This window comes from Streptomyces sp. NRRL WC-3605, assembly GCF_001509795.1.
Taxonomy (GTDB): domain Bacteria; phylum Actinomycetota; class Actinomycetes; order Streptomycetales; family Streptomycetaceae; genus Streptomyces; species Streptomyces viridochromogenes.
On the sequence record NZ_LLZN01000041.1, the window covers coordinates 1 to 56,020 of the forward strand.

Below are 56,020 nucleotides of genomic sequence, written 5' to 3' on the forward strand. Positions count from 1 at the left end.
CACCGGCGGTGTACTGCTCCCGTTCTTCTCCTTCATGACGTTCCTCATCGCCGTTCCGACAGGCGTGAAGTTCTTCAACTGGATCGGAACGATGTGGAACGGGTCGCTGAGTTTCGAGACGCCCATGCTGTGGTCCTTCGGGTTCCTCCTGACGTTCGTGTTCGGCGGCCTCACGGGCGTCATGCTGGCCTCTCCCCCGCTGGACTTCCCGACCTCGGACACCTACTTCGTGGTGGCCCACTTCCACTACGTCATCTTCGGGACCGTGGTCTTCGCCATGTTCGCCGGATTCCACTTCTGGTGGCCGAAGTTCACCGGCAGGATGCTCGACGAGCGCCTCGGCAAGATCACCTTCTGGACGCTGTTCATCGGATTCCACGGCACCTTCCTGGTCCAGCACTGGCTGGGCGTGAACGGTATGCAGCGGCGTATCCCGGACTACCTGGCGGTGGAGGGACTGACGGCGCTCAACACGCTCTCGACCATCTTCTCCTTCGTCCTGGGCCTGTCGTTCCTGCCGTTCTTCTACAACGTCTGGAAGACGGCGAAGTACGGCGAGCGGGTCCGTGTCGACGACCCGTGGGGCTACGGCCGTTCCCTGGAGTGGGCGACCTCCTGCCCGCCGCCGCGGCACAACTTCGTCACCCTGCCGCGCATCCGTTCCGAGTCCCCGGCGTTCGACCTGCACCACGCCACCGTGCCGGAACGGGAGGTGGCGGCGCTGTGAGCGTGACGGACGAGTTCCTCAACGACATCGAGGGTCATCTGCTGCTCGCCGCGACCCGCGCGGAGGGCCGCACGGCCGCCGAGCGCGTCTGCGAACCCCTGCACTGGCTGCCCCGGGACCGGCGCGAGGAGGTGGAGCGCCGGTTCGAGGAGGAGTACCTGACGCTCGCCCGCGCCTCCTGGCGGCGCACGGCGGACCGGGCCGGCGAGCTGCGCGAGGAGTACGAGGCGGCCTACCGCGCCCTGCGCCGCCGCCTGGTCGCGGCGTGGCTGCTGGCCTGCGCCGCGGGCATCGGCACCCTGGCGCTGTGTCTCGCTCCGGGCACGGTCGCCGGCTAGGACTTCCGTCGGGGGTCGGTCCTGGCCATGATCCGGTGCATGGCTGACGACGAAGCGCCTGTGTACGAGGCGCGCTACGGGTGGGACCGGCGGACCGTGGGGATCCTGGCGCTGTGCGCCGTGTTCACCGCCGCCCTCCTCCTGCCGGAGATGCCGCTGTTCGCGCGGATCCTGGGGCTGCCGCTGTTCGGCGGGGGCGGGCTGTTCATGGCCTTCGTGGCCATGAGCCGCAAGGTCGCGTTCCGGGTGGACGGCACCGGGGTGCTGCTCGGCGGGAGTCCGGCAAGGTACGGGGCGACGACGGCGCATGTGCCGTGGAGCGACATCACCGGATTCGTGTTCTGGCGGCAGCGGACAGGCAGTGCCTCCCTGCCGTACGTCGGCGTCACACGGCGCGAGGGCGCCCCGCCGCTGGCCGGCGAGGGCCGGACGGCTCACGCCGTGCTGCGGCATCTGGTGCCGGTGCCGCCCGAGGTCGCGATGTCGTCCCGCGCGGTGAACGGGTGGCGCCTGGACCGTGACCGGTTCGCCGCCGCCGTCGCCCACTTCGCGCCCGGCCTTCCGGTGTACGAGCAGTCCTGAGGGCGGGGCGCCCCCTGCTCAGGGTCCGACGGGGCGGGGGCCGGCCGGCTGGAGGATGCCGAGCAGGAGGCGGACCAGTTCGTCGACGACCTCGTCGAGGGTCGCCTCCACCCAGCCCGCGCTCCAGTCGTGCAGCAGCCCGTTGACGCTGCCGATGAACGCCGTGACGGCGAGGCGGTAGTCGCGCGGCGCGGCCTCGCCCCGGGCCACGGCGGAGGCCACCTCCGCGCACACCAGGTCCACCCAGCGGGCGCGGCGCGCCAGGCGCTGTTCCTCCAGCCGGGGGCTGACGCCGATGATCTCCACGAAGGTGATGCGGATACGGCGGGGGTCGGCGGTGACGTTGGCCGCGTAGGCGCGGAAGATCGCGGTGGCGCGCTCGGCGAGCGGCAGCGGCCCGGCCTCGGCGGCGGCGGTGAGGACCGCTTCCTCCGCCCAGCCGTTGACCTGGAGGTGCAGCGCCGCCAGCACGTCCTCCGACGTGCGGAACTCCTCGTAGAACTGACGGGTCGACAGTCCGGCCGCCATGCTGAGCGCGGCGACGGTCGTGCCCCGGTAGCCGGGGCTGTCGCCGAAGAGCTGGAGCGCCGCGTCCAGGAAGCGGCGCCGGCGCTCGGCCTGTCGTTCCGCGGCCGACCTGCCGCCGTAGCGGCCGGTGGGCGCCTTGAGCCTGCCCGCCACGCTGTCCTCCCGCCGCCGCGCCGGTCCGGGGACCAATTTTGTCGTGTACGCAGTCTTGTGGAGAAGGGCACCCCCTCCTTACTTTTCAGTAAGTTGACTCTGAAAGCAAAGGTGTTCAGATTCACGCCCGCTCTTGGCATGCCCCACTCATGACGCCCCACCTCAAGAGGAAGAGAGCAGTCATGCCTGCCATCAGATCCAGGCACCTGTGCTCCGTGGCCGCCGCCCTCGCCCTGACGGTCGCCGCTCCCGCGACCGCCGCCACCGCCGCCGAGCCCTCCCCCGCCGCGCTGCGGGAGGTGCTGTTCGTCGGCAACAACTGGGACGGCACCGCCGACGTCATCAGGTCCACCCGCGACTTCGCGAAGATCGGCCGGATCGACGTCATCCCCGACAAGGACGCGCGGATGGCGGAGATCAACGCCAACCCCATCAAGTGGATCTACTTCATGGCGATCCGCAACAGCGTCGGCGAGGGCCACGACCAGTTCGTGGACGACATGTACTCCACGCCGGACGGCAGGTCCGTCGTCGTCTCGCGTCCGAGCTTCGCCGACGTGGTCTCCCTCGACCTCGCCACCGGGGCCGTCAACTGGCGCTTCCCCGTGTCCGGTTACCGGGCCGACCACATGGCCGTCTCCCCCGACGGCAAGCGGGTCGCCGTCTCCGCGTCCACCTCCAACACCGTGCACGTGCTGGACATCGAGACGGGCCGGGAGCTGGGGAACTTCGCCACCGGCGACAAGCCGCACGAGAACATCTTCACCAAGGACGGCAAGTACATCTACAACATGGCGATCGGCGAGGTGAACACCCAGACCGACGCCCCCTGGCTGGACTGGACGAAGGGCGACCGGCGCGTCACCGTCGTCGACGCCACCACGTTCAAGCAGGTCAAGGTCATCGACATGCGAGACAGGCTGGACGCTCTCGGCCTGCGGGACTTCTCCGACGCGGTGCGGCCCGCCGTCTTCTCGCCGGACGAGTCGAAGCTGTACTTCCAGGTGTCGTTCTTCAACGGCTTCTTCGAGTACGACGTCGCCACGGACCGGATCACCCGCACGAAGACCCTGCCGAAGAACCCGGCGACCAGCGACGACCGCACCACGTTCGTCAACGACGACTACGCCACCGTCGTCGACCGCGCCACCCTCACCGAGGGCCCCCTCGTCACCGCGTCCAAGCCGTACTGGGCCACGGTCAGCGGCGACGGAAAGTCCTGCGTGGTCTCCGAGAGCGGCACCGACCAGGTCACCGCCATCGACTTCGCCACCGGGCGCAAGCAGGTGTCCGTCCCCGTCGGCGACCATCCCCAGCGGGTCCGGCTGGGCCATGTGGAGTCCGGCTGGACGAGTCCGGCGGCCCGCTGATCAGCCCAGGGCCTTCAGCACCGCGCCCACCCCGTCCTCGGTCGCCATGTGCCGCGCGGCGACCGAGGCGGCTCGGGCGTACGACCGCTGCCGCACCACGCGCTCCAGCGCGCCCGCCAGCCGCTCCTCCGTGAGGCCGGCGAACGCGACCGGCTCGGTGGCCGCCCCGGTCGCGGCGAGCCGCGCCGCCCAGAACGGCTGGTCGGCCGTCACCGGCACCGGCACCGAGGGCGCCCCCGCCCGCAGCGCGGCCGCGGTGGTGCCCGCCCCGGCGTGGTGGACGACGGCGGCCACGCGCGGGAACAGCAGCGCGTGCGGCAGGTCGCCCACGTTCAGCACGTCGTCACCGCCGACGGCGAGATCCGCGCTGCCCGCCTGTACGACGGCCCGCAGCCCCACCCGCCGCAGTGGTGCAGCGTGCGCACGGTCACTCCGGCGAAAGCGGCGACCTGCCCCACGGAATAGCTCATCCACCTGCCCTTTCCCTCGGGTACAGCCTGCGGCCCGACGCAAGGGGAGGGTCAACCGGGCCCGTCGCGGGTCAGGTTCCCGTCCGGCGGGTCAGGTTCAGCAGGTACTCCTTGCGGTTCAGCGGGTTGAGGTCCGTGCGCGGGCGGCGGGGCACCGTGCCGGGCGGGGCGGGCGCGTAGTGGTCGAAGGCGGTCTCCAGTTCGCCCTCGCCGCGGGTCAGGCCGGGCAGCCGCTGCTCCAGCCCGTGCACCTGGGCGGCCGGCACCGTGCCCTCCAGCACGCACACCGCGCCGTGGGCCCTCGTGGTGTGCGGGACCGCGCGCTGCCCGGCGAGGGCGGGCAGCAGCGCGGCCAGGGTGTCGGCCGGGGTCTCCAGGCGGAACCGGTGCACCGGCTCGTGCACCCGGGTGCCCGCGCGGTGCAGCGCCTCCATGAGCACGAGCGGGGTCAGGCCCCGGAAGTCGTACCCGGTGCTGGACATGCTCTCGTCGAAGCCCTGGTGGGCGTGGCTCTGGCGGGGCGAGTAGCCGGAGTGCGTCATCGTGATCACGCAGTCGGGGACCTGCCAGCCGTACAGGCCCTGCGCGAGGGTCTCGCGCACGGTGTCCTCGACGGCCTTGAAGAAGGCGTACGGCATGGAGCCCAGCTCGACCTCCAGGCGGAAGTCCACGCCGGAGCCGGGCGGCGCGGGGTCGACGCGCAGACCGACCGTGGCCAGGAAGGGGTTGCCGTCCTTCTTGTCGAACTCCACCGCCGCTCCCCGGCCCACGGGCCGCTCGACGCACAGCGGTGTCGTCTCGCGGAAGACGACCTTCAGACCGGACTCCTCGGCGAGCGTGGCCTCGATGACCTCCTTCTGCACCTCGCCGTACAGGGACACATGGGTCTCCTGACGGACCTCGTCGTGGCGCAGGCCGATGAGCGGGTCCTGTTCGGCCAGGCGGGTGAGCGCGCGGTGCAGGGCCCGGCGGTCGGTGCCGCCGGCCGGGTCGACGACCGTCTCCAGGGTGGGCGGCGCGAACAGGTGCCCGTGCGCGGTGCGGGGCGTGCCGAGGGCGTCGCCGATCCGGACGTCGGTCAGCCCCCACAGCCGGGCGATCCGGCCCGCCGGCACCTCCCCGGCCCGGGTGTCGGTGCCGCCGTCGAAGACGCTGACGGCGGTGACGCGGCCCTCGGCGCGGGTACCGTTCTCGCGGGCCGGCGGGCCGAAGGGGATCCGGTCGCGGACGCGGAGGGTCCCGGAGAACAGCCGCGCGTAGGCGATCTTCTCCCCCGCCGGGCCCCGTTCGACCTTGAAGACCGTGCCCGACAACGGCCCCGCGGGGTCGCCGCCGGCGGGCGGCAGGACCTCCCTGATGCCGGTGATCAGGGCGTCCACGCCGGCGCCGGTGTGGGCGGAGCCGTAGTACACCGGGTGGGCGAGGGCCCGGCGGGTGCCGTCCACGAGGGCGGCACGGACGTCGGCCGGTGCCACGCGGCCCTCGACGTACGCGGTGAGCAGCGCGTCGTCCAGGTCGGCGAGGACGTCCAGCGCGTCCGGTCCGGGGCCTGCGGCGACGAAGCGGGCGTCGCGGGTGCCGAGGCCGTGGGCCGTGCCCATCGGGACGACGGCCGGGGTCAGCCGCTCGCGCACGGCGCGCAGCACGGCGTCGCAGCGGGCGCCCCGCCGGTCGATCTTGTTGACGAACACGAGGGTGGGGATGCGCAACCGTCGCAGGGTCCGCATCAGCACACGGGTCTGCGGCTGGACGCCCTCGACGGCGGAGACGACGAGGACGGCGCCGTCGAGCACGCCGAGGACGCGCTCCACCTCGGCGATGAAGTCCGGGTGGCCGGGGGTGTCGATGAGGTTGACGGTCGTGTCGCCGAGGGCGAAGGAGACGACGGCCGACTTGATGGTGATGCCGCGCCGGCGCTCCAGCGCGAGGGTGTCGGTCCGGGTGTTCCCGGCGTCGACGCTGCCGAGCTCGTCGGTCACGCCGGCCGAGTGCAGCAGGCGCTCGGTCAGGCTGGTCTTACCGGCGTCGACATGGGCGAGGATCCCGAGGTTCAGTACGTGCACGAAGCGTCATGTCCTTCTGCGAGGGGAGGGTGCCTTCCTGGGGGGACATGGACGCTCGGCGCATGATGGCTCCTGGTTCCTCTCCGTCGGTCGTTCGTGCCGGGCCAGTGCAGCAGAACCGCGATCGGGGCGGCAACGGGTTTTGCGCCCGGCGCGACGGGGCGCGCGGTGCGATCGTGGTGGTGCCACGGGTTCCGTTCACGGTGGCGGCGGTGAGAGGAGCGGGCGATGCGGGACATCCTCCCGGTGGCCGCGGGCTGGTACGCGGCGGGGCTGCCGTTCGGGCTGGCCACGGTGGTCGCCACCAGCCGCAGCGCGCCGCGCGACCCGGGCGCGGCGATGGCGGTGGGCCCCGGCGACGAGGTCGTGGGCAGCGTGTCCGGCGGCTGTGTCGAGGGAGCCGTCTTCGAGCTCGCCCAGGAGGTCGTGTCGAGCGGCGAGGCCCGCCTCGAGACGTTCGGGTACAGCGACGCGGACGCCTTCGCGGTCGGGCTGACCTGCGGTGGCGAGATCACGCTGCTGGTGCGGCCGGTGACGGCCGGGAGCGATCCGGTGTTCGGCGAGGTGGCGGAGTCGGTGGCGGCGGGCCGCCCGGTGACCGTGGCGACGGTGGCCGACGGGCCCGCCCCGCGCGGCGCCGCGCTCGCGGTGTGGCCGGACCGGGTGGCGGGCACGCTGGGGGCGCCGGGCCTGGACGCGGCGGTCACCGCCGACGCGCGCGGCGAACTCGCCCTGGGCGCCACGGGGATGCGGCACTACGGTCCGCACGGCGAGCGGCGCGAGGACGCGGTCGCCGTCTTCCTGCACTCGTTCGCGCCGCCGCCGCGCATGCTGGTCTTCGGCGCGATCGACTACGCGGCCGCGGTGGCGCGGATCGGCGTCTTCCTCGGCTACCGGGTCACGGTGTGCGACGCGCGTCCGGTCTTCGCGACGCCGGAGCGGTTCCCGCGGGAGGCGGAGGTCGTCGTCGACTGGCCGCACCGCTACCTGGGCCGTACGGACACCGACGCGCGCACGGTGATCTGCGTCCTCACCCACGACCCGAAGTTCGACGTGCCCCTGCTGGAGGTGGCGCTGCGCCGGCCCGCCGCGTACGTCGGGGCGATGGGCAGCCGTCGCACGCACGACGACCGGATGCGGCGGCTGGCCGAGGCGGCTCTCGGCGAGGCCGAGTTGGGGCGGCTGCGTTCCCCGGTCGGACTCGACCTGGGCGCCCGGACGCCCGAGGAGGTCGCCGTGTCCGTGGCCGCCGAGATCGTCGCGCTGCGCTGGGGTGGCACCGGGGTGCCGCTGACGGCGACGGACGGGGCGGTGCATCCGCGCCGGGACGGCTCCCCCGGCGGGTGACGCGGGAGGTCAGCGGCGCGGCAGCCGGTGCAGCTCCACGTCCGTGAGCGCGCCCGCGTCGACGGCCGCCGTCATGTACGTGCAGTACGGCTGACGGCGCCGGTCCGTCGGGGAACCGGGGTTGAGCAGCCGCAGGCCCGTGGCGGCCGTCGTGTCCCAGGGGATGTGGCTGTGCCCGAAGACGAGGACGTCGAGGTCGGGGAAACGGGCCGCGCACCGGGCCTCGCGTCCCTGGGCGGCGCCGGTCTCGTGCACGACGCCGAAGCGCAGCCCGCCGAGTTCGGCCCGCGCCACCTCGGGGAGGCGGGCGCGCAGCTCGGGTCCGTCGTTGTTGCCGAACACGGCGACGAGCCGTGCGCTGCGGCTCTCCAGCAGGTCCAGCGTGGCCGTGTCGACCCAGTCCCCGGCGTGGAACACCACATCGGCGCCCGGGAGTTCGGCGAGCAGCGGCTCGGGCAGTGCCTTGGCGCGCTTGGGCAGATGGGTGTCGGACATCAGGAGCAGACGCACCCCGCCAGGCTACCGGCGCACCCCCGGCGGCCCCGGGCTGCCGCGTGCCCCTCGGGTGTCGTGGTGTCCCGCACGGGACGACGCGCACAGGGCTGGCATCCGGCCACGAAGGCCGTAATCTGACGCAGACACCCGGCGACCCGGAGGGGGTTCGGAGTCAGATGCCGGTCAAGGTGAGTGTGGTCGTCCCGGTGTACAACCCCGGCGCGCACATCGAGGAGTGCGTCGCGTCGCTGCTGCGGCAGTCCCTGCCCCCGGACGCGTACGAGGTGATCTTCGTCGACGACGGCTCCACCGACGGCACCGGGGAGCGGCTGGACGAACTGGCCGCCGCCGATCCCCGGGTGCGGGTGTTCCACCAGGAGAACTCCGGCTGGTCGGGGAAGCCGCGCAACGTCGGCATCGACGCCGCCCGCGGCACCTACGTGATGTTCGTCGACAACGACGACCACCTGGGCGACGAGGCCCTGGAGCGGATGTACGCCTACGGCACGGCCCACGACGCCGACGTGGTCGTCGGCAAGATGGCCGGCCTGGGCCGGGGCGTGCCGGTGGAGCTGTTCCGCCGCGACCGGCCCCGCGCCACGGTGGCGAACGCCCCGCTGATCGACAGCCTCACCCCGCACAAGATGTTCCGCCGCGCGTTCCTCGACGCGACCGGCCTGCGTTTCCCGGAGGGCAGACGGCGCCTGGAGGACCACGTCTTCGTCACCGAGGCGTTCCTGCGCGCGGGCAATGTCGCGGTGCTCAGTGACTACGTCTGCTACTACCACGTCCGGCGCGACGACTCCTCCAACGCCGGTTTCCAGCGCTTCGATCCGGTCGGCTACTTCAAGAACCTCCGCGAGGCCCTGGACGTCGTCGAGCGGTACACCGGAGCGGGACCGCTGCGGGACCGGCTGTTCCGGCGGTGGCTGCGGGTGGAGATGGTCGAGCGGATGCGCGGGCGCCGGCTGCTCGATCTGCCGCCCGACCACCGGCGGGAGCTGTTCGCGCAGATGCACGAGGTCGTCGTGGAGCGCTTCGGGCCGGGCGTCGCGGCCGGGTTGCAGCCCACGCAGCAGGTCGTCGCCGCGCTGATCGCCGCGGGCCGCTACGAGGCCGTCGAGGAGTTCGCCGGGTGGGAGGCCGGTGTCACCCTCACGGCCCGGCCGGGGCAGGTCGTGTGGGAGGACGGCGTGCTGCGGGTCGGGTTCACCGCCGAGTACACCGTCGCCGGGGCGCCGATGACCTTCGCCGCCGATGCGGCCCGTACCCCGCTGGACGGTCCGCCGGCGGACCTGGCGACGGCCGTGGCCTGGGTCGGCGCCGACACCGTGGCCCGGTTCGGCGAGGCCGGCGCCGATCTGCTGCTGCGCGAACGGACGGGCGGCGCCCGGTACTTCCAGCCGGTGGAGGTCACCAGGGAGCGGGTTCCGGAGGGGGACGGCGGCCGGATCCGGCTGGTGCTGCGCGCGCGTGCCGCGGTCGACCCGGCCGCGCTCGCCGGCGCGGGGCTGTGGGACGCCGTGGTGCGGGTCAAGCTGGGCGGCTGGACCAAGGAGTGCCGGCTGGGCCCGGCACCCGGCCCCGGCCGTCCCGCCCCGTACGCGGCACTGGCCGGCGGGCACGTGGTCCTGCCGTACTGGACGTCGCCGCACGCGTGCCTGGCGCTGGACGTCGACCGGGCCACCCGGCGCGCCGGGCTCGGCGCCCTCACCCCGGACGACGTCCTCGTCACGGACGGCCGCCTGCGCGCCCGGCTCCCGCTGCACGTGCCCGGCCGGGGTGCCGAGGCGTCCCTGCGTCTGGAGGCGGCCGGGACCGGCCACGACGTGCCGGCCGCCTTGACCCCGCACGGGGAGGGCGCGCTGCTCGTGGCGGAGTTGCCGCCCGGCCGGCCGCGCGGCGGGACCTGGCGCCCGGCACTGGGCGTGCCGGGGCCGCGTCTCCTGCCGCTGCCGGTCGCGCTGCGGGTGCGGGCGGGCCGTGTCCGTGTGGTGCGGACGCCGGGACAGGGCGCGCTGCGGCGGCTGGCGCGCGGGGCGCGGCGGAGACTGCGAGGGACGCCGCCCGGACGGACGGCGGCCCGCGTGCGGGCCCTGATACGGGGACGGTGACCATGCGGGCGCTGGGGATCGACGGTGCGTGGGTGCTCGAACCCCAGGTGTTCCCGGACGACCGGGGCACCTTCCACGAGTGGTTCCGGGGGCGGGAGTTCAGGGCGGCCACCGGACGTGACCTGGAGCCGGCGCAGGCGAACTGCTCCGTCTCCCGGCGGGGCGTGCTGCGCGGCCTGCACTTCTCGGACGTGCCGCCGGGACAGGCCAAGTACGTGACGTGTGTGCGCGGCGCCGTCCTCGACGTGGTGGTGGACGTGCGGGTCGGCTCCCCCACGTTCGGGCACTGGGAGGCGGTCCGGCTGGACGACTCCGGACGGCGGGCGGTCTTCCTCGCGGAGGGGCTCGGGCACGCCTTCATGGCGCTCACCGACGACGCCACCGTGGTCTACCTGTGCTCGACCGGGTACGCCCCGGAGCGCGAGCACGGCGTCGACCCGCTCGACCCCGCGCTCGGCGTCGCCTGGCCGGACGGGCTCACCCCGGTCCTCTCCCCCAAGGACGCGGCGGCGCCGTCACTGGCCCGGGCCCGGGAGGCGGGGCTCCTGCCGTCGTACGAGGCGTGCCGGGCGCACTACGAGCGGCTGCGCGGCGAGGGCACGGCCTGAGCGACGGGCAGTGCGACGGCCCGTTCCACCGCCGCGCGCAGCGGCTCCCAGCCCCGGGCGCGCCGCAGCCCGAGGCGCCGGGCGCGCGCCAGCGGCTGCCAGAAGCCCGCCCTCAGCAGGTCGCTCGGGGCCGCGGCCCCGGTCCGCTCCAGGACGGTCTCGGGGACCTTCTGCGGGTCGGGCACGTCGTACTCGGCGACGATCTCGTCGTAGCGGTCCCGCAGCACCGTGCTGCGGGGGTCGGCGCCGAAGACGACGAGCTGGCCGGTGGGCCGGGTGTCGACGGGCACGGCGAGCAGGTCGGGGCGGTACCGGGCCAGGATGTCGGCGAGCTTGTAGACGTCCCCGGTCCAGGCGTCGGTGTGCCGGTCGCGGGCCGCCTCGTCGGCGTTGCGCGGCAGCATGTCGTCGAGGACGACGACGCTCGTCCAGTCGGCGTACCGCTCGATGTTCATGAAGTCCCGCAGCGCGTACTCGAACAGGTGCATGCCGTCGATGAAGGCGAGGTCGATCACGGGGCGGCGCCAGTAGCCGAGCGGGGGGCGGCCGCGGCGCAGGTTGCGCACGGGGTGCCGGCCGCCCTTGAGGTGGATCAGCGGGTCGGCGCGGGCGAAGAAGTCGTCGCTGGTGGCCCTGACGAGATGGACGTCGCAGCGGATCTCCGTGACGACCTTGAAGGCGGGGTCGACGGCGACGCTCGGCACCCGGGACAGGCGCAGGCTGCGGCCGTCGTTGACGCCGATCTCCAGGTAGGTGCGGTTGCCGCTGACCTTGTGCAGCTCCTTCAGGAACTCATGGCGTTTCACGCGGGGTCTCCTCGCGGACGGCGGGCAGGGCTTCGTGCAGGGCGGCGCGCCAGTCGCGCGGCGCCGGCAGGCCGAGGTTCCGCAGCCGGCCGTGCGCGAGGACGCTGTACGCGGGGCGGGGCGCGGGCCGGGGGAAGGCGGCGCCGCCGACCGGGCGCACCCGCCCGGGGTCGGCGCCGAGTTGCCGGAACACCGCGCGCGCCAGGTCGTACCAGGTGGCCTCGCCGGCGTTGGTGGCGTGCAGGACGCCGGTGACGTCGTCGCCGACCCGCGGGCCCAGCCGGACGAGCGTGCGGGCGAGGTCGGCGCTCCAGGTCGGCTGGCCGCGCTGGTCGTCGACGACGTCGACCGTGTCGCGGCTCGCCTCCAGCCGGATCATGGTGCGTACGAAGCTGGGGCCGTGGACGCCGTAGAGCCAGGCGGTGCGCACGACGGCGCTCGCGTGCGGCAGTTCGCTCAGCACGGCCCGCTCGCCGGCGAGCTTGGTGCGTCCGTAGGCGGTGCGGGGGCCGGGCCGGTGGTCCTCCGGGTAGGGGGCGCGGGCGTCCCCGGCGAAGACGTAGTCGGTGGAGACGTGGAGCAGGCGGGCGCCGTGCGCGGCGCAGGCGCGGGCGAGCAGGCGGGGGCCGTCGCCGTTGACGCGCAGGGCGCGTTCCTCGTCGTGCTCGGCGGCGTCGACGGCCGTGTAGGCGGCGCAGTTGACGACCAGGTGGGGGCGGTGCGCGGCGAGGGCGGCGTGCACGGCCTCGGGGTCGGTGATGTCGAGGGCGGCGCGGTCGAGGGCGGTCACGGGTTCGCGGCGCGCGCGGAGCAGGCCGGCCGTGTCCCGGCCCAGGAGGCCGCCCGCCCCGGTGACCAGCCACCTCATCCGCGGCCCTCCTCCCGTATGCGCCGGGTCAGCGGCTCCCACCAAGGCCGGTTCTCGCGGTACCAGGCGACGGTGTCGGCGAGTCCGGTGGCGAAGTCGCGGCGGGCCCGGTAGCCGAGTTCGGTGCGGGCCTTGGTCCAGTCGACGCTGTAGCGCAGGTCGTGGCCCTTGCGGTCCTCGACGTGCTCCACCCGGTCCCCGCCGGCCCCGCAGGCATCCAGCAGCAGGGCGGTCAGTTCCTTGTTGCTGAGTTCGGTGCCGCCGCCGATGTTGTAGACCTCGCCGGGGCGGCCCCGGGTGCGGACGCGTTCCACGCCGTCGCAGTGGTCGTCGACGTGCAGCCAGTCGCGGACGTTGCGGCCGTCCCCGTACAGGGGCACGCTGCGCCCGTCGAGCAGGCGGGTGACGAAGAGCGGGATCACCTTCTCGGGGAACTGGCGCGGGCCGTAGTTGTTGGAGCAGCGGGTGACGCGCACGTCGAGGCCGTGGGTGCGGTGGTAGGACAGGGCGAGCAGGTCGGCGGACGCCTTGGACGCGGAGTACGGCGAGCTGGGCCGCAGCGGGTCGTCCTCGCGGGCCGATCCGGTGGTGAGGGAGCCGTAGACCTCGTCGGTGGAGACGTGCACGAAGGGGCCGGCGCCGTGGCGCAGGGCGGCGTCGAGCAGGACCTGGGTGCCGACGACGTTGGTGAGGACGAAGTCGCCGGCGCCGGTGATCGACCGGTCGACGTGGGACTCGGCGGCGAAGTGCACCACCTGGTCGGCCCCCGCCATCAGCTCGTCGACGAGCGCGGCGTCGCGGATGTCGCCGCGCACGAAGGTCAGCCGGGGGTGGTCGGCGGGCAGGTTGTCCCGGCTGCCGGCGTAGGTGAGCTTGTCCAGCACGGTGACGTGGGGCGCGTCGGCGGAGCGCCGGGCGAGCAGGGCGCGCACGTACGCGGAGCCGATGAAGCCGGCGGCGCCGGTGACGAGGAGGTTCATGTGTGGATCTGCACCTTGCTGTGGTCGCCGAGGACGAGGCGGTGGGCGCTGGGCACACTGGGCGCGGGCGTGACCTCGACGTGCCGGCCGATGAGGGAGGATTCGATCCGGCCCACGCCGTGGATGGAGGAGTCCCGCAGCACGATGGAGAACTCCAGTTCGCTGTCGGCGACATGGCAGTTCTCCGCTATGGAGGTGAACGGGCCGACGTAGGAGTCCTCCACGAGGGTGCCGGAGCCGACGACGGCGGGGCCGACGATGCGGGAGTTGACGATGCGCGCCCCCTCCTCGACGACGACCCGGCCGACGGTCTGCGACCGTTCGTCGACCTCGCCGTCGATCCGGCGGGCGAGCCCTTCCAGGACCGTCCGGTTGACCTCCAGCATGTCGGCGACGTTCCCGGTGTCCTTCCAGTAGCCCTCGATGACGGTGCTCCGCACGTCGGCGTGCGCGTCGATGAGGTGCTGCAGGGCGTGGGTGATCTCCAACTCGCCGCGCCAGGACGGGGTGACGGCGCGGACGGCGTCGTGGATGACGGGCGTGAACAGGTAGACGCCGACCAGGGCGAGGTCGCTCTTGGGGTGCTCCGGCTTCTCCTCCAGGCCGACCACCCGGCCGCCGGCGCCGAGTTCGGCGACGCCGAAGGGGCGGGGGTCCTTGACGCGGGTGAGCAGGATCTGGGCGTCGGGGCGGGCGCGCCGGAACTCGTCGACGACCCCCGTGATGCCGCCGACGATGAAGTTGTCGCCGAGGTACATCACGAAGTCGTCGTCGCCCAGCCAGTCACGGGCGACCAGCACGGCGTGCGCGAGGCCCAGTGGGCGTTCCTGGGGGATGTAGGTGACCTTCAGGCCGAAAGCGGAGCCGTCCCCGACGGCGTCCTGGATCTCCCGGGCGGTGTCCCCGACGATCACTCCGACGTCGGTGATGCCGGCCGCGGCGATCGATTCCAGCCCGTAGAACAGCACGGCCTTGTTGGCGACCGGGACGAGTTGTTTGGCCGAGGTGTGCGTGATCGGCCTCAGGCGCGTACCGGCGCCACCGGACAGCACGAGAGCCTTCATCTGCTTCACCATAGCCCCGATTCCGCCGATTTGAGGCTGTCGGGACTGGCTTGTTCTGTCTGTTCCCGGCGCCCCTGGCCGGTGTCACCCGGAGAGCGCGATCTCGCACCACACCTGTTTCCCGCCGCTGACGGGCACGGTCCCCCACGTCGTCGTCATCGCCTCGACCAGCAGGATGCCGCGCCCGCCGGTGGCCTCCCAGCTGATGCTGGTGGGGCGGACCGGCGTGCGCGGCGAGGAGTCGGCGACGGCGATCCGCAGCCGCCCGCCGACCAGGGTGAGGTCGAGGCGGACCTGTCCGTCGGTGTGCACGAGGGCGTTGGTGACGAGTTCGGACACCACCAGCAGGGCGGCGTCCCGGTCCTGCGGCGGCACCTGCCAGGCGCGCAGGGTGCGCCGGGTGAACCGGCGGGCGTGGCCGACGGCTTCGGGCACCCGCCACACGGCCCAGGTCTCGCGCAGCGGCCGTACCTCCATGCCGTCGTAGCGCAGCAGGAGGAGGGCGATGTCGTCGTCGCGGTGCGCCCCGACGAGCAGCCCGTCGGCGACGAGTCCGAGGTGGGCGGGGTCGGACACGGAGAGCGCGGCGGCGAGCCGTTCGATGCCGGTGTCGATGTCGGCGTCGGCGGACTCCACGAGGCCGTCGGTGGTCAGGGCGAGGACGGTGCCGGGGCGCAGCCGCAGCGGGCTCATCGGGAAGACGGCCTCGCGCACCACGCCGAGCGGCGGGCCGCCGTCGGCCTCGGCGACCTCCGTGCCGCCGTCCGGATGACGCAGCACGGGCGGCGGGTGCCCGGCCCGTACGCACCAGGCGGAGCCCTCCTCCAGGTCGACCTCGACGTAGCAGCAGGTGGCGAAGAGGTCGGTCTCCATGTCCATCAGCAGCCGGTTGGCGTGGTGGACGACGACGTCGGGAGGGTGTCCCTCGGCGGCGTAGGCGCGCAGCGCGGTGCGCATCTGGCCCATGAGGGTGGCGGCGGCCGCGCTGTGGCCCTGGACGTCGCCGATGACGAGGGCGACCCGGTCGTCGGGCAGCGGGATGACGTCGTACCAGTCGCCGCCGACCTCCAGTCCTGCGGTGGTCGGCAGATAGCGGGCGACGGCCTCGGCGCCGGGCAGCCGGGGCAGCCGGCGGGGCAGCAGCTGGCGCTGGAGCATGCCGACGAGCTCGTGCTCCGCGTCGAAGGCGCGGGCGCGCACGAGCGCCTGTCCGGCGAGGCCCGCGGAGGCGGTCAGCAGGGCGCGTTCGTCGGGGCCGAACTGATGCGGGGTGTCCCAGCCGATGAGGCAGGCGCCGGCCATGGCGCCGCCCGCGGGCAGCGGCAGGACGGCCAGGCCGCCCGGGCCGACCTCGGCGAGGGCGGGTTCCAGCGGGGCCCCGGCCGGCCAGATCTGGGCGCGTCCCTCGCTCAGGGCGGCGGCGAGGGTCGGCATGGCGCGCACGGGCGCGTCGGGCCATTCGGTGCGCCACTCCAGGCGCCACAGCGCCGGCCAGGACTCCGGGTCGGGCGGGTCGAGGACGGTGACGACGAGCCGGTCGTGTTCGAGTTCGGCGAGCGCGATGCGGTCGGCGCGCAGCGGCTCGCGCAGGGCGGTGACGACGGCGTGGCTGACGTCGCGGACCGTGCCGGCGGTGGCGAGCGCGGCGGCCAGGCGCTGGACGCGGGCGACGTCCGTGACCTCGGGCCGCAGGGTGGCGGCGTCGGCGACGGTGCCGACGAGCCGTGCGGGCCGGCCCTCGCCGCCGGGCAGGAGGCGGCCGCGCAGCCGCAGCCAGCCGGGCGGGCCGGCGGGCCGGACGACGCGGAACTCCAGTTCCCGCTCGCCGAGGGACATGTGGTCGGCCTCCACGACGGACATCAGCGCGGGCAGGTCCTCGGGGACCGTCAGGCCCAGCAGGGTCTCCACCTTGCCGTCGAAGGCGGCGGGGGTCAGCCCGAACAGCCGCAGGAGGTCGGCGCCGACCTCGACGTGGCCGCTGTCCACGGCGAGGCTGAACGCGTCGGCGGGCAGTTCGCCGCCGGTCTCGGCGGCGGGCGGGGCGGGCAGGGTGACGGCCCCGGCGATCAGTTCCAGACAGTCCCGCGCGTCGGCGTCGAAGCCGCCGGGCCGCTCGGTGACGGCCAGCAGGCACCCTCCGGAACCCTCGCCGCGCACCGGCAGCGCGGCCAGGGAGAAGTCGCCGTCCGGGGTGCGCCGGGCCTCCGCGAAACCGGCCAGGTCCCGGGGGCCGAGATGGACGGGACGGCCGGTGCGGTGGGCGTCGGCGGCCGGTGAGGGCCCGTTCAGGGCGTAGCCGTCCCGCAGGCCGTACAGGGACCGGGGCACGCCCGCCGACTCGTGGACACAGAGCAGTTCGCCGTCGTCGTCCGGGGTGTACAGGGCGGCCAGGGAGGCACCACAGAAGACGAGCGCCTGTTCGAGGACCCGGCGCAGCCGCCCGCTCGCGGCGGGTTCCGCGGCGAGTGTCTTCAGGACGTCCTCGGCACGCCTGTTCCTCGTCCTGCGTCCCGTAGCGTCCTCTCCGACCACGTTCGCCATTACAGCGCTGATGCGCCCCGTACGCAGCCCCTGTGACGGTTCCGTGAAACCAGGGGACGGGTGGACGGCGACACGACGGCGGTCCGGTCCTCCCGCCGGAGGGCCGGACCGCCGTCGTGCCCGGGTGCGTCACCCGTGTCCGTGGGCCGGTGGCGTCGTGTCAGTTCCCGACGCCGTTGCCGACGATCTCGCCGAGGCCCTGGCCGCGTCCGTGACCCCGGCCGTTCCCGGCGTTCTGACCGGCTCCGGCCTGGTCACCGGCACCCGCCTCCTGGCCCGCGCCCGCCTGGTCGCCGGCGCCCGCGCCCTGGCCCGCCCCGGCGTCGTCACCGGCGCCCGCTCCGCCGGCCGCTCCGCCGCCGAGGGTCGCGCCGACCGCCGCGAGCGCCGTCGTCACCGGCTGGAAGAACGTCTCGCCGCCGACGGTGCAGTCACCGCTACCGCCGGAGGTCAGGCCGATCGCCTGCCCGTCCTGGGTGAACAGGGAGCCGCCGCTGTCGCCGGGCTCGGCGCAGACGTTGGTCTGGATGAGCCCGGTGACCGTGCCCTCCGGGTAGTTCACGGTGGCGTCGAGACCGGTGACCTGACCGTCGTTCAGACCGGTCGTGCTGCCCATGCGGAAGACCTGCAGGCCTACCGTCGCGTCGGCGGCCTGGCTGATCGCGACGGTCTGCCCGCCGAGGTTCACCTCGCTGGGCGCCTGGGTGGCCGGGTCGTCGTACTTCACCAGTGCGAAGTCTCCGGCCCCGGGGAACGTGGCCTGGTCGACGGTGGCGATCGGCTGCCCGCCCTGGGCGTCGGACCACTGCGCGGCCGCGACCCCGCAGTGACCGGCCGTCAGGAAGGCCGGGGTGCCGTCGCCCGCGGTGACGTTGAAGCCCGCGGAGCAGCGCGCGCCGCCCGCGAAGATGGCGTCGCCGCCGGACAGGAAGGTCTTGAAGGTGCCGGCCGACTTCTTGACGCCCGCCATGCCGGGGCCGAGCCGCTCGACGGTGGACTCCAGCCGGTCCCAGTTCTTTCCGGTGACCGTGCTGTCGGCGGTGACGACGATCTTGTTGGTCCTGGGGTCGACGGCCCACGCCGTACCGGGGATGGTCGCCTCGGACTTCAGGGTCTGGGCGCCCGACCTGAGCTCGGACAGGCTGTTCGCGACCTCGCGGACCTTGGCGCCGGCCTTCCTCGCCTGCACGACCACGTCGTTGTCGTCGCCGTCGACGACGTTCACCACGAGCTGCTTGCTGCCGGCGTCGTAGTACGAGCCGGCGAAGGAGTCGCCGAGCAGTCCCGCGAGGCGCGAGGCGAGATCCGAGGCGTCCGCCGCCTTCAGGGTCTTGGGGGCGGCCGTGGCGTCCGGGGCCGCGTCCTGGGACGCGTTGGCGTTCGGCAACAGGATCGCCGCCGCTCCGAGCGCCGCCACGCCGCCCGCTGCTATCGCGGCCTTGCGCTTCGGCATTCGCTTGTGACTCAACTTCTCGACCTCCTGGGGGACGGGGTCTGCTGCCGCCGTTCGTCCGGCGGCTGTTTCTCGGGCGCCTGGTTGGCAGTTGGTACGCACGCGGCAGCCGGAGTGTTCAACTCCGTTCGCAGAAGCGTCGTTCGAGGGGCCGTCAGCCGTCGCGCGCCGGGCGCGGAAGAGGAGCGGAAGAGGTGCGGAAGGGGCGCGGGCCGCAGGGAGACGAGCACGGTCCGGCCAGGCACCGTGCGCATCCGGTCGATCGCGGTCAGTGGCGGATCAGGAGCGGAATCCCGGCTTCAGTGAATCTGCACATTCAATACTCAACCAAGTCACCGTGCGCCGGGGTTCCGCACCGGCCGCTCCCCCCCGGTCACCCCCTTGGGGCCGGAGTGTCGCATTCGCCGCACCGCCGGCCGCCGCGTCCCGGACCACCGCAACAGCCCGTGCGAGCCGATGCTGTGACGCATGTGAAGAAGTCGCCGACAAGACGTGCCCGCTTCTGCACCGATGCCCACTCGGGCTCCTCGAATGCCCTGACGAGGCATTCGTGTGATTGGAAGCCCGCACCCGCACCGTGCTTTGATCCATCGCACCGCGGGGGCCGCCAACGGCTTTCCCGGAAACGGGCGCCGGGCGCCTGCGGTCGCGGCCGTCATCTGTCCCCAGAGGGGGCCGCACCCCCTTGTGAAATACCCATTAGGAAGGGAAGTTCCACCATGAACTCCACCCCCCAGGTTGCGACCGTCGAGATCTCCGACGCCGAGCTCGACAACGTCTCCGGCGGCCTGCAGGTCAACGCCGTGAACGGTGCCCTCGACGCCGTCAACGGCATCGCCCCGGTCTCCGGCCTGCTCAACACGGTCGTCGGCACCGTGGAGGGTGTCACCGGCCTGAACACCGCCCCGGTCACGGGCCTGGTCGCCGGTCTCTGATCGCGCCTTTCGTACCACCGAGTCCCGGAGCCGTCACCCGGCTCCGGGACTCTTGGGTGCCGCAGAACAGGAAATCCCCTGAACGAAAAGCGGGAACGAAACACCGTGAAGGGATTTCGGCCCCGCCCCGCAGCACGACCGGCATTCGTGTGCCGGTCTCCACTCATCCGCAGGTGAGGGAAATTCCGTGCAGTTCCGCCAACAGGCCCTCGCCAAACTCCAGTCACCGGAGGAGCTCGACCTGCCGGTGCGTTTCGCCCGCCCGCAGGGCTGGCTCGTCCTCGGGGTGACGCTGGTCGTGATGGCCGCCGCGTCCGTGTGGGCGGTGACCGGCTCGGTCGCCTCCACCGTCTCCGCGCCCGCCATCCTCACCCACGGGCAGGGCAGTTACATCCTCCAGAGCCCGGTCGCCGGGCAGGTCACCGCCGTCGTCGCCGAACAGGGCGAGCGGCTCCCGGCCGACGCCCCCGTCCTGAAGGTCCGCACCGCGCGGGGCGAGACCGTCGTGCGCACGGTCGCCCCCGGCCGGGTCACCGCGCTCGCCGCGACCATCGGGCAGATCGTCCAGACCGGCGCGAACGTCGCCGCTGTCGAGAAGGTCGCCCGCGCCCGGGACGCGCTGTACGCCACGGTGTACGTCCCCGTCGAGAACGCCGCCGCCGTCCCCGAGCACGCCGCGGTGGACCTCACCGTGCAGTCGGTGCCGACCCAGGAGTACGGCGTGCTGCGCGGCCATGTGAAGTCCGTGGACCGCTCGGTGCAGTCGCCGCAGCAGATCGCCGCGTTCCTCGGCGACAACCAGCTCGGCGAGCAGTTCACCAAGGACGGCAGGCCCGTCGCCGTCCTCGTGCGCCTCGACCGCGACGAGGACACCGAGAGCGGCTACGCCTGGTCGTCCGCGGACGGACCGCCGTTCACCCTGACCTCCATGACCCTGGCCGAGGCGTCCATCCGGCTCGCCGACCAGCGTCCCGTCGACTGGCTGCTGCCATGAGCACCGCACAGCAGACGCGGAGCAGACGCCGCGCCGCTCCCCCGAAGCGTCCCGTGCCCAAGGGCCGGGCGAAGACCGTCCGCACCCCCACCGTGCTCCAGATGGAGGCCGTCGAGTGCGGCGCCGCCTCCCTGGCGATGGTGCTCGGCCACTACGGCCGGCACGTCCCGCTGGAGGAGCTGCGCATCGCGTGCGGTGTCTCCCGGGACGGCTCGCGCGCCAGCAACCTGCTGAAGGCGGCCCGCGGCTACGGCCTGACCGCCAAGGGCATGCAGATGGACACGGCAGCCCTCGCCGAGGTGAAGGCACCGGCCGTCCTGTTCTGGGAGTTCAACCACTACGTCGTCTTCGACGGCATGGGCCGCCGCTTCGGGCGCCGGGGCGTGTACGTCAACGACCCGGCCAAGGGCCGCCGTTTCGTGCCCATGGAGGACTTCGACGGCAGCTTCACCGGGGTCGTCCTGGTCATGGAGCCTGGGGAGGGCTTCAGCAGGGGCGGGCGCCGGCCGGGGGTGCTCGGCGCGATGCCGGCCCGGCTGCGCGGCACCGCGGGCACCATGCCCGCGGCCGTCCTCGCGAGCCTGCTGCTGGTGGCGGTCGGCGCGGCGGTGCCCGCGCTCAGCCGTACCTATATCGACATGTTCCTGATCGGCGGCCAGACGTCCCTGCTGGGCACGCTGTTCGCCTCGATGGGGACCTGTGTCGCGCTGACCGTGGTGCTGACCTGGCTCCAGCAGGCGAACCTGCTGCGCGGCCGGATCATCTCCTCGACCCTGTCCAGCGCCCGCTTCCTGCGCCATCTGCTGCGGCTGCCGGTGACGTTCTTCTCCCAGCGCAGCCCCGCCGACCTGGTGCAGCGGCTCCAGTCGAACGACGCGGTCGCCGAGACACTGGCCCGCGACCTCGCCGCGGCCGGCGTCGACGCGGTCGTCGTCGTCCTCTACGCGGTCCTGCTGTACACGTACGACCCGCAGCTGACGTTCGTCGGCATCGGCGTCGCCCTGCTGAACATCGTCGCCCTGCGGGTCGTGATCCGGCTGCGGGCGACCCGTACGGCGAAGCTGCGCGCGGACAGCGCCCGGCTGACCAACACCGCCTACACGGGTCTGCAGCTGATCGAGACGATGAAGGCGACCGGCGGCGAGGACGGCTACTTCCGCAAGTGGGCCGGGCAGCACGCCACCACGCTGGAGGAACAGCAGCGCCTCGGGGTGCCGAGCGCCTGGCTGGGCGTGGTCGCCCCCACCCTCGCCACGCTCAACAGCGCCCTGATCCTGTGGATCGGAGGCATGCGCGCGGTCGAGGGAGGCATCTCCGTCGGTCTGCTGGTCGCCTTCCAGGCCCTGGTGACCCGGTTCACCGGCCCCATCACCCGGCTCAACGGCGTCGCCGGCCGTATCCAGGACTTCGCGGCGGACGTGGCCCGGCTGAAGGACGTGGAGAACTTCGAGGCGGACCCGCTCTACGGCCGCCCCGGCGCGGGCGAGTCCACGCGCCGGCTGCACGGGCACGTGGAGCTGCAGAACATCACCTTCGGCTACAGCCCGCTGGACAAGCCGCTGCTGACCGGCTTCGACCTGACCGTGGGGCCCGGCCGGCAGGTGGCCCTCGTCGGCGGCTCCGGCAGCGGCAAGTCGACCGTCTCCCGGCTGATCTCGGGTCTGTACGCCCCCTGGGAGGGCGTCATCCGCATCGACGGCCGCCGGATCGAGGACATCCCGCGCGGGGCGCTCGCCTCCTCCGTCTCCTTCGTCGACCAGGACGTGTTCCTGTTCGAGGGGACCGTCCGCGACAACGTGGCGCTGTGGGACCCGTCCGTCCCGGACGAGGCGGTGGAGGAGGCGCTGCGCGACGCGGCCCTGTACGACGTGGTGATGCGGCGCCCGGGCGGCATCCGCAGCCGGGTCGAGCAGGACGGCCGGAACTTCTCCGGCGGGCAGCGCCAGCGGCTGGAGATCGCGCGGGCGCTGGTGCGCCGTCCCAGCATCCTCGTCCTGGACGAGGTGACCAGCGCGCTGGACGCCGAGACCGAGCTGGTCGTGATGGACAACCTGCGCCGGCGCGGCTGCGCCTGTGTGGTGATCGCGCACCGGCTCAGCACCGTGCGCGACAGCGACGAGATCGTCGTGCTCCAGCACGGCACGATCGTCGAACGCGGACGGCACGAGGAGCTGGTGGCGCTCGGCGGCGCCTACGCGGCCCTGGTCAGGGAGCGGTGAGATGACGACCGTGAACGAGGGGGACCTCGTCCTCGACGCGCTCGGGCAGCTGGGCTCGGCCCTCGACTGCTCCGGCCTGAACCGCCTGGACCTGGAGGGGCCGCAGGTGCTGTGGCTGGTGGCATCCGGCGCGGTGGACCTGTTCGCGGTGGACGCCGGGGAGCAGGGCCACTGGCACCACCTGGGCCGCCTGGAGGCGGGGTCGCTGCTGCTGGGCCCGGTCGCGGGACCGCAGCACACGCTGGTGGCCCGCCCGCTCCGGGACTGCGTCGTGCACCGGATCGGGCTGCGCGAGCTGTATCAGCCCGCCCACACCCAGACCTGGTCGTACGACGAGTACGGCAACCCGCAGTACGTCCCGCCGCAGACGAGCCCCCTGGAGTACGCCCTCGCGCTCGGCGTCGGCCGCAGCCTGTCCATCCTGTTCCAGGCGCCGATGGCCACCGAGCGGGCGGCCGAGGTGACGGACGACGACGTGTTCTGGATGCAGGTGCCGCCGGGCAGCGTCCAGTACGGCTCGCTGTACGGCGCGGAGGCCGCCGCCGACCTGCTGATCGACCCGGCGGTGTGGCAGTCGATGGTGGACCAGCAGTACCGCCTGCTGACCACGCTCGACCGGTGGATCGAGCAGCTGGAGCGCACCCACGAGACCCGTACGGCCGCCGGCATCAAGGCCGGGGAGGCGGTGCGCGCGCAGGCCGACCGCACGCTGCTGGCGTCCATCGGCAAGCGGAACGGCAAGCGCACGACGGCCGCCGACGCGGACGCCGGGTACGCGGCGTGCAGGGTCGTCGCCGAGGCGGCCGGGTTCACCCTGGCCGACGCGGCGCACGGCGGCACCGAGAGCGACCGGCTCGACCCGGTGGAACGCGTCGCCCTGGCCTCGCGGGTGCGGACCCGGTCCGTACGTCTGGAGGGGCGGTGGTGGCGGGACGACATCGGCCCGCTCGTCGGCCACCGGGCGCTGTCCGGGGCGCCGGTCGCACTGCTGTGGCGGCGCGGCGGCTATGTCGCGGTGCATCCGGCGACCGGCCGGGAGACGCCGGTCGAGAAGGCCAACGCGGAGGAGTTCGAGCCGCGCGCGGTGATGTTCTACCGGCCGCTGCCCGACCGTCCGCTGAGCCCGCTGCGGCTGCTGCGGTTCAGTCTGCGGGGCACCGGCGGCGACCTGGTCCGGCTGCTGCTCAGCGGGCTGGTGACGGTCGCGATCGGCGCGCTGGTGCCGGTGGCGACCGGCAGGGTGCTCGGCGAGTTCGTGCCGAAGGCGCAGACCGGCCTGATCGTGCAGGTGTGCCTGGCCGTGATGATCAGCGGGGTGGTCGCGGCGGCGTTCATGCTGCTGCAGAACCTGACGATCCTGCGGCTGGAGGGCCGGATCGAGGCCACGTTGCAGCCCGCCCTGTGGGACCGGCTGCTGCGGCTGCCCACCCGGTTCTTCACCGAGCGCTCGACGGGTGAGCTGGCCAGCCAGGCCATGGGGATCAGCGCGATCCGCCGGCTGCTGGCCGGGGTGGGCCCGGTCGTGGCACAGTCGGTGACGGTGGGCGCGATGAACCTGACGCTGCTGTTCTGGTTCAGTGTGCCGATGGCGCTGGCCGCGATGGGCATGCTCGTGGTGATCGCGGCCGTGTTCCTGGGCCTCGGACTGTGGCAGGTGCGCTGGCAGCGGCGGCTGGTGGTGCTGAGCAACAAGCTGAACAACCAGGCGTTCCAGACGCTGCGCGGACTGCCGAAGCTGCGGGTCGCGGCGGCGGAGAACTACGCGTACGCGGCGTGGGCGGAGGAGTTCGCGCGCAGCCGGGAACTCCAGCAGCGGGTGGGCCGGATCAAGAACCTGACGGCGGTGCTGGGCGCCGTGTACCTGCCGCTGTGCACGCTGCTGATGTTCATGCTGCTGGCCGGTCCGGCCCGCGGCTCGATGTCGGCGGCGGCGTTCCTGACCTTCAGCACGTCGGTGACGATGCTGCTGACCTCGGTGACGCAGCTGACCGGTGCGTTCGTCTCGGCGGTGTCGGCGCTGCCGCTGTTCCAGGAGATCGAGCCGGTGCTGCGGGCGACGCCGGAGGTGCGGGCGGGCAGCACCCGGCCGGGGCCGCTGACCGGGGCGATCGAGGCGCGCCGGCTGTCCTTCCGGTACTCCGACGACGGCCCGCTGGTCCTGGACGACGTGTCGTTCGAGATCCGGCCGGGCGAGTTCGTCGCGGTGGTCGGCCCCAGCGGCTGCGGCAAGTCGACGCTGCTGAGACTGCTGATCGGCTTCGACAAGCCGGTGTCGGGCAGCGTCCTGTACGACGGGCAGGACCTGTCGGCCCTCGACCAGTCGGCGGTGCGCCGCCAGTGCGGGGTGGTGCTCCAGCACGCCCAGCCGTTCACCGGGTCGATCCTGGACGTCATCTGCGGCACCGAGCCGTACACGCCGGAGGAGGCGATGGCGGCGGCGGAGATGGCGGGGCTCGCCGAGGACATCAAGCGGATGCCGATGGGTCTGCACACCATCGTGTCGGGCAGCGGCGCCGTCTCCGGCGGCCAGCGGCAGCGCCTGATGATCGCGCAGGCGCTGATCCGCCGTCCGCGCATCCTGTTCTTCGACGAGGCGACCAGCGCCCTCGACAACGAGACCCAGCGCACGGTCATCGAGTCCACGCGGGCCCTGAACGCCACGCGCGTGGTCATCGCGCACCGTCTGTCCACGGTGCTGGACGCCGACCGGGTCATCGTGATGGAGGACGGCAAGGTCGCCCAGCAGGGCCCGCCGGCCGAGCTGCTCGCGGACACGGGAGGGCGGCTGCACGAGCTGGTGCGGCGTCAGCTGGCCTGAGCGGCGGTCCGGGCGGACGGGAACCACGGGGAATCGCCGCCCGGACCGTTGACGACCGGCGTATGGGGGTACGTGACCTGCCATGCGTATCAGCGTCGTGGATGTGGGATCGAAGACGGTCCGCCTGGTGGTGTCCGACGCCCAGGACGGCGCGCCTCTGCCCGTGCACACCGAGAAGTGGCGGTTGCGGCTGTCCGAGCAGGTCAGGCCGGGCGATCCGATCCCCGGGGAAGCGGTGGAGCGGCTGGTCCACGCGGTCGCCGCCGCGAGCCGCACCGCGACGAGGTGGGGTGCGGCGGCGCCTCTGGCCTTCGCGACCGCGGTGGTGCGCTCCGCGCCCAATCGGGCGGAGGTGCTGCGCACCGTGCGCCTGCGGACCGGGGTGCGGCTGTGCACGCTGCCCGGTGAGCTGGAGGCCGAGCTGACGTTCCTCGCGGCGCGGCGCTGGATGGGCTGGCGCTCGGGTCCGCTCGCCCTGCTGGACATCGGGGGCGGGTCGCTGGAGGTGGCGTTCGGCCGGGGCCGGCTCCCCGACTTCGTGGCCTCGCTGCCGCTGGGCGCGGGCCGGCTGACCCACGAGTACCTCGCCGCCGGCGAGGACCTGCCCGATCCGGGGCGGCTGCGCGACCTGCGCCGCTCGGTGCGGCATCAGCTGCGTGACGTCGCCGCCCGGATCCGCTGGGAGGGGCCGCGGACGGCCGCCGCCACCTCGCGGACGTTCCAGCAGCTGGGCCGGCTCTGCGGGGCGCCGCCCGGCCGGCACGGGCCGTTCGTCGAGCGGCGGCTGGCGCGTGAGGACCTGCGGGAGGCGGTGCGCCGGATGTCGGCGCTGAGCGCCGCCGAGCGGGTCCAGCTGCCGGGGATCTCCGCGCCGAGGGCCGAGCAGAGCCTGGCGGGCGCGGTGATCGCGCACACCGCGATGAAGCTGACGGGGCTGGAGGCGGTGACGATCTGCCCGTGGGCGATCCGCGAGGGGATCATGCTCCGTCACATCGAGGACGGCCCCGGCTGGTGGACCGAGGTCACCGGCCACGCCGAGGAACCCGGGGCTGACCGGTCCGCGCCGCTGCGCATCGCCGCCGCACCTGTGACGAGCTGACCGGACGACAACAGGAGGAGCAGTCCGTGTCCCAGGACGACAAGCAGCACCAGAAGCACCCCGAGACCGCACTGGAGGAGGTGACGGAGGAGGTCGCCGAGGCCGGGCGCCGGGTCCGGGAGTCGCCCGGCGAGCGCCGCCGCAGCGGCGAGGCCGGTGAGGCGGTCACTCCGAACCAGGAGGCCCAGGAGGAGTCGCGGGGCGACTGACGGGCCGTTCGTCCGTACACGATCTGGGTGCCGGTCGGGCGGCCCCACTCCGCCCGGCCGGCACCCATGCGAGGTGACACCGGATCCCTCGGCCGTGCTCGCACTCCCCATCCGCGAGCCCGGCCGCACTGCACGGGGTCCGTGGTGCCGCCCCGGTCTCAGAACGCGAAGGTGGTCCCGAAGGAGCCCTTCACGCACTCGTTGGCGAACGTCCGCTCATAGGAGACGCGCTGGCCCTGCCAGACCCCGTCCACGGTGACGACGACGGGATCGTACTGCTTGGTGCACATCACCCCTTCGGTCGCTCTCAGAGCGTCGAAGTCGCCGTTGAGGCCCCGCAGTTCGGCACAGGCCGCCGCCGGGGCGGGATGGGTGCCGGAGGGCGTCGGTGCGCAGCTCAGGGTCACCGCGCGTGCCGGGGAGGCGAGGGCGGCGGTGTCGCCGTGAGCAAGGGTCAGCACCAGCGCCGAGGGAGCGTAGAGCGAGGCGGGGGCGGCGTCGGGGGCGGCCAGGGCGGACCCGGTGAGGGGTCCGCAGACGGCGGTGGCCGTCAGAGCGAGGGTCGCTGCCCAGCGCGCGGTGTTCCGCATTGTGTGCATCCTTCCGCTTGTTTCGAGGGTGTGCCGGCTCCGGCGCGATCGGTGCCGGAACGACGAGCGGGAGTCTGCCGAGTCCGCCGCCGAAACTCACATCGACACCACGGGTTTCAGTAACCTTGCGTATTGAATCAGTGGCGTGAAGTAACGGAATTCGAACGTTCCAATGCCGGAACGTGGCCATTCCTGATCGCTCGAAGTCGCCCGATGGCTGATTCCCAGGGGTTCATTAATAGGCCTGAAACATTCCGGTTGGGGGCCTCTGGTGGAGGCCTGAGCGGGGTCCGTCCACACGATCCACCCCCGCACGCCGGTGTGCGCCCCCCGGTCCCCACCTGGCCTACCGGTCGGTATGGTCTGCGTACAGCGCGGTCTCAGGGACGAGAGGCGGGTCGTAGGCATGGGCAGGCACTGGGCCGACTTCCAGTACGAGATCTATCTGAACGGCATGTCGGGCACCGTGCCCCGGCTGCCCACCGACCTGACCCGGCTGGAGGAGCTGACCGAGCAGCGCCTCGGCCCCGGCCCCGTGGGCTATGTGGCGGGCAGCGCCGGCGCCGGCAGCACCGCGCGCGCCAACCGGGCGGCCCTGGACCGCCGCAGGATCGTTCCGCGCATGCTCCGGGACGTGCACGAGCGGGACCTGTCCGTGGAGGTGCTGGGCCGCGCCCTGCCCGCCCCGGTCGCGCTGGCGCCGATCGGCGTGCTGTCGATCATGCACCCGGACGCCGAGAGCGCGGCCGCCCGGGCCGCCGCCGCGCAGGGGGTGCCGTTCATCCTGTCGTCCGCGTCCAGCACCCCGCTGGAGCAGGTGGCGGAGGCGATGGGCGACGCCGAGCGCTGGTTCCAGCTGTACTGGCCGAAGGACCCGGAGGTGGCGCGCAGTTTCCTGGCCCGCGCGAAGGCCGCCGGGTACACCGCGCTCGTCGTCACCCTCGACACCCCGATGCTCGCCTGGCGGCCCCGCGACCTCGACCAGGCCTACCTGCCCTTCCTGCACGGCGTCGGCACCGCCAACTACTTCTCCGACCCCGCGTTCCAGGCCGGTCTGGCCAAGCCCGTCCACGAGGATCCGAACGCCGCCGTCATGCATTTCGTCGGCATGTTCTCCGACCCGGCGAAGACCTGGCCCGACCTCGCCTTCCTGCGGGAGAACTGGGACGGCCCGATCGTCCTGAAGGGCGTCCTGCACCCGGACGACGCCCGGGCCGCCGCCGACGCCGGGATGGACGGCGTGATCGTCTCCAACCACGGCGGACGCCAGGTGGCCGGCTCGATCGGCGCCGCGGACGCCCTGCCCCGGGTCGTCGAGGCGGTCGGCGACCGGCTGACGGTGCTGTTCGACAGCGGGGTCCGCACCGGGGACGACATCTTCAAGGCCCTCGCCCTCGGGGCGCGGGCGGTCCTCGTCGGACGGCCGTACGCGTACGGGCTCGGACTCGACGGACAGGCGGGCGTCGAGCACGTCATCCGCTGCCTGCTCGCCGAACTCGACCTCACCCTTGCCCTGTCCGGGCACGCGGGCCCCGGCACCGTGGGCCCCGGCGACCTGGTGGAGGCGACCGCGTGAGCGCCGCCCGCCAGGTGCTCGCCGTCGTCCCGCCGCACATCGGCGGCCGGGGCGTCGGCGCCGGACTGGCCGCGCTGCTGCCCGGCGACGCGCACGTCACCGTCGTCGAGGCGGCCGACGAGGATCTGGACGCGCTGCGCCGCGCCCACGTCGTCATCACCGCGCTGGCCCCGGTCACCGCCGCCCACCTCGCCGCGGCACCGGAGTTGGAGCTGGTGCAGTGCGCGAGCCACGGATTCGACTACGTCGACGTGACGGCGGCCGGGGAGCGCGGGGTCCGGGTGTGCACGATCGGCTCCAGCGGCGCCGAGGCGCAGAACGTCGCCGAGCAGACCTTCGCCCTGATGCTGGCCCTGGCCAAGCAGGTGATCCCCGGTCACCTCGCGCTCGTCGAGGGCGAGTGGGCCCTCCCCCGCCTCCAGGGATCGCTGACCGAGCTGTCGGGCAAGACGCTCGGCATCGTGGGCCTCGGCCAGATCGGGCTTCAGGTGGCCCGGCGCGCGGCCGCGTTCGACATGACCGTCGTCTACGCCGGACGCCGGCGGGCGGCTCCCGAGGCGGAGGCCGAGGCGGGCGGCGCCCGCCATGTACCGCTCGACGAGCTGTGCCGGGTCTCCGACTACGTCTCCCTGCACGCCCCGCTCACCGAGGAGACGCGCGGGCTGCTGGACGCCCGGCGCCTCGCGCTGCTGAAACCGTCGGCGTTCGTGGTCAACACGGCGCGGGGCGGCCTGATCGACCAGGACGCCCTCGCGGACGCCCTGGAGAAGGGCGCCCTGGCCGGGGCCGGCATCGACGTCTTCGACCCCGAACCACCCACCCCGGCCCTGCGGTTGCTCCGCGCCCCGAACGTGGTCCTCTCCCCGCACGTCGGCGGCGTCACCCGCGAGACGATGATCCGCATCGCCCTCGCGGCGGTACGCAACGTGACGGACTTCCTGGCGGGCGACACCCCACGGGACGCGGTCACCGAACCCACCTGACCGGCCCGCCCCCGCCCAGGGGCACCGCCCTCCTGACGGCCCGGCGCCCCGACCACCGCACCCGACAACACGTCCCGCGTCACGGCGTCAGAGGGCGCGCACGACGGTGCCGGTCCCCCTTGCGGCCGGGACCGGCACCCCCGCCGCCTCGGGCGGCTACGCGCTCCGCTCCCCCCGCCCGGCGGCCCGTGTCCCCCCTGGGCCGACCACCGCACTGGACAGGGCGTCCGGGGTCGAGGACGTCGGTGGGTCCGTCAGCCAGCGCTGGGTGCCGGAGCGGTCGCGCACCTTGACGACGATGTCGGCACCCGGGTCGGGGGCGGCCGCGGCCAGGGCGAGCCGTTCGTCCCAGCGGGGCAGCAGCTCGCCCCGGACCGTGAGGTCGTAGCGCACGTCCTCCGCGCGCCCGGACCCCGAGGGGGCGCACCTGCCGAGAATCACCACACCGGCGTCCGCGCGGGAGTCCAGGCACAGATCGGGGTCCGCCGCGCTGCGCAGCCGCCCGTCCTTGTCGTACGACCACTTCTGGCCGATGTCGTCGGAGCAGGCGGCGAGTCCGGTCCCCGCTCCGGGCCCCGGTTCGCCCCGTACGCCGAGACACAGGCCGGCGGCGGCGTTGCGCAGCCGGGTGGGCGACGGCACGGCCGGGAGCTGGGCGGTGCCGGGCGGTGCGGAGGACACGGCGGGCGGAAGCCGGGTGCCGGGGCTTCCGGCGGTCGCGGAGACGGTCGGGTCGACTCCGTCGTCGTCGGTCAGCAGCCCGGCGACCAGCAGCAGGGCGATCAGCCCGGCGGAGGCGACGCACACACCCGTCAGCAGCGTCCGTGAGGGGCGGGGCGGGGCTGCCGCCCCGCGGATCTGCGCGGGCACCAGCGCCAGCAGCCCGCGGCGGGCCGCGCCGTGCCGGGCGCCGCCGCGGGTCCGGGACGCGGCCCGGCCCGGACGGGTCTCGAGATAGCGGCGCGCACCCCAGCCGAGGACGGACTCGGCGATGAGAACACCCAGCCCGCCCTCGAAATGGCTCAGTTGTTCGGCGGCGTTCCGGCAGTACCGGCACTGCGTCAGATGCGCCTCCACATCCGGCAGCAGGGCGCCGCCCCGGCGAATGGGGACGTCGAGCAGGCGGTTGTAGAACCGGCAATCCTTCGTGGGCGCGAGTTCCCGATGGGCATGTACACAACCTTCACGGAATTTGTCCCGCGCCTGTTCGAGTGCGGCCCTCGCGGTAAGGGGATCGAGGCCGAGCAGTCCGGCGGGGACATTCAGCGGCTCCGCATCGACCTCGGTGTGCCAGAGCAGACATCGGGCGAGTCCGGGAAGCGCCTGGAATGACCGGTCGGCGAGCCGCCGATTTTCCGGCGTGAGGGACTTCGCGGTCCGCATACCGCGCCCGCCGGAGGGTTTGGCCAGTTCCGGCACCGTCCCCGTTATTCGTTCGTCCCCGGACCAGTGCCGGACCGTGTCCCGGACCGCCACGAGCAGCCGGGGGCGCAGCGCGGCGGCGGGCTCGCCCAAGGCCAGGCGGTCGAGCACCTGGTGGAAGGCGGCGGCGGTGACCATGTGGGAGGCGGGGCCCGCGGGGGCCGCCAGACAGATCACCGCGTAGGCGTGGACCGGGTCCCAGTGGCGCGCCATGAGCAGGGCGACGGAGGGCGCGGCCTCGCTGTCGGTCCGGCCCCGCAACCGGGTGGCGAGTCCTTCGTCGGACTCCTCGGGGAGACCTCCCGGTGGTGGATAGGGAGGCCGAGGGGGGTGGGGGGTGGGTACTGAACGGATTCCTTCCCGCACGCAGGACACAGAAGTTCCGATCGCCGAAAAGGAGCGAGCGACATGCCGTGGACCTCTCCGGCGGGACCGCGGGGGCGGAAATTCCGCGACGCCCGTCCGCGCCGATTCCCTCGCGGAACGCTTGAGCCCCGGCCTATTCCACTCCCACGGCATTCACCCTTGCACAGCGCGCTCAGGCCCAACAAGGCACTTGGGCAACATCAGCACCGATTGAAATAAAAGTCAGAATCCCCACCCGCACACCCCGGGAAAACGAGGGCCGCGGGGAAGGTCAGATCTGCCAGGACCGCAACCGGTCGGCCGCCCCGTACACATCGGTCGTGCCGGACATCAGATCGCGGGCGAGGTCGACCAGAGCGCCGTAGGGCGGGTCGATGCCGACGCCGCTGACGAACATGTAGGCCACGGCGGAGGCGCAGGCGAAGCGTGCGTTGGCCGAGGGCAGCGGCTTGAGCAGGGCGAGGGTGTGCAGCAGCGCGGCGGCGCGCCAGGCGGGGTCGGAGTCGACGCCGAGCCGGGGCGGATCGACCCGGTGCCGGGCGACGGCGGCGACCAGCGCCGAGAAGTCGTTGACGGTGGGCTGGTCCGGCAGGACCTCTTCATGTCGCTGGAGCAGCCAGGGCACGTCGATGTGAATGACGGATGCCATCGGTCAGGCGGCCCGCCCCTCGCCGTCGGCCGGCGGCTCGTCGTCGGGAAAGGCGGCGGCGAACTCCTCGGCGTGCGAGGAGAAGAACCTGCGGAACGCCTCGGCGCCCTCCTGGAGAGCGCGGTGCCTGGCTATGTCGGCCGCGGCGGCCTCCCGTACGAGCGCTTTCATCGAGGTGCCGCGTTCCTTGGCGATCTGCCGCAGGTCCTCGAGCTCACGATCGCTGAACTCCACGTTGAGAGCTGGCATGCCCTTACGGTACCGCTGGGGTACTTCGACGTAAATCCCCGCAGGTCAGACCTGGTGAGTGCCGGTACCGGCCGGGGCACGCCGCCGGACCGGGCCGGGCCCTGGGGACCGACGTGCGCGCGGGCGAGGCGTGCCGGGCGCCGCTCGGCAGGCGGGACATTGCGGACACGACCTAGGCTGGGGCGCGAGTGACACGCTTGTTCACCGTGAGTGTGCACGTGGGAGCTGCGAGCATGAGCCCGGATCACCCGGTCGACGAGGCCTCGACGGCCCGGGCCGTCATCGACGCCGACGGCCTGCTCGTCGAGTGGAACGCCGGAGCGGAACGCCTCCTGGGCCACTCGGCGGCCGACGTCGTGGGGCGCCCGGCGGCGGACCTGCTGGCCGGCCCGGGCACGGACGGGGCCGTCCCCCCGGACCGCGACCGCTGGGACGGCGTCGTCACGCTGCGCCGCCACGACGGCGGCACGCTCCCCGTGTGGGTGCTAGTCCACCGGATCCAGCACCCGCGCCAGGGCCACGACCGGTGGCTGGTCGTCACGCCGCTGGACCCGGAGGGCACCCGCGCGCAGAACGATCCGCTGGACGACGTCTCCCTCCTCGACGCCCCCTGCGCCATCGCGATCTACGACGACCGGCTGCGGGTGCGCAGCATCAACGCGGTCATGGCGGAGGTGCTCGACCTGCCCGCGGAGAACGTGCGCGGTCTGCGCACCTACGAGATGACGGGCATGGCGCACAGCCACGACATGGAGGGCCGGCTGCGCCAGGTGCTCACCACGGGCCGCGGCACGGCCGTACGGACGTACGTGCCGGTCGGCGGTGACCGCACCCTGAGCTGGCTGGCCCGCATGGCCCCCATCCGGGACGTCCTGGGCCGGGTGCGGGGCGTGTCGGTCGCCGCGCACGACTTCACCGAGCAGTACCAGGCGCAGGAGCGGCTCCAGCTGGTGAACGAGGCCAGCGTGCGCATCGGCACCACCCTCGACGTGGCGACGACGGCCCAGGAGCTGGCGGACATCTGTGTGCCGGCGCTCGCCGACTTCGTCAGCGTCGACCTGCTGGACCCGGCCGAGCACGGCGATCCGCCCGTGACCCGGCCGGTGGCGCCGATCGGGCTGCGGCGGACCGCGCACCGGATCATCGACACGGACGGCGGCGCCGTCGTCAAGCCCGGGCAGCTCGACCTGTACCCGGCCACGTCCCCGCAGGCCGACGCGCTGCTGGCGGGGCACACCATCGTCGCCTCGGCCGCGACCGGCGACCTCGACCAGTGGCTGTCGTGGGACCCGCACCGCGCCGACCAGATCAAGCAGTACAGGATCCACACCGCGATGTCCGTGCCGATCCAGGCCCGCGGCACGACCCTCGGCGTCGCGGTGCTCTCCCGGTTCGACAACCCGCAGCCGTTCACCCCGGACGACGTGCTGCTGGCGGAGGAGGTGACGGCGCGCGCCGCCGTCTGCATCGACAACGCCCGCCGGTACTCGCGCGAGCGCGAGACCGCGCTGGCCCTCCAGCGCAGCCTGCTGCCGCGCACCCTGCCGCGCACCGCCGCGCTGGAGGCGGCCTCCCGCTACCTCCCGGCGGCGCGCTCCGGGGTGGGCGGCGACTGGTTCGACGTGATCCCGCTGTCCGGGATGCGGGTGGCGATGGTCGTCGGCGACGTCGTCGGCCACGGCATCCAGGCGTCGGCGACGATGGGCCGGCTGCGCACGGCCGTGCGTACGCTCGCCGACATCGACCTCGCGCCCGACGAGCTCCTCACCCACCTCGACGACCTGGTCGTGCGCCTGTCGGAGGAGGCCGGCACCGACGGTGTCTCCGGCGAGGTCGGCGCCACCTGCCTGTACGCCGTGTACGACCCGGTCTCCCGGCGCTGCACGCTGGCCCGCGCCGGACATCCCCCGCCCGTGATGGCCGCGCCCGGCGAGGCGCCCGTGGAGATCGACCTGCCCGCGGGACCCCCGCTGGGACTGGGCGGGCTGCCGTTCGAGTCGGCGGAGATCGAGCTGCGCGAGGGCACCGTCCTCGCGCTGTACACCGACGGGCTGATCGAGTCGCGCGAGCGGGACGTCGACGCCAGTCACGCACTGCTGTGCGAGTCGCTCACGGCGGCGTCCGGCTCCCTCGAGGAGACCTGCGACCGCGTCCTGCACTCGCTGCTCCCGGCGGGCGGTGTCGCCGACGACGTGGCCCTGCTCCTCGCGCGCACCCAGGGGCTGCCGTCCTCCCGGGTGGCGACCTGGGACATCCCGGCGGACCCGGCGCTCGTGGCGCCGATCCGCAAGCAGGTCGTGGAGCAGATCGGCCGGTGGAACCTGTCCGAGGCCACGTTCACCGCCGAACTGGTGGTCAGCGAGCTGGTCACCAACGCCATCCGCTACGGCACGCACCCCATACGGCTCCGGCTCATCCACGACGCCACGACCCTGATCTGCGAGGTGTCCGACACCAGCCACACCGCCCCGCACCTGCGCCGCGCCAAGACGTACGACGAGGGCGGCCGGGGGCTGCTGCTGGTCGCCCAGCTCACCCAGCGCTGGGGCAGCCGGCACACCGCCGACGGCAAGACCATCTGGGCGGAGATCGGGTTGCTCGGCGAGGAGTGAGGACCCGCGCGCGAACGTGACTACGCTCCGCGAAAACGGGGATGCCTCACAGACATGGGAGCAATGGGACGCGCACCGCAATCCCCCTTCTCTGTCCGCGGCCGCCCCAGGGGGTGTCTTGCCGATCAGCGCCGGGAGCCCGGCCTGATCGGCAAGACACCCCCTGGGCGCCGCGCCGCTCTTCCGGTGACCGCCGCCGCCCTGCTGTGCGTGCTCGCCGCCTGCGCGGACGGCACCGGCGCCTCGGACACCACGCCGACGCGGACGCCGTCCGCGGGCGGCGGGGCGACGACCGCACCGGGCACGGCCGACGGCACGGGCCCGCCCACGACACCGGTCACCACCACGCCCGGCACCCCGGACACGGAGAGCCCGGTGACCCAGTCGGGCGGCGCCGCGCCGCGCTGCCACACCTCCGAGCTGCGGGCGCGCCTGGGCCGCCCGAGCCCCGGAGCGGGCCAGCGCAACTTCCCGATCGTGCTGACCAACCGGGCCGACCGCACCTGCACCGTCCGCGGCTACCCCGGCGCCGCCTTCGTGGACGCCTCGGGCCGGCAGCTCGGCCCCGACCCGCGGCGCTCCGCGGACACGCCGGCGACGGTCAGGCTGGCGCCGGGTGCCAGCGCCTGGGCGGGGCTGACCTTCGCCAGTCCGGAGATCAGCGGGGCCCGCACCGCCGAGCCGAAGGAGCTGCTGGTGACACCGCCGGACGAACGGGACCCGCTGCGGGTCCCGTGGACGTCGGGCGAGGTGCCGGTGGGCGGCAACGCGTCCACGGTGTTCGTCACGGTCCTCCAGCCCGGCACGGGCGGCTGACCGGACGGCTCAGCGGTGGCCGCCGCCCCCGTGCCCGTGGCCGCCGCCCCTCGGCCCGCCGTCGCGCGCCGGCTGACCGGACGCCCGGGCGGACGGCGGTGTGGCCGGGGGCCGTGCCGTGGGGGCCGACCCGGCGGCAGGGGGGTGCGCGGAAGGCGGCGCCGGGGTGGTGGTGCCCCCGGACGCCGGGACCCAGGTGACCGTCTCCAGCGCGGAGGTGGTGCGTGCCGTGTCGACGGCCCAGTGCTGCACGTCGTTGTCGTCGTCGCGGCTCTTGAGCACCAGGGCGCCCGAGCCGTCGGTGGCCGCCGGGCTCAGCGCGAGTTCCTGGTCGAAGCGGGGCACCAGGGCGCCCGGCAGCGTGAAGTCGTAGCGGACGTCGTCGCTCCCGGGACCGGTGGCCTGGCAGGGGGCGAGCCGGACCGAGTAGCCGAGGTGCGAGTCGAGGCACAGGCCGGGGTCGGCGGCGCTGCGGATCAGCCCGTCGGTCTCGTACGTCCACTGCTGGGCCGCACCGGGGGCGCAGGTGGTGAGTGCGGTCTCCGCTCCCACGACGGCCCGGCCGCCCACGATGGCGACGCACAGCCCGGAGCCGATGTTGTGGAGCCGGCCCCGCAGGTCGCCCTTGGCCGCCTCGGCGGCGCCCGCCCAGGACGGGTTGCGGCTGGGGGTGTCCCTCTCGGGGTTCGCCGAGCCGGACGGACGCTGGTCGTGGGCGGTGGGCACGGCGGTGTCGTCGGTGCCGCCGTCGGAACCGGCGGCCGACCAGACCACCAGGGGCAGGACGACCAGGGCGCTGACGGTGGCGACGGCCGCCGACAGATTGCGGCGCCGGGCCGCGCGGCGGGCCACCTTCACGGCGACGCGGCTGGAGCAGGCGCGGGCGCCGCCGCGGGCGGGCCCGGTGGCCTCGCGGCGCGCACCGGACCGGCGGGCGGCGCGGCGTGCGCTGCGCGGGCCGGGCATGTCGGCAGGCGGCCCGGCGGCGTCCGCGGCCGTGACGGAGGTGAACGCCGACGGGTGGGGGCGGGCCGCGGAGGTGGCGGCGCCGGTGTCGGCGAAGAAGGACTCGCCGGCGATCGGCCCGTGCGGAGCCGGTGTGGAGGCGGGGGGCCGTGCGCCGGGGCTCACCCGGGCGATCAGGTAGGCCCGCGCGCCCCAGCCGAGCACGGACTCGGCGAGGGCGATGCCCAGACCGCCGTTGAAGACGCCGAGCTGATCGGCGGTGTCGCCGCAGTGCGCGCAGCGGTCCAGGTGGGCGCGCAGGTCGGGGTCGACGTCGACGCCGCCGCGCCGGTAGGTCACGTCGAGCATCCGCAGGAACTGGCGGCACTCGTGCTCGGGGGCGAGTTCGCGGTGGACCTGGAGCAGTTCCTCGCGCAGCCGGTCGCGGGCCCGTTCCAGCTCCAGGCGTCCGGTCTCCGCGTCCATGCCGAGGAGCGCTGCCGGTACGGACGCCGGTTCGGCCTCGACCTCGGTGTGCCACAGCAGGCAGCGGGCCGACTGGGGCAGCCGTTCGAAGGCCGTGGAGAGCAGCCGGCGGTTGTCCGGCGGCAGCAGGCGGGCGGCGGCTCCGGCGCCGTCGGGTCCGGAGCGCAGCCCGGGGTGGAGGAGTTCGCGACGGTGGTCGGCGTCCCATTCCGCGGCGATCCGGCCGACGGTGACGAGGAGCCGGGGGCGCCAGGCGGCGGTCGGTCCGGTCTGCCGCAGCGTCTCCCCGAAGAGGCGCGTGAACGCCGCCGTGGTGAGCATGCCCGCGGAGCGGGTGTCGGCGGTGCACAGCCGCGCGTAGGCGAAGCCCGCCTCCCAGTGCCGGTCGAGCAGCTCTCCGACCGGGTGGAGCGCCGGTGCCGCTCCCGTCCACTTCTTGAGTTCGGCGCTCAGTTGAGCGTCGGTCACTTCAAAGAAGCGGGCGGCGCCTGGTGAATTCGACAGGCCTGCGTCATGCACGGGGGCATTCCTCCGGAGGGCACTGCGGCTTGATGGGTCCATACCAATGGGTATGCTCCGGGTGCGGCTCTGGTGAAGCGCGAGGCGTAAAGGAGCGAGGCACACCTTTGCACAGGTCAGGGACTGAGAACAAGCCGCTCCACTTATTGTGCACCGGGTACGCGGCGGACAGTGTTCGACGAATTGTCAATAGCCGCGCGATCCGCATTGCGGACTATCGGCGAAGCAATGGGAAAACGGATTCACTCGACACTCCGCCGACTTCATCGCAAACCATTGAACCGCCGCGCCACGGCATTTTCCGCTGGTCATGCGGACGAAGGCGCCTTCACCGGGCCTTCACAACCGGGGTGCCAACCATTGCGGCGCCCGGCCGGCGCCTCCGTCCGCGACGCGCTCAGTGGCCGATGACCGGGTGGGGCGTGTAGGACTCCTGGAGCGCCTCCAACTCCTTGTCGGTCAGCTCCAGTTCGACGGCGGCGACCGCGTCCTCGAGGTGCCCCGGCCGGGCGGCGCCGATGATGGGCGCCGTCACCGTGTCCTGGTGCAGCAGCCAGGCGAGGGCGACCTGGGCGCGCGGCACACCGCGCTCGTTCGCCACTCGGGTGACGGCCTCCACGACGACCCGGTCGCCGTCCGCGTACAGCCGGCTGCCGAACTCGTCGTGGGTGCTGCGCTCGGTGGCCGTGCCCCAGTCGCGGGTGAGCCGGCCGCGGGCCAGCGGGCTCCACGGCAGCACCCCGACGCCCTGGTCCGCGCAGAGCGGCAGCATCTCGCGCTCCTCCTCGCGGTAGAGGAGGTTGTAGTGGTTCTGCATGGAGACGAACTTCGTCCAGCCGTTGCGCTCGGCGGTGTACTGCATCTTCGAGAACTGCCAGGCGTACATCGAACTCGCCCCGATGTAACGGGCCTTGCCCGCCTTCACCACGTCGTGCAGGGCCTCCATCGTCTCCTCGACCGGGGTGTGCGGGTCGAAGCGGTGGATCTGGTAGAGGTCGACGTGGTCCGTGCCGAGACGGGCGAGGCTGCGGTCGATCTCGGTCATGATCGCCTTGCGGGAGAGCCCGGCGCCGTTCGGGCCGGGGTGCATCCGGCCATTGACCTTGGTCGCGAGGACGATCTCGTCCCGGCGCGCGAAGTCGCGCAGCGCCTTGCCGACGATCTCCTCACTGGTGCCGTCGGAGTAGACGTTGGCGGTGTCGAAGAAGTTGACGCCCGCGTCGAGCGCCTGCCGGATCAGCGGCCGCGACGCCTCCTCGTTCAGGGTCCACTCGTGGGTGCCGCGGTCCGGGAGCCCGTAGGTCATGCAGCCCAGACAGATCCGTGACACGTCCAGGCCCGTCGAACCGAGCTTCACGTACTGCATCGTTGCTGCTCCTGCCGTCGGGAAGGGGTTACCCGGCGAGCCTACGGCGCCCCCGGCCGCGTCAGGAGGTCCAGCGCCCGCTCCCACCCGAAGTCCGGCCGCGTGCCGTCCGGTGCGGGCTCGCCCGTGTACGGCTCCCCGAACCGCACCCCCATGCCGCGCAGCCGCTCCAGGCTGTCCCGGTAGGCCGGGTGGGCGGCGAGCGCGTCGGCCACACAGGGCAGGACGGCCACCGGCACGCCCAGGCCGGCCGCCTCGCACAGGGTGCCCAGGGCCAGGGTGTCGGCGATGCCGGCCGCCCACTTGTTGACCGTGTTGAAGGTGGCCGGGGCGACGGCAACGGCGTCCGGCGGCGGGAAGGGGCGGGGGTCGGCGGGGGTGCGCCAGGCGGAGCGGATCGGGCGGCCCGTCAGAGTCTCGACGGCGGTGGTGTCGAAGAAGCCGTTCAGGGCGGCCGGGGTCGCGATGACCCCGACCTCCCAGTCCCGCTCCAGGGCGGCGCCGACCAGCTTGTCCACGTCCGCCGCGATCCCGGCGGCGCAGACGACGACGTAGAGGAAGGGTTTCCCGGCCTGCTCGGTCATCCGGGAAACCCTACTCAACGGTCCGACGGCCCGTCAGCCGGCCGCCTCGGAGACGGTGATGGCGCTGACCGGGCAGGCGCGGGCGGCCTCCCGGACCATCGGGTCGCCGCCGCCGTCCTCACGGCCGGGGATCAGGGCGCTGAAGCCGTCGTCGTCCTGGGTGAAGACGGACGGGGCGGCCAGGGCGCACTGTCCGGCGCCGATGCAGAGGTCGTGGTCGATGTCGATGCGGGTCCCGGACGCCTCGCCGGGCGCGGCCGCCGTGGTCTCGTGTGTCTCACGTGTTTCGTTGTGCATGACCGGAGCCTCTTACCAGGTCACGGGGAGTTCCAGCATCCCCTGGATCGTGTCGCCGGGTTTGAACGGGATTTCCTCCGCGGGGACCGCCAGACGCAGTCCGGGGAGACGGCCGAACAGGGTGCGCAGCGCGATCTCCATCTCGGCGCGGGCGAGGTTCTGCCCGAGGCACTGGTGGATGCCGAACCCGAAGGCGACGTGGTGGCGGGCCGGGCGGTGCAGGTCGAGGGTGTCGGGGTCGGCGTAGACGGCCTCGTCCCGGTTGATGACCGACGTGGAGAAGATGACGCCGTCGCCCGCCCGGATGGTCTCCCCCGCCACCTCGATGTCCTCGGCGGCGACCCGCAGCAGACCGTCGGCGATGGACAGCATGCGCAGCAGTTCCTCGACGGCCGCGGGCACGAGGTCCGGGTCGGCGCGCAGCTCGGCCAGCCGTTCCGGGTGCCTGAGCAGCGTGAAGGTGCCCAGGGAGATCATGTTGGCGGTCGTCTCGTGCCCGGCGACCAGCAGGATGATCGCCAGCGCGATGAGGCCCTCGCGGTCCAGTTCGCCCTCGGCCAGCCGCTGGTGGACGAGTTCGTCCAGGACGCCGTCACCGGGCGCGTCCTGCCGCTGCTTGCGGTCGATCAGCTCGTCGAAGTACGCCTCCATGCGGGCTCGGGCGTCCATGGAGTCGGCGGCCGTCGGGCCGCGCAGCAGCCTGCGTGACTGCCCCTCGAAGAAGTCGTGGTCCTCGTAGGGCACGCCGAGCAGAGCGCAGATCACCATGGAGGGCACCGGCAGCGCGAAGGCGGGGACCAGGTCGGCGGGCGGGCCGCCGGCGATCATCGCGTCGAGGCGTTCGTCGACGATCCGCTGGATGTGGGGGCGCAGCGCGGTGGCGCGCTGGAGGGTGAAGCTGGGGATCATCATGCGCCGCTGCACGCGGTGTTCGGGGTCGTCGACGCCGAGCAGGGCGGACCGGCGGCGCCGGACCTGCGCGATGCGTTCCGTGGTGGCGGGGAACTCCGGCCGGGTGGGGTCGGAGGACAGACGGGGGTCGGCGAGCAGGGTGCGGGCGAGGCCGTGACCGGTGACCGTCCAGACGAGGCGGCCGTCGTAGAGACGTGCGCGGGTCAGCGGGCGGGTGTCGCGCAGGGGGTCGTAGGCGGCGGGCGGGTGGTAGGGACAGGTCCGGCTCTGGGGGAAGGCGACGGTGGGGGTTTCCGTCATGTCCGTCATGAAAAGACCTCGCAGACGAAAGAGTGCGTCGTGCCGATCTTCATTAGATGCCCGGGGCACCTAAAAGACGACGGCAAGTTCGGCCAGAACACCGCCGCGGAGAAACTGGCCGGGGATGATCGCTCAAGGCTTCGCCCGCACCGGACGGGAATCCGCCCGCGCGGCGGGCCGGGGGAAATTCGCTTGTCGCGGGCCGGTCGGGGACCACAGAATCCGGCCATGCCGAAGAACATCGCCTTTCTGCCGCCGACCGCCGCCGTCCGTCCGGTGCGGTCCCAGCAGCAGCCCGGCCGACCGTGGGGACCGACGCCTCCCACGTCGTGACCGCCGCGCTCCTCGCGGGCCTGCTGGCCGGATACGGCATCGCCGTACCCGTCGGCGCGGTCGCGACCTACCTCGTCTCCCTCACGGCCCGTACCTCCCTGCGCACCGGCGTCTGTGCCGCGCTCGGCGTGGCGACGGCCGACGGACTCTACGCCCTGCTGGCCACCCTCGGGGGATCCGCGCTCGCGGCCGCCCTGCGCCCGGTGCTGGTGCCGCTGCGCTGGGCCTCGGCCCTGGTGCTGGCCGTGCTCGCCGTGCGGGGCGCCGCCCTCGCCGTACGCCAGTACCGGTCCCACCGTCTGGCCACCCGGTCCGCTCCCCCGCCGCCCGGTCCGGGCCGCGCCTATCTGTCGCTGCTGGGCATCACCCTGCTGAATCCCACGACGGTCGTCTACTTCACGGCCCTGGTGCTCGGCACCCGCGCCGCGGACTCCGTGTCGGCCGCCGGGCAGAGCGTGTTCGTCCTGGCCGCGTTCGCCGCCTCGGCGAGCTGGCAGGTGCTGCTCGCCGGGGGCGGGGCCCTGCTGGGGCGGATGCTGACCGGCCTCAGGGGACGGCTGGTGACCGCGCTGGTGTCGAGCGCGGTGATGCTGGCGCTCGCGGTGCGGATGCTGCTGTAGCGGTGCGGCGGACCGCGGATGACCGGCGCCTGTGCGACTGTTGACCGAAGTGTCAGTACTCGTACACGACGATGGGATGGATGTCATGCCTCTCGAGGGCGAATACGAGCCCAGCCCGAGCAAGTGGGTGCGCGACCAGGTGGAGTTGTACGAGCGGTCCGGCGGCACCGAGGGCACCACGCTCCAGGACACCGGGCTGCCCGTCATCCTGATGACGACCCGCGGCGCCAAGAGCGGCAAGATCCGCAAGACGCCCCTGATGCGCGTGGAGCACGAGGGCCGGTACGCCGTGGTCGCCTCCCAGGGCGGGGCGCCGACGCACCCGGTCTGGTACCACAACGTGAAGGCCGAGCCGCATGTCGAGCTGCAGGACGGTCCGCGCAAGCAGGACATGAGGGCCCGTGAGGTCACCGGCGCCGAGAAGGCGGAGTGGTGGGAGCGGGCCGTCGCCGCCTATCCGCCGTACGCCGACTACCAGAAGAAGACGGACCGGGAGATCCCGGTGTTCGTCCTGGAGCCGTTCGGCCGGGAGTGAAGGGTGCGGCCGGTGCCCGTGAGGCACCGGCCGGTCCCGCCGCCGGGGAATCCCTGAAGTCTTTCCCGGGGCGGAATTCCGCGAGGTTTTCCGCCGTCGGGGCGCATGACTCCGCGCATGCGGGGCATCCGAGCGTCAGGCCCCGCCGCGCTCCCCCGTCGCGGCGGGGCTTCCCTGTGCCTCGCGCGCGGACCGCTCGGTGATGTCGAGGAAGATCTGGTCCGCCTCCGCGACGGTATGGCCGATGGACCGCTTGATCCGGACGGCGACCTCCTCGACCTGTTCGCTGTCCAGTCCCGGCATCAGGTCGATCCGCGCCGCCACCAGCGCGCTCTCCAGGCCCGTCTTCATCGTGAACAGGGCCTCCACGCTGTCGATCTCGGGCTGCGCCTCCAGCAGCGCGCAGATCCGGGCGGCCGCCTCCGGGTCGGCGGCCTCGCCGATCAGCTGGTCACGGGCCTCGCGCCCCAGCCGATAGGCGACGTAGACGAGCAGCGCGCCGATCGCGAGCGACGCCGACGCCTCCCACACCACCTGACCGGTGACCATGTGCAGGGCCATACCGGCGAGGGCGAGGCTCACGCCGAGCACCGCCGTGCCGTCCTCGGCGACGACCGTGCGCAGCGCCGGGTCGCGCATGCCCTCCGCGAGCCCGCCCTGCCGGCGCACCTGGTGCAGCGCCCGCACCAGCGACACCCCTTCGGCGAGGAAGGCCACGCCGAGGACGATCATGCCCGCGACATAGCCGCCGAACGACTCCTCGGAACCGCCGCGCAGGGCCTCCACACCCTGGAAGACCGAGAAGCAGCCGCCCATCACGAAGATCCCGACGGCGGCCAGCAGCGACCAGAAGAACCGCTCCTTGCCGTAGCCGAAGGGATGCCGGGCGTCGGCGGGGCGTCGGCTGCGGCGCAGCGCGGCCAGCAGGAACACCTCGTTGAGGCTGTCCGCCACGGAGTGCGCCGCCTCCGACAGCAGGGCGGGTGAGTGGGCGAGGAGCCCGCCGACGGCCTTCGCGACGGCGATGACGAGGTTGGCGATCAGGGCGACCAGGACCGTGATCCGGGTCCTGCGGTCCGATTTCGGAGTGTCCGGTGTGCTGCTCACCTAACGCCGACTGCCCCGGCGTCCCCCGCTCACACCGTGCGTCCGGCGGAAAACGGGGGACTCGGGGGGAGCCCGGGCGTACGGTCCCGAGGACGGCGTACGGGCGGGTCCGCCGCATGGCGGGCGGGAACGGAGGAACCCGGCATCGGCCGGACGGACCGGCGGCCGGCGGAAGGGAGCGATCATGAGCGGCGGGGGCAACACCGCCTATGGCCGGAAGGCGTTCCAGCGGTCCAGGGCGCACTTCACGGACCGGATCACGGCGGACGGCCGGGACGGGTGGCCGGTCGAGGCGGGCCGGTACCGGCTGGTCGTCAGCCGCGCCTGCCCGTGGGCGAGCCGGGCGGTGGTCTCGCGGCGGCTGCTGGGCCTGGAGGAGGCCCTGCCCATGGCGATCACCGATCCCGTGCAGGACGACCGGAGCTGGCGGTTCTCCCTGGATCCGGGCGGCCGCGACCCGGTGCTCGGCATCCGGTTCCTCAGCGAGGCGTACGACCGGCGGGAGACGGACTACCCGGGCGGCGTCAGCGTCCCCGCGATCGTGGACGTGCCCAGCGGCGAGCTGGTGACCAACGACTACCAGAGGATCACCCTGGACCTGGCGACCGAGTGGACGGCCCTGCACCGGGAGGGCGCGCCCGACCTGTACCCCGAGGCGCTGCGGGACGAGATCGACCAGGTCATGGCCGACGTGTACGAGGACGTCAACAACGGCGTCTACCGGGCGGGCTTCGCCACCGGGCAGGAGGAGTACGAGAACGCGTACAGGAGGCTCTTCCGGCGGCTGGACCTGCTGACCGGGCGGCTGGCGGGGCAGCGCTACCTGGTCGGGGACACGATCACGGAGGCGGACATCCGGCTGTTCACCACACTGGTCCGTTTCGACGCCGTCTATCACGGTCACTTCAAGTGCAACCGCTGGAAGCTGACGGAGAACCAGGTGCTGTGGGCGTACGTCCGTGATCTCTACCAGACGCCGGGATTCGGCGACACCGTCGACTTCGACCACATCAAACGGCACTACTACCAGGTGCACACCGGGATCAACCCGACCGGCATCGTCCCCGTGGGGCCGGACCTGTCGGGCTGGCTGACACCGCATCACCGTGCGGAGCTGGGCGGCCGGCCGTTCGGCGACGGGACGCCCCCCGGCCCGGTTCCCGAGGCCGAACGGGTACCGGCGCACGCCCGTCCGTGAACAACTGAGGAGGCACAGGCACATGGGCAAGAAGAAGCAGAAGAAGGCGAAGCTCCCGCTCGCCTACAAACCGCTGGGGTTCGCCCTCGGCTGGGCGAGCGGCGCCCTGGCGGGGCTCGCCTTCCGCAAGACATGGATGGCGATCCGGCACGAGGAGGACGCCCCCGACGCCCTGGACCGGGACCGCGGCTGGGGCGAGGTGCTGCTCGCCGCGGCGGTCCAGGGCGCCCTGTTCGCGATGGCCCGCAGCCTCGCGGACCGCACCGGCGCCAAGGCGGTCGAGCGCTCCACCGGCGTCTGGCCGTCCGCGGACAAGGGCGGACGGGACTGACGGCCGGCTGAGGTCCCGGGTGCCGCCCGGGGCCTCAGCCCTGCTTGGGTGCCGTGGCGGGGGTGCGGCGCAGGGTGAAGGAGTGACCCGCCGGGTCGGAGAAGCCGCGCTCCTCGTACGGTCCCGGGGCGTCCTTCGCCTCCACGGGACGTCCTCCCAGGCCGACGATCCGGCGCTCGGCCTCGTCCAGGTCGTCCACCACGAAGTCCAGGTGCGCCTGGAGGGAGTTCTCGGGGCGGGGCCAGCTCGGCGGGGTGGCGTTCATGTCGCGGCGGAACGCCAGCCGCATGCCGTCGGCGCCCCGGATCTCGACCTGGTTGGCGGTGGCGCCGGTCTGCTCGCCCTCCAGCAACTGCTTGTAGAACTCGGCGAGTTTCTCGGGCTCGGCACAGTCGAGCACGACGAACCCGGCTTTCACGAGCGGCATGGCTCCTCCGAAGAGTCCGGGGCGCGGCCTGCCCCGCTGCCCTGTGTCTCCCGTCTAACCCGCCGGGGTGGTTTCAGTCCGTGCCGGGTCCGTCAACGGACGGTGGCGGCCTGGAAGGTGCGCCGGTAAGCCTGCGGGGACACCCCGATCGCGGCGTGCAGGTGCTGGCGCAGCGAGGCGCCGGTGGCGAAGCCGACCTGCGCGGCGATCTGGTCGACCGGCAGATCGGTGGACTCCAGGAGGTGCCGGGCCCGCGCCACCCGCTGCTGGATCAGCCATCGGCCGGGGCTGAGGCCCACCTCGTCGCCGAAGCGGCGGGCGAAGGTGCGCCGGCTCATCCGGGCGTGCCGGGCGAGGTCCGACAGGGTGAGGGGTTCACCCAGGTGCTCCAGGGCCCAGGCGCGGGTGGCGGCGGTGCTCGCGGGCCCGCTCTCGGGGACCGGCTGCTCGATGTACTGCGCCTGGCCGCCGTCGCGGAAGGGCGGGACGACGCAGCGCCGGGCGACCGCGTTGGCGAGCTCGCTGCCGTGGTCGGTGCGAACGATGTGCAGGCAGACGTCCACGCCGGACGCGGCGCCCGCGGAGGTGAGGACGCGCCCGTCGTCGACGAAGAGCACGTCCGGGTCGACGTCGACCCTCGGGTACATGCGGCGGAACGCCTCGGTGACCTGCCAGTGGGTGGTGGCCCTGCGGCCGTCGAGGAGTCCTGCGGCGGCGAGGACGAACGCGGCGGTGCAGATCGACACGATGCGCGCGTCCGGGCGAATGAGCGCCAGCGCCGCGGCGAGCTCGGGGGACAGCTCGGTCGGGATGTACGCGGTGGCCATGGAGGCGACGACCACGGTGTCGGCCGTGGCGAGGATCTCCGGGCCGTGCTGCACCCCGATCGTGAAGTCCGCGTTGCTGCGTACCGGACGGCCGTCGACGCTGCCGGTCAGCACCTGGTAGTGGCCGTCGGCCGCGCCGAAGATCCGGCTGGGGATGCCCAGCTCGAAGGGGTAGACGCCGTCCAGTGCCAGCACCACGACCCGCTCGGTCCGCCCGGAGGCTCCTCGCTCACTCATGGCACGATCTTATCGAAGGTTGGCAATCGTGCCATTTTCCGGAAGCCTCGCGCCGGGCAGGCTGAGGAACCATGAGCACTGAGCACACGATGCGAGCCATCAGCCAGAACGTCCTCGGCGGTCCCGAGGTCCTCCAGGAGGTACGGCTGGAGCGGCCGGCGCCGGGCCCCAACCAGGTCCTGGTCCGGGTGCGCGCCGCCGGCGTCAACCCGACCGACTGGAAGCACCGGGCGACCGGCGGCTTCCTCGGCGACCCGCCCTTCGTCCTCGGCTGGGACGTCTCCGGCGTGGTGGAGGCGACCGGGATCGGCGTCGCCGCGTTCCAGCCCGGCGACGAGGTCTTCGGCATGCTGCCGTACCCGTACGGGCACGGCTCGCACGCCGAGTACGTGATCGCGCCGGTCCGCGCACTGACGCACAAGCCGGCCTCGATCGACCACACGCAGGCCGGCGCGCTGCCGCTGGTCTCCCTCACCGCCTGGCAGGCGCTGGTCGAGCACGCGGACCTGCGGCCCGGGCAGCGGGTGCTGATCCACGCGGCCGCCGGCGGGGTCGGGCACGTGGCCGTACAGATCGCCAAGGCGCGGGGCGCGTACGTGATCGGCACGGCGAGCGCCGGCAAGCACGACTTCCTGCGGGAGATCGGCGTCGACGAGGCGATCGACTACCGGGAGACCGACTTCGCCGAGGCGGCGAAGGACGTCGACGTCGTCCTCGACACGCTCGGCGGCGAGACCGCCGTGCGCTCGCTGCGCGTCCTGCGTCCGGGCGGCGTCGTCGTCTCCATCATCCCGGTCGGCTCGGACGAGTTCCCCGAGGAGGCGGCACGGCTCGGCGTGCGGGCCGTCCGGATGCTCGTCGACGCGGACCGCGCCGACCTGCGCTCCCTCGTGGACCTGATCGAGCAGGGCAAGCTCCGCGCCACGGTCGAGCGGACCTTCCCGCTGTCCGACGCCGCCGAGGCGCACGCGCTCGGGGACCAGGGCCGCACGACGGGCAAGCTGGTCCTGACCGTCGACTGACCCTGCCCCTCCTGCCCACCTGGTCCTCCCCCCCCCGGCCGCGCCGTGCCGCCGGGGGAGGAGGACCAGGCCGTTCACGGCCCGAGCGGTCGCCCTCCCGCCATCGGGCGCAACCTGTGTCGCAAATCAAAGACATATGTCAATCGAACATGCTCAGATTCGCTCGATCGAGGGTAACTTGCAGTGCGGGAGCCGGACTTGGGCACCCGCGGCAGGGGAACGGGTTGGAGGCGATGTGGTCGTGCGGCAGGAACCTGCACCCTTCACCCGGCATCTGCGCACCCACCGCCACCGGGACCACCTGGTGCTCGAACTGCTCGGCGAGATCGACATCGCCGCGGCCGCGGAGATAGGCCCCTACCTGGACCGGGTGACGACGGACCCGGCGGCGCGCGTCGTGATCGACCTGCGGAACGTGGACTTCTTCGACTGCTCGGGGCTGCGGCTGCTGTACCGGGCCCGCAGCCGGGTGCTCGACCACGGCGGCCGGCTGCACCTGGTGTGCACCCAGCCGCTGATCCTGCGCATCCTGCGGATCACCGGCCTGTCCCGGCTGCTGCCCCCGCACCCGACGCCGGACGCCGCCCTCGACACGGCCGGGACGGCCTCCGGCACATCCTGACGTTTCGTCAGATGTCCGGAGCGTCGAACAGGGCGCTCACGGACTCGCCGTTGTGGATGCGGCGCACGGCCTCCGCGAGCGCGGGCGCGATCGACAGGATCCGCAGCTTGTCCGTGCGCTCCTCCTCGGGCACCGGCACGGTGTTGGTGCAGACGATCTCCAGGACGTCCGGCTGCTCGCCGATCCGCTTGAGGGCACCGGCCGCGAACAGGCCGTGCGTACATGCCACACGGATCGACCGCGGGTTCAGCTCCCGCAGCCGGTCGAGCAGTTCGAGAACCGTGCTGCCCTTGGCGATCTCGTCGTCCAGGACGATGACGTCGCGCCCGCTCACCTCGCCGATCACGGAGGAGATGCTGACCCGGTCGTCCGCGAACCGCTGCTTGGCGCCGGCGGCCACCTGGGCGCCTATCATCCGGGCGAACGCCGCCGCCTCCTTGGCGTTGCCGAGGTCCGGCGAGACGACGGTGGTCCGGCTCAGGTCGTACTGCCGGAAGTGCGCGGCGAGTTCACGCAGCGCGTGCAGATGGTCGACGGGCACGGAGAAGAAGCCGTGCACCTGGGGGGCGTGCAGCGTCATGGCGAGCACGCGGCTCGCCCCGGCCGCCACCATCAGGTCGGCGACGAGTCGCCCGCCGAGGGAGATGCGGGGGGCGTCCTTCTTGTCGGAGCGCGCGTAGGAGTAGTGCGGCATCACGACGGTGATCCGGCGCGCGGACGCCCCGCGCGCGGCGTCGCACATCAGCAGCAGCTCGACCAGGTGCTCCTGGACGGGCCGCACCAGGGGCTGGATCAGGAAGACGTCCCGTTCCCGGCAGTTGGCCTGGAGCTGCACCTCCAGGCAGTCGTTGGCGAACCGGCTGACCCGGGTGGGGCTGAGGGGCACCCCGAGCTGGGCGCAGACCTCCTCCGCCAGTTCGGGATGGGCACTGCCGCTGAACACGGCGATCTCTCGCACGATCCGCTCCTCGCATGATCATTACGGGTGGCGGCCACATGCTACTGAGATTGCAGAAACGTTGCTTCGGCGTCCAGCCGCCGGCCGCGCCCCGGCGCACCCCCGGAAACCGGTCAACCGACCCGATCAGCAAGGGATTTGGGGGTATCCGGTGAGCAGGAAGGAGGGACGTCGACATGACGACTCCCATCAAGCGCCTCGACCGGCGCCTGCCCCGCTGGGCCAAGGCGGTCACCGCCGTCATCCTGGTGCTGGGCGTGTTCTTCGCCGGGATCCGGCTGAGCGTGCTCCCGGGGCTCAAGGACCTGTTCGGCACCGAGACCCAGGACCGGTCGGGCCCCGCGCTGCTCCGGTCCATCCAGGACATGAGCCGCTACGACGCCGCCTCCGGCAACTTCCAGATCGTCGTCGACCTGGAGAAGGACGCCAAGTTCCTGCCCGACGCCATCCGCGGCACCCGCACCCTGTACGTCGGCGCGGGCACCGTGGACGCCTATGTGAACCTCGGCAAGGTCGGCGAGGACGACGTCACGGTGAACGAGGACCGCACGTCCGCCACGCTGCGCCTGCCGCACGCCGTGCTCGGCACCCCGGCGCTCGACCCCGACCGCTCCTACGCGGTCTCCAAGCAGCGAGGGCTGCTCGACCGCCTCGGCGACCTGTTCTCGGACAACCCGAACGGCGAACAGGCCGTGCAGAAGCTGGCGGTGCGGCACATCGGGGACGCGGCGAAGAAGAGCGGACTGACCGCGCGGGCCGAGAAGAACACCACCGACATGCTGGAAGGGCTGCTGCGCTCCCTGGGCTTCGAGGAGGTGAAGGTGACGTACGGGACATGAGGGACCCGGCCCGCCCGCGGCCGAAAGCGGCCGCATCCCGGGGCGGTACGGGGGTAAGCGCGTGACCACGCCCGGACCTTGACGAGTGGAGGACATGATGGCCGGTGAGACCCTGCGTTCGCGTGTCGCGTTGCGCCTGGGCGCACCCAGGACGACGGGCGCCACCGGCCCCGGCCCCGAATCCAAGGGCGCTGACCGGGACGGCCCCGGCTCCCGGCCCGGCCCGCTGCGCCTGCTCGCCCGCTGTGTGGCGATGGTGTGCGCCTTCGCGTTCATGGTCGCCTTCGCGGTGGTTCTGGCCAAGCTCACCCTGCAGCCCTCCCCCGCGTCGGAGAGCCTGACCCACACCAACCTGCACCCCGGCCGCTCACTGCGCGCCTATCTGGACCAGCCCGAACTGCGCGACGCCGTACGGCAGATCGGCGGCAACCTGCTGCTGGGGGTGCCGTTCGGCGTGCTGGTCCCCATCGTGGCCCCGCGGACCCGGGGGGTGCTGCGGGTGCTGCTGCTGACGGCGACGGTGATGCTGCTGGTGGAGTTCGCGCAGGGCGCCCTGGTGACGGGCCGCGCCTTCGACGTGGACGACGTCATCCTCAACACGTCGGGCGCGCTCATCGGTTATCTCCTGCTGGGCCGGCGGCTGAGCCGCGCGGTGCACGCCAGGCGGGTCCGGGCCTGACACGGCCCCTGCCGCCCCGCCCCGGCCCGCCGGGCGCGGGGCGGACCTCTGCCCGCTGGTCCGTACCAAGGTATTGACGGCCCCTTAACTCACTTCTTAAATCAAGTGGCGACACCTTCACCCCCCACCACGGTCGACGCACCCTTCGACGGGGCGTCGCACGGAAGGGAGCACGATGGCCTCCCCACGGCTGATCCGCTCTGCCCTGCTCGCCGCCCTCTCGGCGGTCCTGGTCGCGGCCGCCGCGATCGCGCCCGCCCAGGCGGAACCACCGCGTGCCGCGGCCGCCGCGGTCGTCTTCTCCGACACCTTCGACGGCCCCGCGGGCGCCGCCGTCGACGGGTCGAAGTGGCAGATCGAGACCGGCGACAACGTCAACAACCACGAGCGGCAGTACTACACCTCCGGCAACAAGAACGCGGCCCTGGACGGCCAGGGCCACCTCGTGATCACGGCCCGGCGCGAGAACCCCGCCAACTACCAGTGCTGGTACGGCACCTGTCAGTACACCTCGGCCCGGCTGAACACCTCCGGCAAGTTCACCGCCCAGTACGGGCACGTGGAGGCGCGGATGAAGGTACCGCGGGGCCAGGGCATGTGGCCCGCGTTCTGGATGCTCGGCACCCCGGTCAACTGGCCCGACTCGGGCGAGATCGACATCATGGAGAACGTCGGTTTCGAGCCGTCCACCGTGCACGGCACGATCCACGGCCCCGGCTACTCCGGATCGGGCGGCATCGGCGCCGGCTACACCCTGCCGAACGGGCAGGCGTTCGCGGACGCCTTCCACACCTTCGCCGTCGACTGGGCGCCGGACTCCATCACCTGGTCCGTGGACGGCAACGTCTACCAGCGGCGCACCCCGGCCGACCTCGGTGGCAGGCAGTGGGTGTTCAACCGGCCCTACTTCCTCATCCTGAACCTCGCGGTCGGCGGCTACTGGCCCGGCGACCCGGACGGCTCCACCGTCTTCCCGCAGCAACTGGTCGTGGACCACGTCTCGGTGACCACGGGCGACACCCCGGCCGGCGGCAGCACCGTGCGCGGGATCGCCGGCAAGTGCATGGACGTGGCGGGGGCGAACACCGCCAACGGCACGCCCGTGCAGCTCTACGACTGCAACGGCACCGCAGCCCAGCGGTGGACGGCCGGCCCGGACGGCTCGCTGCGCGCGCTCGGCAAGTGCCTGGACGCGACCGGCAACGGCACCGCCGACGGCACACCGCTGCAACTGTGGGACTGCACCGGAGGCGCCAACCAGAAGTGGACCGTGTCCGCGGCGCGCGACATCGTCAATCCGCAGGCCGACAAGTGCGTGGACGCCACCGGGAACAGCTCGGCCAACGGCACGCGGCTGCAGCTGTGGACCTGCTCGGGCGGAGCCAACCAGAAGTGGACGGTCGGCTGAGCCGGTCCCTCAGCGGTGGTGCCAGGTGAACTTGTCGCCACCCACCCAGCGGACCACGTCCGGGTCGTCGAGGTCGTGGACCGTGATGCCGTAGAGGGCGGCGGTGGTGAGGACGTCGGTGATGGTCCTGGCCTCGCAGACGATCTCACCATCGATCTCCATGATGCGGAACGGGGGCGTGCCCGGCTGGACCCCGAGCACCATGATCCGCGGCTGTGCGATGTGCGGGCTCGCGCTTTCGGTCATGCATAGAGCGTAGGCCGGGTCCGCGGCGTCCCGCCCGCCGTCACCGTGCGGGGCCGGCGGTGCCGGGGAACCCTGGAGGAGGAGGTGGCGATGGATCCCGTCGAGGCCCTGAACCGGATCGCCTTCCTGCTGGAGCGGTCCCTGGAGCCGACGTACCGCGTCCGGGCGTTCCGTACGGCCGCCCGGGTGCTGGCCGAGCTGCCCGCGGACGAGGTCCGGGCGCGGGCGGAGGCCGGGACGCTGGAGAAGCTGAAGGGCGTCGGCCCGAAGACGGCCGGCGTGGTGCGCGAGGCCCTGGCCGGTCGGGTGCCCGGCTATCTCGCCGATCTGGAGGCCCGGCCCGCCGCGGGACCGCCCGAAGGGGGGCGGGAGCTGTGGGAGGCGCTGCGCGGCGACTGCCATCTGCACTCCGACTGGTCCGACGGGGGCAGCCCCATCGAGGAGATGGGGCGGACGGCGGCGGAGCTCGGGCACGAGTGGGCGGTGCTGACCGACCACTCGCCCCGGCTGACCGTCGCCCGGGGACTGTCGGCCGGCCGGCTGCGCGAGCAGCTGGACGTGGTGGCGGGACTGAACGCCCGCTGGGCGCCGTTCCGGCTGCTCACCGGCATCGAGTGCGACATCCTCGACGACGGCTCGCTGGACCAGGAACCGGAACTGCTGGAGCGCCTGGACGTGGTCGTGGTGTCGGTGCACTCCAAGCTGCGCATGGACGCCCGTTCGATGACCCGTCGCATGATCGCGGCGGTGCGCAACCCGCACGCGGACGTCCTCGGGCACTGCACCGGCCGTCTGATCACCGGTCGTGGGCGCCCGGAGTCGGAGTTCGACGCGGACGCGGTGTTCGCCGCCTGCGCCGAGTCCGGGACGGCCGTGGAGATCAACAGCCGGCCCGAGCGGCTGGACCCGCCCCGCCGTCTGCTGCGCCGGGCGGTGGCAGCGGGCACGCTGTTCTCGATCGACACCGACGCGCACGCCCCGGGGCAGCTGGACTGGCAGCGGTACGGCTGTGCGCGCGCCGAGGAGTGCGGGGTGCCCGCGGAGCGGGTCGTCACCACGTGGACGGCCGACGAGCTGCTGGCGTGGACGCGGGAGAAGCAGCACTCCGGGGCGTGACGCACCTCACCGCCGCAGGCGGCGGGAACAGGAACATCCTCCCGTGGTTCACCGTTGAACCAGCCGTGGGTGCGGATGGGACAGTGTCCCCGGGCCTCACCATCCGCCCACAGGGAAGATCGTTCGGCTGAAGCCCTGTGGAGCCCTTCGCCGAGAGGCGACCGCCATGCGCACCCACCCTCGACGCCCCGACCGGAATCCCCCGTCCGGCCGGGGCTTTTTCCTGTCCGGGCGCACCGCGCCCCCGTCCGCTTGACTTCGAGAGCACTCCAATTCGTAGCGTTCCGGACATGAGTACTGCACAGCACAAGATCGGGTCCGGTTTCGGAGCGGCCAGCACCGCGGACGAGGTCCTGGCGGGCATCGATCTCACCGGAAAGCTCGCGATCGTCACGGGCGGCTACTCCGGGATCGGCCTGGAGACCACCCGGGCCCTCAGCCGCGCCGGCGCCCACGTCGTCGTCCCCGCCCGCCGCCGGTCCACCGCCGACGAGGCGCTGGCCGGGATGGGCGGCGTCGAGGTGGACGAGCTCGACCTGGCCGACCAGGACAGCGTCCGCGGCTTCGCCGAACGGTTCCTGGCCGGCGGCCGGACCGTCGACATCGTGATCGACAGCGCCGGCGTCATGGCCTGCCCGGAGACCCGGGTCGGCCCCGGCTGGGAGGCCCAGTTCGCCACCAACCACCTCGGGCACTTCGCCCTGGTCAACCGGCTGTGGCCGGCGATCGAGCCCGGTGGCGCCCGGGTGGTGTCGGTGTCCTCGCGCGCCCACCACTACTCCGGCATCCGCTGGGACGACGTCCAGTGGCGCCAGGGCTACGACAAGTGGCAGGCGTACGGCCAGGCCAAGACCGCGAACGCCCTGTTCGCCGTCCACCTCGACCGGCTCGCGGCCGACCGCGGTGTCCGGGCGTTCTCGCTGCATCCCGGCGGCATCCTCACGCCTCTCCAGCGGCACCTGCCCCGAGAGGAGATGATCGCCAACGGCTGGATCGACGAGGAGGGCAACGAGATCCCCCAGCCGGGCTTCAAGACGCCCGAGCAGGGTGCCGCGACCCAGGTGTGGGCGGCGACCTCGCCCCGGCTGGCGGGCCTGGGCGGCCTGTACCTGGAGGACTGCGAGGTCGCCGAGCCGGCCCCGGCCGACGGCGAGCGCGTCGGGGTGAAGGACTGGGCGACCGACCCCGAGCAGGCGGCCCGGCTGTGGGCCCTGTCGGCGGAGCTGACCGGCGTGGACGCCTTCGCCGGCTGACGGCGTGCGCGCGGGCGCACGGGGTACTCGGGCGCTCCCGTCCCCACCGTCCGGGAGGAGCCGCAGGTGAGCAGCGGACCGGAACGCAGGATCGTGGTCACCGGAGCCACCGGCAACGTCGGCACCAGCGTGGTGCGGCTCCTCGCGGAGGACCCGGAGGTCGGGTCCGTCGTGGGCCTCGCCCGCCGCAAACCCGACGTGGGCCCGGCGAAGACCGAGTGGACGGCCGCCGACCTCGCGTCGCGGCACACGGATCTCACGCGGGTCTTCGCCGGCGCCGATGCCGTCGTCCATCTGGCCTGGGCCTTCCAGCCGACGCACGACCCGGCGACGACCTGGCGCACCAATGTGCTGGGCAGCCTGCGCGTGTACGAGGCGGTGGCGGAGGCCGAGGTGCCCGCGCTGATCCACGCCTCGTCGGTGGGCGCGTACTCGCCGGGACCGAAGGACCACCCCGTGGACGAGTCCTGGCCGACACACGGCTGGCCGGACGCCGCGTACTGCCGGGAGAAGGCGTACCTGGAGCGGAGCCTGGACATCTTCGAGCGGGAGCACCCCGAGGTCCGGGTGGTGCGGATGCGGCCGGCGTTCCTGTTCAAGCGCGCGTCCGCGAGCGAGCAGCGGCGGATCTTCGGCGGCCGCTACCTGCCGGGGCCGCTGCTGCGGCCCGACCTGCTCCCGTTCCTGCCCGATGTGCCCGGGCTGCGGGTGCAGGCCCTGCACACCGACGACGCGGCCCACGCCTACCGGCTGGCGGTGAAGTCCGACGTGCGCGGCGCCTTCAACCTGGCGGCGGACCCGCCGGTCGA

At 73.2% G+C, this 56,020-nt stretch carries 52 protein-coding genes and 1 pseudogene (1 of these 53 cut by a window edge); 29 read left to right on the top strand and 24 right to left on the bottom strand.

Features of this window, described 5'->3' with window-relative positions; genetic code table 11:
• The 3 genes from ADL34_RS08440 to ADL34_RS08450 all read left to right on the top strand — a co-directional run.
• A partial coding sequence (locus tag ADL34_RS08440) for a cytochrome c oxidase subunit I (RefSeq protein ID WP_199835542.1) occupies positions 1-727 on the top strand: 727 nt, incomplete at its 5' end.
• A complete protein-coding gene (locus ADL34_RS08445) occupies positions 724-1,065 on the top strand; it encodes a hypothetical protein (RefSeq protein ID WP_062665492.1) in 342 nt (113 codons plus the stop codon). The genes ADL34_RS08440 and ADL34_RS08445, both read left to right, overlap by 4 nt.
• 39 nt (positions 1,066-1,104) lie before the next feature.
• Entirely contained in the window at positions 1,105-1,647 is a 543-nt protein-coding gene (locus tag ADL34_RS08450) for a hypothetical protein (RefSeq protein ID WP_159038903.1), read from the top strand.
• Positions 1,648-1,665: 18 nt separating this feature from the next.
• On the opposite strand, the gene ADL34_RS08455 is transcribed toward ADL34_RS08450, so the two are convergent.
• Entirely contained in the window at positions 1,666-2,328 is a 663-nt protein-coding gene (locus ADL34_RS08455; RefSeq protein ID WP_062665497.1) for a TetR/AcrR family transcriptional regulator, read from the bottom strand.
• 182 nt (positions 2,329-2,510) lie between these two features.
• Here ADL34_RS08455 and ADL34_RS08460 point away from each other — a divergent pair, with 182 nt between their 5' ends.
• Positions 2,511-3,698, top strand: a complete 1,188-nt coding sequence (locus ADL34_RS08460; RefSeq protein ID WP_062665499.1) for a YncE family protein — start codon at positions 2,511-2,513, stop codon at positions 3,696-3,698.
• Here the strand turns inward: ADL34_RS08460 and ADL34_RS08465 are convergent.
• Together ADL34_RS08465 and ADL34_RS08470 are read right to left on the bottom strand one after the other, a co-directional pair.
• Positions 3,699-4,106, bottom strand: a pseudogene (locus ADL34_RS08465) (nucleotide disphospho-sugar-binding domain-containing protein); the annotation flags it as partial.
• A gap of 133 nt (positions 4,107-4,239) precedes the next feature.
• Positions 4,240-6,231 carry an elongation factor G gene (locus ADL34_RS08470; protein WP_062665501.1) on the bottom strand — a complete coding sequence of 664 codons (1,992 nt, stop codon included), beginning with the start codon at positions 6,229-6,231 and terminating at the stop codon, positions 4,240-4,242.
• A 228-nt stretch (positions 6,232-6,459) separates the two neighbouring features.
• Here ADL34_RS08470 and ADL34_RS08475 point away from each other — a divergent pair, with 228 nt between their 5' ends.
• A complete protein-coding gene (locus ADL34_RS08475; RefSeq protein WP_062665502.1) occupies positions 6,460-7,578 on the top strand; it encodes an XdhC family protein in 1,119 nt (372 codons plus the stop codon).
• A gap of 9 nt (positions 7,579-7,587) precedes the next feature.
• On the opposite strand, the gene ADL34_RS08480 is transcribed toward ADL34_RS08475, so the two are convergent.
• Positions 7,588-8,088, bottom strand: a complete 501-nt coding sequence (locus ADL34_RS08480; RefSeq protein WP_062665503.1) for a metallophosphoesterase family protein — start codon at positions 8,086-8,088, stop codon at positions 7,588-7,590.
• Between the two features lie 161 nt (positions 8,089-8,249).
• Between ADL34_RS08480 and ADL34_RS08485 the strand changes: the two genes are divergently transcribed.
• Together ADL34_RS08485 and rfbC are read left to right on the top strand one after the other, a co-directional pair.
• A complete protein-coding gene (locus ADL34_RS08485; RefSeq protein ID WP_062665504.1) occupies positions 8,250-10,187 on the top strand; it encodes a glycosyltransferase family 2 protein in 1,938 nt (645 codons plus the stop codon).
• A 2-nt stretch (positions 10,188-10,189) separates the two neighbouring features.
• Positions 10,190-10,795, top strand: coding sequence for a dTDP-4-dehydrorhamnose 3,5-epimerase (gene rfbC, locus ADL34_RS08490; RefSeq protein WP_062665505.1), 606 nt, complete (start codon positions 10,190-10,192; stop codon positions 10,793-10,795).
• On the opposite strand, the gene ADL34_RS08495 is transcribed toward rfbC, so the two are convergent.
• From ADL34_RS08495 to ADL34_RS08520, 6 genes are all read right to left on the bottom strand, one after another.
• Entirely contained in the window at positions 10,762-11,601 is an 840-nt protein-coding gene (locus ADL34_RS08495; RefSeq protein ID WP_062665507.1) for a hypothetical protein, read from the bottom strand. The two genes, rfbC and ADL34_RS08495, sit on opposite strands and share 34 nt — an antisense overlap.
• Positions 11,588-12,469: a dTDP-4-dehydrorhamnose reductase gene (gene rfbD, locus ADL34_RS08500; RefSeq protein WP_062665509.1), complete on the bottom strand. Its 882-nt coding sequence runs from the start codon at positions 12,467-12,469 to the stop codon at positions 11,588-11,590. Before rfbD ends, ADL34_RS08495 begins: the two co-directional genes overlap by 14 nt.
• A complete protein-coding gene (gene rfbB / locus ADL34_RS08505; protein ID WP_062665510.1) occupies positions 12,466-13,449 on the bottom strand; it encodes a dTDP-glucose 4,6-dehydratase in 984 nt (327 codons plus the stop codon). The genes rfbD and rfbB overlap by 4 nt, the downstream gene beginning before the upstream one ends.
• Positions 13,446-14,513 carry a glucose-1-phosphate thymidylyltransferase gene (locus ADL34_RS08510; RefSeq protein ID WP_062665678.1) on the bottom strand — a complete coding sequence of 356 codons (1,068 nt, stop codon included), beginning with the start codon at positions 14,511-14,513 and terminating at the stop codon, positions 13,446-13,448. The genes rfbB and ADL34_RS08510 overlap by 4 nt, the downstream gene beginning before the upstream one ends.
• A gap of 84 nt (positions 14,514-14,597) precedes the next feature.
• Positions 14,598-17,054, bottom strand: a complete 2,457-nt coding sequence (locus ADL34_RS08515; RefSeq protein ID WP_062665512.1) for a SpoIIE family protein phosphatase — start codon at positions 17,052-17,054, stop codon at positions 14,598-14,600.
• A 160-nt stretch (positions 17,055-17,214) separates the two neighbouring features.
• The gene (locus tag ADL34_RS08520) at positions 17,215-18,522 is read right to left on the bottom strand and encodes a S1 family peptidase (protein ID WP_062665514.1); all 1,308 of its coding nucleotides are present in this window, start codon (positions 18,520-18,522) and stop codon (positions 17,215-17,217) included.
• A 704-nt stretch (positions 18,523-19,226) separates the two neighbouring features.
• On the opposite strand from ADL34_RS08520, the gene ADL34_RS08525 reads away from it, so the two are divergent.
• From ADL34_RS08525 to ADL34_RS08550, 6 genes are all read left to right on the top strand, one after another.
• Positions 19,227-19,442, top strand: coding sequence for a hypothetical protein (locus ADL34_RS08525; protein ID WP_055624467.1), 216 nt, complete (start codon positions 19,227-19,229; stop codon positions 19,440-19,442).
• Positions 19,443-19,629: 187 nt separating this feature from the next.
• Positions 19,630-20,436 carry an HlyD family efflux transporter periplasmic adaptor subunit gene (locus ADL34_RS08530; RefSeq protein WP_062665516.1) on the top strand — a complete coding sequence of 269 codons (807 nt, stop codon included), beginning with the start codon at positions 19,630-19,632 and terminating at the stop codon, positions 20,434-20,436.
• Entirely contained in the window at positions 20,433-22,655 is a 2,223-nt protein-coding gene (locus tag ADL34_RS08535) for an NHLP family bacteriocin export ABC transporter peptidase/permease/ATPase subunit (RefSeq protein ID WP_062665518.1), read from the top strand. The genes ADL34_RS08530 and ADL34_RS08535 overlap by 4 nt, the downstream gene beginning before the upstream one ends.
• A gap of 1 nt (position 22,656) precedes the next feature.
• A complete protein-coding gene (locus ADL34_RS08540) occupies positions 22,657-25,473 on the top strand; it encodes an NHLP bacteriocin export ABC transporter permease/ATPase subunit (protein ID WP_062665526.1) in 2,817 nt (938 codons plus the stop codon).
• 82 nt (positions 25,474-25,555) lie between these two features.
• The gene (locus ADL34_RS08545) at positions 25,556-26,572 is read left to right on the top strand and encodes a hypothetical protein (RefSeq protein ID WP_062665528.1); all 1,017 of its coding nucleotides are present in this window, start codon (positions 25,556-25,558) and stop codon (positions 26,570-26,572) included.
• Positions 26,573-26,598: 26 nt separating this feature from the next.
• Positions 26,599-26,781: a hypothetical protein gene (locus tag ADL34_RS08550; protein ID WP_062665530.1), complete on the top strand. Its 183-nt coding sequence runs from the start codon at positions 26,599-26,601 to the stop codon at positions 26,779-26,781.
• A gap of 158 nt (positions 26,782-26,939) precedes the next feature.
• On the opposite strand, the gene ADL34_RS08555 is transcribed toward ADL34_RS08550, so the two are convergent.
• Entirely contained in the window at positions 26,940-27,371 is a 432-nt protein-coding gene (locus ADL34_RS08555; protein ID WP_062665532.1) for a protease inhibitor, read from the bottom strand.
• A gap of 406 nt (positions 27,372-27,777) precedes the next feature.
• Here ADL34_RS08555 and ADL34_RS08560 point away from each other — a divergent pair, with 406 nt between their 5' ends.
• Both ADL34_RS08560 and ADL34_RS08565 read left to right on the top strand, forming a co-directional pair.
• Positions 27,778-28,947: a lactate 2-monooxygenase gene (locus tag ADL34_RS08560; protein ID WP_062665534.1), complete on the top strand. Its 1,170-nt coding sequence runs from the start codon at positions 27,778-27,780 to the stop codon at positions 28,945-28,947.
• Positions 28,944-29,930: a 2-hydroxyacid dehydrogenase gene (locus ADL34_RS08565; RefSeq protein ID WP_062739780.1), complete on the top strand. Its 987-nt coding sequence runs from the start codon at positions 28,944-28,946 to the stop codon at positions 29,928-29,930. Before ADL34_RS08560 ends, ADL34_RS08565 begins: the two co-directional genes overlap by 4 nt.
• A gap of 156 nt (positions 29,931-30,086) precedes the next feature.
• Here the strand turns inward: ADL34_RS08565 and ADL34_RS08570 are convergent, their stop codons facing one another.
• The 3 genes from ADL34_RS08570 to ADL34_RS08580 all read right to left on the bottom strand — a co-directional run bounded on the left by ADL34_RS08570 (position 30,087) and on the right by ADL34_RS08580 (position 32,616).
• On the bottom strand, positions 30,087-31,565 hold the full coding sequence (locus ADL34_RS08570) for an RICIN domain-containing protein (protein ID WP_234374971.1): 1,479 nt from the start codon (positions 31,563-31,565) through the stop codon (positions 30,087-30,089).
• A 424-nt stretch (positions 31,566-31,989) separates the two neighbouring features.
• Complete coding sequence (locus ADL34_RS08575; RefSeq protein ID WP_062665540.1) at positions 31,990-32,367, bottom strand: hypothetical protein; 378 nt, start codon at positions 32,365-32,367, stop codon at positions 31,990-31,992.
• 3 nt (positions 32,368-32,370) lie between these two features.
• Positions 32,371-32,616, bottom strand: coding sequence for a hypothetical protein (locus tag ADL34_RS08580; protein ID WP_062665542.1), 246 nt, complete (start codon positions 32,614-32,616; stop codon positions 32,371-32,373).
• Between the two features lie 233 nt (positions 32,617-32,849).
• Here ADL34_RS08580 and ADL34_RS08585 point away from each other — a divergent pair, with 233 nt between their 5' ends.
• The gene (locus ADL34_RS08585) at positions 32,850-35,228 is read left to right on the top strand and encodes a SpoIIE family protein phosphatase (protein WP_062665543.1); all 2,379 of its coding nucleotides are present in this window, start codon (positions 32,850-32,852) and stop codon (positions 35,226-35,228) included.
• A 144-nt stretch (positions 35,229-35,372) separates the two neighbouring features.
• On the top strand, positions 35,373-36,044 hold the full coding sequence (locus ADL34_RS08590; protein WP_062665679.1) for a DUF4232 domain-containing protein: 672 nt from the start codon (positions 35,373-35,375) through the stop codon (positions 36,042-36,044).
• Positions 36,045-36,053: 9 nt separating this feature from the next.
• On the opposite strand, the gene ADL34_RS08595 is transcribed toward ADL34_RS08590, so the two are convergent.
• The 5 genes from ADL34_RS08595 to ADL34_RS08615 form a co-directional block, all read right to left on the bottom strand.
• Positions 36,054-38,036 (bottom strand): RICIN domain-containing protein, encoded by a 1,983-nt coding sequence (locus ADL34_RS08595; RefSeq protein WP_107115576.1) that lies wholly within the window; start codon positions 38,034-38,036, stop codon positions 36,054-36,056.
• A gap of 355 nt (positions 38,037-38,391) precedes the next feature.
• A complete protein-coding gene (locus ADL34_RS08600) occupies positions 38,392-39,360 on the bottom strand; it encodes an aldo/keto reductase (RefSeq protein ID WP_062665547.1) in 969 nt (322 codons plus the stop codon).
• A gap of 41 nt (positions 39,361-39,401) precedes the next feature.
• A complete protein-coding gene (locus ADL34_RS08605; RefSeq protein WP_062665549.1) occupies positions 39,402-39,944 on the bottom strand; it encodes a flavoprotein in 543 nt (180 codons plus the stop codon).
• Between the two features lie 33 nt (positions 39,945-39,977).
• Complete coding sequence (locus ADL34_RS08610) at positions 39,978-40,172, bottom strand: ferredoxin (protein ID WP_062665681.1); 195 nt, start codon at positions 40,170-40,172, stop codon at positions 39,978-39,980.
• Between the two features lie 81 nt (positions 40,173-40,253).
• Complete coding sequence (locus ADL34_RS08615; protein WP_062665551.1) at positions 40,254-41,462, bottom strand: cytochrome P450; 1,209 nt, start codon at positions 41,460-41,462, stop codon at positions 40,254-40,256.
• 320 nt (positions 41,463-41,782) lie between these two features.
• Here ADL34_RS08615 and ADL34_RS08620 point away from each other — a divergent pair, with 320 nt between their 5' ends.
• A complete protein-coding gene (locus tag ADL34_RS08620; RefSeq protein ID WP_079034043.1) occupies positions 41,783-42,406 on the top strand; it encodes a LysE family transporter in 624 nt (207 codons plus the stop codon).
• Positions 42,407-42,491: 85 nt separating this feature from the next.
• On the top strand, positions 42,492-42,941 hold the full coding sequence (locus ADL34_RS08625; protein ID WP_062665683.1) for a nitroreductase family deazaflavin-dependent oxidoreductase: 450 nt from the start codon (positions 42,492-42,494) through the stop codon (positions 42,939-42,941).
• Positions 42,942-43,076: 135 nt separating this feature from the next.
• On the opposite strand, the gene ADL34_RS08630 is transcribed toward ADL34_RS08625, so the two are convergent.
• Positions 43,077-44,048: a cation diffusion facilitator family transporter gene (locus ADL34_RS08630; protein WP_062665554.1), complete on the bottom strand. Its 972-nt coding sequence runs from the start codon at positions 44,046-44,048 to the stop codon at positions 43,077-43,079.
• A 184-nt stretch (positions 44,049-44,232) separates the two neighbouring features.
• Between ADL34_RS08630 and ADL34_RS08635 the strand changes: the two genes are divergently transcribed.
• The gene (locus ADL34_RS08635) at positions 44,233-45,246 is read left to right on the top strand and encodes a glutathione S-transferase family protein (RefSeq protein WP_062665555.1); all 1,014 of its coding nucleotides are present in this window, start codon (positions 44,233-44,235) and stop codon (positions 45,244-45,246) included.
• 22 nt (positions 45,247-45,268) lie between these two features.
• Positions 45,269-45,577, top strand: coding sequence for a DUF4235 domain-containing protein (locus tag ADL34_RS08640; protein WP_062665557.1), 309 nt, complete (start codon positions 45,269-45,271; stop codon positions 45,575-45,577).
• 34 nt (positions 45,578-45,611) lie between these two features.
• Here the strand turns inward: ADL34_RS08640 and ADL34_RS08645 are convergent, their stop codons facing one another.
• Both ADL34_RS08645 and ADL34_RS08650 read right to left on the bottom strand, forming a co-directional pair.
• Positions 45,612-46,004 carry a VOC family protein gene (locus ADL34_RS08645; protein ID WP_062665560.1) on the bottom strand — a complete coding sequence of 131 codons (393 nt, stop codon included), beginning with the start codon at positions 46,002-46,004 and terminating at the stop codon, positions 45,612-45,614.
• A gap of 92 nt (positions 46,005-46,096) precedes the next feature.
• Complete coding sequence (locus ADL34_RS08650; RefSeq protein ID WP_062665562.1) at positions 46,097-47,068, bottom strand: GlxA family transcriptional regulator; 972 nt, start codon at positions 47,066-47,068, stop codon at positions 46,097-46,099.
• A 71-nt stretch (positions 47,069-47,139) separates the two neighbouring features.
• On the opposite strand from ADL34_RS08650, the gene ADL34_RS08655 reads away from it, so the two are divergent.
• Positions 47,140-48,090: an NADP-dependent oxidoreductase gene (locus ADL34_RS08655; protein WP_062665565.1), complete on the top strand. Its 951-nt coding sequence runs from the start codon at positions 47,140-47,142 to the stop codon at positions 48,088-48,090.
• A gap of 241 nt (positions 48,091-48,331) precedes the next feature.
• The gene (locus tag ADL34_RS08660) at positions 48,332-48,712 is read left to right on the top strand and encodes an anti-sigma factor antagonist (protein ID WP_062665685.1); all 381 of its coding nucleotides are present in this window, start codon (positions 48,332-48,334) and stop codon (positions 48,710-48,712) included.
• 7 nt (positions 48,713-48,719) lie between these two features.
• On the opposite strand, the gene ADL34_RS08665 is transcribed toward ADL34_RS08660, so the two are convergent.
• A complete protein-coding gene (locus ADL34_RS08665) occupies positions 48,720-49,670 on the bottom strand; it encodes a ribose-phosphate diphosphokinase (RefSeq protein ID WP_062665566.1) in 951 nt (316 codons plus the stop codon).
• A 176-nt stretch (positions 49,671-49,846) separates the two neighbouring features.
• On the opposite strand from ADL34_RS08665, the gene ADL34_RS08670 reads away from it, so the two are divergent.
• From ADL34_RS08670 to ADL34_RS08680, 3 genes are all read left to right on the top strand, one after another.
• Positions 49,847-50,509, top strand: a complete 663-nt coding sequence (locus ADL34_RS08670; protein WP_062665567.1) for a DUF4230 domain-containing protein — start codon at positions 49,847-49,849, stop codon at positions 50,507-50,509.
• Between the two features lie 97 nt (positions 50,510-50,606).
• Positions 50,607-51,188 (top strand): VanZ family protein, encoded by a 582-nt coding sequence (locus ADL34_RS08675; RefSeq protein ID WP_079034044.1) that lies wholly within the window; start codon positions 50,607-50,609, stop codon positions 51,186-51,188.
• Between the two features lie 175 nt (positions 51,189-51,363).
• Positions 51,364-52,596: a ricin-type beta-trefoil lectin domain protein gene (locus tag ADL34_RS08680; protein ID WP_062665568.1), complete on the top strand. Its 1,233-nt coding sequence runs from the start codon at positions 51,364-51,366 to the stop codon at positions 52,594-52,596.
• Between the two features lie 9 nt (positions 52,597-52,605).
• Here ADL34_RS08680 and ADL34_RS08685 read toward each other — a convergent pair whose 3' ends face one another.
• A complete protein-coding gene (locus ADL34_RS08685; protein ID WP_062665569.1) occupies positions 52,606-52,842 on the bottom strand; it encodes a hypothetical protein in 237 nt (78 codons plus the stop codon).
• A 90-nt stretch (positions 52,843-52,932) separates the two neighbouring features.
• Here ADL34_RS08685 and ADL34_RS08690 point away from each other — a divergent pair, with 90 nt between their 5' ends.
• The 3 genes from ADL34_RS08690 to ADL34_RS08700 all read left to right on the top strand — a co-directional run.
• A complete protein-coding gene (locus ADL34_RS08690; protein WP_062665570.1) occupies positions 52,933-53,958 on the top strand; it encodes a PHP domain-containing protein in 1,026 nt (341 codons plus the stop codon).
• 290 nt (positions 53,959-54,248) lie between these two features.
• On the top strand, positions 54,249-55,211 hold the full coding sequence (locus ADL34_RS08695; RefSeq protein ID WP_062665571.1) for an SDR family NAD(P)-dependent oxidoreductase: 963 nt from the start codon (positions 54,249-54,251) through the stop codon (positions 55,209-55,211).
• 66 nt (positions 55,212-55,277) lie between these two features.
• Positions 55,278-56,020 carry the 5' portion of an SDR family oxidoreductase gene (locus tag ADL34_RS08700; RefSeq protein ID WP_062665572.1) on the top strand. It continues 286 nt past the right edge of the window, so only the first 743 of its 1,029 coding nucleotides appear in the window; its start codon is at positions 55,278-55,280; the stop codon falls past the right edge of the window.

Excerpts from the sequence above, each read along its gene's own strand:
- ADL34_RS08540 (WP_062665526.1), top strand. The coding sequence starts at position 22,657 with ATGACGACCGTGAACGAGGGGGACCTCGTCCTCGACGCGCTCGGGCAG.
- ADL34_RS08545 (WP_062665528.1), top strand. The coding sequence starts at position 25,556 with ATGCGTATCAGCGTCGTGGATGTGGGATCGAAGACGGTCCGCCTGGTG.
- ADL34_RS08655 (WP_062665565.1), top strand. The coding sequence starts at position 47,140 with ATGAGCACTGAGCACACGATGCGAGCCATCAGCCAGAACGTCCTCGGC.
- ADL34_RS08615 (WP_062665551.1), bottom strand. The coding sequence starts at position 41,462 with ATGACGGACATGACGGAAACCCCCACCGTCGCCTTCCCCCAGAGCCGG.
- ADL34_RS08680 (WP_062665568.1), top strand. The coding sequence starts at position 51,364 with ATGGCCTCCCCACGGCTGATCCGCTCTGCCCTGCTCGCCGCCCTCTCG.
- rfbD (WP_062665509.1), bottom strand. The coding sequence starts at position 12,469 with ATGAGGTGGCTGGTCACCGGGGCGGGCGGCCTCCTGGGCCGGGACACG.
- ADL34_RS08585 (WP_062665543.1), top strand. The coding sequence starts at position 32,850 with ATGAGCCCGGATCACCCGGTCGACGAGGCCTCGACGGCCCGGGCCGTC.
- ADL34_RS08560 (WP_062665534.1), top strand. The coding sequence starts at position 27,778 with ATGGGCAGGCACTGGGCCGACTTCCAGTACGAGATCTATCTGAACGGC.
- ADL34_RS08640 (WP_062665557.1), top strand. The coding sequence starts at position 45,269 with ATGGGCAAGAAGAAGCAGAAGAAGGCGAAGCTCCCGCTCGCCTACAAA.
- ADL34_RS08685 (WP_062665569.1), bottom strand. The coding sequence starts at position 52,842 with ATGACCGAAAGCGCGAGCCCGCACATCGCACAGCCGCGGATCATGGTG.
- rfbC (WP_062665505.1), top strand. The coding sequence starts at position 10,190 with ATGCGGGCGCTGGGGATCGACGGTGCGTGGGTGCTCGAACCCCAGGTG.
- ADL34_RS08650 (WP_062665562.1), bottom strand. The coding sequence starts at position 47,068 with ATGAGTGAGCGAGGAGCCTCCGGGCGGACCGAGCGGGTCGTGGTGCTG.
- ADL34_RS08510 (WP_062665678.1), bottom strand. The coding sequence starts at position 14,513 with ATGAAGGCTCTCGTGCTGTCCGGTGGCGCCGGTACGCGCCTGAGGCCG.
- ADL34_RS08575 (WP_062665540.1), bottom strand. The coding sequence starts at position 32,367 with ATGGCATCCGTCATTCACATCGACGTGCCCTGGCTGCTCCAGCGACAT.
- ADL34_RS08485 (WP_062665504.1), top strand. The coding sequence starts at position 8,250 with ATGCCGGTCAAGGTGAGTGTGGTCGTCCCGGTGTACAACCCCGGCGCG.
- ADL34_RS08475 (WP_062665502.1), top strand. The coding sequence starts at position 6,460 with ATGCGGGACATCCTCCCGGTGGCCGCGGGCTGGTACGCGGCGGGGCTG.
- ADL34_RS08675 (WP_079034044.1), top strand. The coding sequence starts at position 50,607 with ATGGCCGGTGAGACCCTGCGTTCGCGTGTCGCGTTGCGCCTGGGCGCA.
- ADL34_RS08690 (WP_062665570.1), top strand. The coding sequence starts at position 52,933 with ATGGATCCCGTCGAGGCCCTGAACCGGATCGCCTTCCTGCTGGAGCGG.
- ADL34_RS08570 (WP_234374971.1), bottom strand. The coding sequence starts at position 31,565 with ATGGCGCGCCACTGGGACCCGGTCCACGCCTACGCGGTGATCTGTCTG.
- ADL34_RS08600 (WP_062665547.1), bottom strand. The coding sequence starts at position 39,360 with ATGCAGTACGTGAAGCTCGGTTCGACGGGCCTGGACGTGTCACGGATC.
- ADL34_RS08670 (WP_062665567.1), top strand. The coding sequence starts at position 49,847 with ATGACGACTCCCATCAAGCGCCTCGACCGGCGCCTGCCCCGCTGGGCC.
- ADL34_RS08695 (WP_062665571.1), top strand. The coding sequence starts at position 54,249 with ATGAGTACTGCACAGCACAAGATCGGGTCCGGTTTCGGAGCGGCCAGC.
- ADL34_RS08460 (WP_062665499.1), top strand. The coding sequence starts at position 2,511 with ATGCCTGCCATCAGATCCAGGCACCTGTGCTCCGTGGCCGCCGCCCTC.
- ADL34_RS08555 (WP_062665532.1), bottom strand. The coding sequence starts at position 27,371 with ATGCGGAACACCGCGCGCTGGGCAGCGACCCTCGCTCTGACGGCCACC.
- ADL34_RS08645 (WP_062665560.1), bottom strand. The coding sequence starts at position 46,004 with ATGCCGCTCGTGAAAGCCGGGTTCGTCGTGCTCGACTGTGCCGAGCCC.
- ADL34_RS08450 (WP_159038903.1), top strand. The coding sequence starts at position 1,105 with ATGGCTGACGACGAAGCGCCTGTGTACGAGGCGCGCTACGGGTGGGAC.
- ADL34_RS08625 (WP_062665683.1), top strand. The coding sequence starts at position 42,492 with ATGCCTCTCGAGGGCGAATACGAGCCCAGCCCGAGCAAGTGGGTGCGC.
- ADL34_RS08635 (WP_062665555.1), top strand. The coding sequence starts at position 44,233 with ATGAGCGGCGGGGGCAACACCGCCTATGGCCGGAAGGCGTTCCAGCGG.
- ADL34_RS08535 (WP_062665518.1), top strand. The coding sequence starts at position 20,433 with ATGAGCACCGCACAGCAGACGCGGAGCAGACGCCGCGCCGCTCCCCCG.
- ADL34_RS08595 (WP_107115576.1), bottom strand. The coding sequence starts at position 38,036 with ATGGACCCATCAAGCCGCAGTGCCCTCCGGAGGAATGCCCCCGTGCAT.
- ADL34_RS08515 (WP_062665512.1), bottom strand. The coding sequence starts at position 17,054 with ATGGCGAACGTGGTCGGAGAGGACGCTACGGGACGCAGGACGAGGAAC.
- rfbB (WP_062665510.1), bottom strand. The coding sequence starts at position 13,449 with ATGAACCTCCTCGTCACCGGCGCCGCCGGCTTCATCGGCTCCGCGTAC.
- ADL34_RS08525 (WP_055624467.1), top strand. The coding sequence starts at position 19,227 with ATGAACTCCACCCCCCAGGTTGCGACCGTCGAGATCTCCGACGCCGAG.
- ADL34_RS08605 (WP_062665549.1), bottom strand. The coding sequence starts at position 39,944 with ATGACCGAGCAGGCCGGGAAACCCTTCCTCTACGTCGTCGTCTGCGCC.
- ADL34_RS08580 (WP_062665542.1), bottom strand. The coding sequence starts at position 32,616 with ATGCCAGCTCTCAACGTGGAGTTCAGCGATCGTGAGCTCGAGGACCTG.